The 45,819-nt window shown below is 69.8% G+C and carries 43 protein-coding genes and 4 tRNA genes; 35 read left to right on the top strand and 12 right to left on the bottom strand.

Translation table 11 applies throughout. The annotated features are described in order from the left end of the window. Positions 1 to 91: 91 nt before the first annotated feature. From AB0917_RS14590 to AB0917_RS14600, 3 genes are all read right to left on the bottom strand, one after another. On the bottom strand, positions 92 to 751 hold the full coding sequence (locus tag AB0917_RS14590; RefSeq protein WP_366819881.1) for a response regulator transcription factor: 660 nt from the start codon (positions 749 to 751) through the stop codon (positions 92 to 94). 300 nt (positions 752 to 1,051) lie between these two features. Further along, complete coding sequence (locus tag AB0917_RS14595; RefSeq protein ID WP_366819882.1) at positions 1,052 to 2,431, bottom strand: sensor domain-containing protein; 1,380 nt, start codon at positions 2,429 to 2,431, stop codon at positions 1,052 to 1,054. 208 nt (positions 2,432 to 2,639) lie between these two features. Then, positions 2,640 to 3,830 (bottom strand): sensor domain-containing protein, encoded by a 1,191-nt coding sequence (locus tag AB0917_RS14600; protein ID WP_366819883.1) that lies wholly within the window; start codon positions 3,828 to 3,830, stop codon positions 2,640 to 2,642. A gap of 225 nt (positions 3,831 to 4,055) precedes the next feature. Here AB0917_RS14600 and AB0917_RS14605 point away from each other — a divergent pair, with 225 nt between their 5' ends. The 14 genes from AB0917_RS14605 to AB0917_RS14670 all read left to right on the top strand — a co-directional run bounded on the left by AB0917_RS14605 (position 4,056) and on the right by AB0917_RS14670 (position 16,954). Then, positions 4,056 to 4,463: an NADH-quinone oxidoreductase subunit A gene (locus tag AB0917_RS14605; protein WP_366819914.1), complete on the top strand. Its 408-nt coding sequence runs from the start codon at positions 4,056 to 4,058 to the stop codon at positions 4,461 to 4,463. Then, on the top strand, positions 4,454 to 5,203 hold the full coding sequence (locus tag AB0917_RS14610; RefSeq protein ID WP_366819884.1) for an NADH-quinone oxidoreductase subunit B family protein: 750 nt from the start codon (positions 4,454 to 4,456) through the stop codon (positions 5,201 to 5,203). Before AB0917_RS14605 ends, AB0917_RS14610 begins: the two co-directional genes overlap by 10 nt. Continuing rightward, on the top strand, positions 5,200 to 6,690 hold the full coding sequence (locus AB0917_RS14615; protein ID WP_366819885.1) for an NADH-quinone oxidoreductase subunit C: 1,491 nt from the start codon (positions 5,200 to 5,202) through the stop codon (positions 6,688 to 6,690). Before AB0917_RS14610 ends, AB0917_RS14615 begins: the two co-directional genes overlap by 4 nt. Then, the gene (locus tag AB0917_RS14620) at positions 6,687 to 7,655 is read left to right on the top strand and encodes a complex I subunit 1 family protein (RefSeq protein WP_366819886.1); all 969 of its coding nucleotides are present in this window, start codon (positions 6,687 to 6,689) and stop codon (positions 7,653 to 7,655) included. Before AB0917_RS14615 ends, AB0917_RS14620 begins: the two co-directional genes overlap by 4 nt. Next, complete coding sequence (locus AB0917_RS14625) at positions 7,655 to 8,224, top strand: NADH-quinone oxidoreductase subunit I (protein ID WP_366819887.1); 570 nt, start codon at positions 7,655 to 7,657, stop codon at positions 8,222 to 8,224. The genes AB0917_RS14620 and AB0917_RS14625 overlap by 1 nt, the downstream gene beginning before the upstream one ends. Continuing rightward, positions 8,221 to 8,847 carry an NADH-quinone oxidoreductase subunit J gene (locus AB0917_RS14630; protein ID WP_366819888.1) on the top strand — a complete coding sequence of 209 codons (627 nt, stop codon included), beginning with the start codon at positions 8,221 to 8,223 and terminating at the stop codon, positions 8,845 to 8,847. The genes AB0917_RS14625 and AB0917_RS14630 overlap by 4 nt, the downstream gene beginning before the upstream one ends. Next, on the top strand, positions 8,847 to 9,275 hold the full coding sequence (nuoK, locus tag AB0917_RS14635) for an NADH-quinone oxidoreductase subunit NuoK (protein ID WP_366819889.1): 429 nt from the start codon (positions 8,847 to 8,849) through the stop codon (positions 9,273 to 9,275). The genes AB0917_RS14630 and nuoK overlap by 1 nt, the downstream gene beginning before the upstream one ends. After that, positions 9,272 to 11,272, top strand: a complete 2,001-nt coding sequence (locus AB0917_RS14640; protein WP_366819890.1) for an NADH-quinone oxidoreductase subunit L — start codon at positions 9,272 to 9,274, stop codon at positions 11,270 to 11,272. The genes nuoK and AB0917_RS14640 overlap by 4 nt, the downstream gene beginning before the upstream one ends. After that, on the top strand, positions 11,269 to 12,984 hold the full coding sequence (locus AB0917_RS14645; protein ID WP_366819891.1) for an NADH-quinone oxidoreductase subunit M: 1,716 nt from the start codon (positions 11,269 to 11,271) through the stop codon (positions 12,982 to 12,984). The genes AB0917_RS14640 and AB0917_RS14645 overlap by 4 nt, the downstream gene beginning before the upstream one ends. After that, positions 12,981 to 14,549: an NADH-quinone oxidoreductase subunit N gene (locus tag AB0917_RS14650; RefSeq protein ID WP_366819892.1), complete on the top strand. Its 1,569-nt coding sequence runs from the start codon at positions 12,981 to 12,983 to the stop codon at positions 14,547 to 14,549. The genes AB0917_RS14645 and AB0917_RS14650 overlap by 4 nt, the downstream gene beginning before the upstream one ends. Positions 14,550 to 14,665: 116 nt before the next feature. Then, entirely contained in the window at positions 14,666 to 15,121 is a 456-nt protein-coding gene (mscL, locus tag AB0917_RS14655) for a large conductance mechanosensitive channel protein MscL (protein WP_366819893.1), read from the top strand. 219 nt (positions 15,122 to 15,340) lie between these two features. Next, entirely contained in the window at positions 15,341 to 16,204 is an 864-nt protein-coding gene (htpX, locus tag AB0917_RS14660; RefSeq protein WP_366819894.1) for a zinc metalloprotease HtpX, read from the top strand. Further along, positions 16,201 to 16,593 carry a YccF domain-containing protein gene (locus AB0917_RS14665; RefSeq protein WP_366819895.1) on the top strand — a complete coding sequence of 131 codons (393 nt, stop codon included), beginning with the start codon at positions 16,201 to 16,203 and terminating at the stop codon, positions 16,591 to 16,593. The genes htpX and AB0917_RS14665 overlap by 4 nt, the downstream gene beginning before the upstream one ends. 88 nt (positions 16,594 to 16,681) lie before the next feature. Further along, positions 16,682 to 16,954, top strand: a complete 273-nt coding sequence (locus AB0917_RS14670; RefSeq protein WP_366819896.1) for a GlsB/YeaQ/YmgE family stress response membrane protein — start codon at positions 16,682 to 16,684, stop codon at positions 16,952 to 16,954. An 83-nt stretch (positions 16,955 to 17,037) separates the two neighbouring features. On the opposite strand, the gene AB0917_RS14675 is transcribed toward AB0917_RS14670, so the two are convergent. The 3 genes from AB0917_RS14675 to AB0917_RS14685 all read right to left on the bottom strand — a co-directional run bounded on the left by AB0917_RS14675 (position 17,038) and on the right by AB0917_RS14685 (position 19,092). Continuing rightward, positions 17,038 to 17,691, bottom strand: a complete 654-nt coding sequence (locus AB0917_RS14675) for an alpha-ketoglutarate-dependent dioxygenase AlkB (RefSeq protein ID WP_366819915.1) — start codon at positions 17,689 to 17,691, stop codon at positions 17,038 to 17,040. A gap of 109 nt (positions 17,692 to 17,800) precedes the next feature. Beyond that, positions 17,801 to 18,316, bottom strand: a complete 516-nt coding sequence (locus tag AB0917_RS14680) for a methylated-DNA--[protein]-cysteine S-methyltransferase (RefSeq protein WP_366819897.1) — start codon at positions 18,314 to 18,316, stop codon at positions 17,801 to 17,803. Between the two features lie 287 nt (positions 18,317 to 18,603). After that, on the bottom strand, positions 18,604 to 19,092 hold the full coding sequence (locus AB0917_RS14685; RefSeq protein WP_030926258.1) for a YajQ family cyclic di-GMP-binding protein: 489 nt from the start codon (positions 19,090 to 19,092) through the stop codon (positions 18,604 to 18,606). Between the two features lie 167 nt (positions 19,093 to 19,259). On the opposite strand from AB0917_RS14685, the gene AB0917_RS14690 reads away from it, so the two are divergent. After that, positions 19,260 to 19,341 (top strand) — tRNA-Tyr (locus AB0917_RS14690). Between the two features lie 148 nt (positions 19,342 to 19,489). Here the strand turns inward: AB0917_RS14690 and AB0917_RS14695 are convergent. Both AB0917_RS14695 and AB0917_RS14700 read right to left on the bottom strand, forming a co-directional pair. Beyond that, a complete protein-coding gene (locus tag AB0917_RS14695) occupies positions 19,490 to 20,146 on the bottom strand; it encodes an SDR family oxidoreductase (protein WP_366819898.1) in 657 nt (218 codons plus the stop codon). A gap of 34 nt (positions 20,147 to 20,180) precedes the next feature. Next, positions 20,181 to 21,467 (bottom strand): amidohydrolase family protein, encoded by a 1,287-nt coding sequence (locus AB0917_RS14700; RefSeq protein WP_366819899.1) that lies wholly within the window; start codon positions 21,465 to 21,467, stop codon positions 20,181 to 20,183. Between the two features lie 318 nt (positions 21,468 to 21,785). Between AB0917_RS14700 and AB0917_RS14705 the strand changes: the two genes are divergently transcribed. The 6 genes from AB0917_RS14705 to AB0917_RS14730 all read left to right on the top strand — a co-directional run bounded on the left by AB0917_RS14705 (position 21,786) and on the right by AB0917_RS14730 (position 24,483). After that, positions 21,786 to 21,858 (top strand) — tRNA-Thr (locus AB0917_RS14705). 45 nt (positions 21,859 to 21,903) lie between these two features. Then, positions 21,904 to 21,976 (top strand) — tRNA-Met (locus tag AB0917_RS14710). Positions 21,977 to 22,064: 88 nt separating this feature from the next. Then, positions 22,065 to 22,229: a 50S ribosomal protein L33 gene (gene rpmG / locus AB0917_RS14715; RefSeq protein ID WP_003956487.1), complete on the top strand. Its 165-nt coding sequence runs from the start codon at positions 22,065 to 22,067 to the stop codon at positions 22,227 to 22,229. 116 nt (positions 22,230 to 22,345) lie between these two features. After that, positions 22,346 to 22,798 carry a MaoC family dehydratase N-terminal domain-containing protein gene (locus tag AB0917_RS14720; protein WP_366819900.1) on the top strand — a complete coding sequence of 151 codons (453 nt, stop codon included), beginning with the start codon at positions 22,346 to 22,348 and terminating at the stop codon, positions 22,796 to 22,798. Then, positions 22,798 to 23,226 (top strand): MaoC family dehydratase, encoded by a 429-nt coding sequence (locus AB0917_RS14725; protein WP_366819901.1) that lies wholly within the window; start codon positions 22,798 to 22,800, stop codon positions 23,224 to 23,226. Before AB0917_RS14720 ends, AB0917_RS14725 begins: the two co-directional genes overlap by 1 nt. A 201-nt stretch (positions 23,227 to 23,427) precedes the next feature. After that, positions 23,428 to 24,483 (top strand): UDP-N-acetylmuramate dehydrogenase, encoded by a 1,056-nt coding sequence (locus AB0917_RS14730; protein ID WP_366819902.1) that lies wholly within the window; start codon positions 23,428 to 23,430, stop codon positions 24,481 to 24,483. Between the two features lie 109 nt (positions 24,484 to 24,592). Here the strand turns inward: AB0917_RS14730 and AB0917_RS14735 are convergent, their stop codons facing one another. After that, complete coding sequence (locus AB0917_RS14735) at positions 24,593 to 25,228, bottom strand: NAD(P)-binding oxidoreductase (RefSeq protein WP_366819903.1); 636 nt, start codon at positions 25,226 to 25,228, stop codon at positions 24,593 to 24,595. A gap of 84 nt (positions 25,229 to 25,312) precedes the next feature. On the opposite strand from AB0917_RS14735, the gene AB0917_RS14740 reads away from it, so the two are divergent. Next, the gene (locus tag AB0917_RS14740) at positions 25,313 to 25,903 is read left to right on the top strand and encodes a TetR/AcrR family transcriptional regulator (protein ID WP_366819904.1); all 591 of its coding nucleotides are present in this window, start codon (positions 25,313 to 25,315) and stop codon (positions 25,901 to 25,903) included. Here the strand turns inward: AB0917_RS14740 and AB0917_RS14745 are convergent. Then, the gene (locus AB0917_RS14745; RefSeq protein WP_366819905.1) at positions 25,896 to 26,909 is read right to left on the bottom strand and encodes an adenosine deaminase; all 1,014 of its coding nucleotides are present in this window, start codon (positions 26,907 to 26,909) and stop codon (positions 25,896 to 25,898) included. The two genes, AB0917_RS14740 and AB0917_RS14745, sit on opposite strands and share 8 nt — an antisense overlap. A 116-nt stretch (positions 26,910 to 27,025) precedes the next feature. Further along, positions 27,026 to 28,252 (bottom strand): pyridoxal phosphate-dependent aminotransferase, encoded by a 1,227-nt coding sequence (locus tag AB0917_RS14750; RefSeq protein WP_366819906.1) that lies wholly within the window; start codon positions 28,250 to 28,252, stop codon positions 27,026 to 27,028. 212 nt (positions 28,253 to 28,464) lie between these two features. On the opposite strand from AB0917_RS14750, the gene AB0917_RS14755 reads away from it, so the two are divergent. The 10 genes from AB0917_RS14755 to AB0917_RS14800 all read left to right on the top strand — a co-directional run bounded on the left by AB0917_RS14755 (position 28,465) and on the right by AB0917_RS14800 (position 41,820). Beyond that, positions 28,465 to 28,537 (top strand) — tRNA-Trp (locus AB0917_RS14755). Between the two features lie 106 nt (positions 28,538 to 28,643). Beyond that, on the top strand, positions 28,644 to 28,931 hold the full coding sequence (gene secE, locus AB0917_RS14760; RefSeq protein WP_366819907.1) for a preprotein translocase subunit SecE: 288 nt from the start codon (positions 28,644 to 28,646) through the stop codon (positions 28,929 to 28,931). 73 nt (positions 28,932 to 29,004) lie between these two features. Then, positions 29,005 to 29,871, top strand: coding sequence for a transcription termination/antitermination protein NusG (nusG, locus tag AB0917_RS14765; protein WP_366819908.1), 867 nt, complete (start codon positions 29,005 to 29,007; stop codon positions 29,869 to 29,871). Between the two features lie 176 nt (positions 29,872 to 30,047). Beyond that, complete coding sequence (rplK, locus tag AB0917_RS14770) at positions 30,048 to 30,482, top strand: 50S ribosomal protein L11 (protein ID WP_014154605.1); 435 nt, start codon at positions 30,048 to 30,050, stop codon at positions 30,480 to 30,482. Between the two features lie 80 nt (positions 30,483 to 30,562). Further along, a complete protein-coding gene (gene rplA / locus AB0917_RS14775; protein ID WP_093693493.1) occupies positions 30,563 to 31,285 on the top strand; it encodes a 50S ribosomal protein L1 in 723 nt (240 codons plus the stop codon). A 182-nt stretch (positions 31,286 to 31,467) separates the two neighbouring features. After that, the gene (locus AB0917_RS14780; RefSeq protein ID WP_366819909.1) at positions 31,468 to 32,370 is read left to right on the top strand and encodes a hypothetical protein; all 903 of its coding nucleotides are present in this window, start codon (positions 31,468 to 31,470) and stop codon (positions 32,368 to 32,370) included. A gap of 286 nt (positions 32,371 to 32,656) precedes the next feature. Next, a complete protein-coding gene (rplJ, locus tag AB0917_RS14785; RefSeq protein WP_007445921.1) occupies positions 32,657 to 33,214 on the top strand; it encodes a 50S ribosomal protein L10 in 558 nt (185 codons plus the stop codon). A gap of 84 nt (positions 33,215 to 33,298) precedes the next feature. Beyond that, on the top strand, positions 33,299 to 33,682 hold the full coding sequence (gene rplL, locus AB0917_RS14790) for a 50S ribosomal protein L7/L12 (RefSeq protein WP_137232475.1): 384 nt from the start codon (positions 33,299 to 33,301) through the stop codon (positions 33,680 to 33,682). Between the two features lie 622 nt (positions 33,683 to 34,304). Beyond that, positions 34,305 to 37,790, top strand: a complete 3,486-nt coding sequence (rpoB, locus tag AB0917_RS14795) for a DNA-directed RNA polymerase subunit beta (protein WP_366819910.1) — start codon at positions 34,305 to 34,307, stop codon at positions 37,788 to 37,790. A 130-nt stretch (positions 37,791 to 37,920) separates the two neighbouring features. Then, the gene (locus tag AB0917_RS14800; protein WP_366819911.1) at positions 37,921 to 41,820 is read left to right on the top strand and encodes a DNA-directed RNA polymerase subunit beta'; all 3,900 of its coding nucleotides are present in this window, start codon (positions 37,921 to 37,923) and stop codon (positions 41,818 to 41,820) included. Positions 41,821 to 42,019: 199 nt separating this feature from the next. On the opposite strand, the gene AB0917_RS14805 is transcribed toward AB0917_RS14800, so the two are convergent. After that, positions 42,020 to 42,289, bottom strand: coding sequence for a hypothetical protein (locus AB0917_RS14805; RefSeq protein WP_366819912.1), 270 nt, complete (start codon positions 42,287 to 42,289; stop codon positions 42,020 to 42,022). 444 nt (positions 42,290 to 42,733) lie between these two features. On the opposite strand from AB0917_RS14805, the gene rpsL reads away from it, so the two are divergent. Genes rpsL through fusA form a run of 3 tightly spaced genes read left to right on the top strand, consistent with a single transcriptional unit; the run spans position 42,734 to position 45,746 of the window. Beyond that, entirely contained in the window at positions 42,734 to 43,105 is a 372-nt protein-coding gene (gene rpsL / locus AB0917_RS14810) for a 30S ribosomal protein S12 (protein WP_003948652.1), read from the top strand. A gap of 2 nt (positions 43,106 to 43,107) precedes the next feature. Continuing rightward, positions 43,108 to 43,578, top strand: coding sequence for a 30S ribosomal protein S7 (gene rpsG / locus AB0917_RS14815; protein WP_003966970.1), 471 nt, complete (start codon positions 43,108 to 43,110; stop codon positions 43,576 to 43,578). Positions 43,579 to 43,616: 38 nt separating this feature from the next. Further along, positions 43,617 to 45,746 carry an elongation factor G gene (fusA, locus tag AB0917_RS14820; protein ID WP_366819913.1) on the top strand — a complete coding sequence of 710 codons (2,130 nt, stop codon included), beginning with the start codon at positions 43,617 to 43,619 and terminating at the stop codon, positions 45,744 to 45,746. Positions 45,747 to 45,819 lie beyond the last annotated feature (73 nt).

Consider the following 45,819-nt stretch of genomic DNA (forward strand, 5'->3'; position numbering starts at 1 on the left):
TCCTCATCGCGGAGCGATTCGGGCGTTTCGGCAACGCCGCGAGGTGCCGTGCCAGGCGTCGCGGACCCGGTCAAGATCCGCCGGACACGCCCTAGGAGTTCAGGTAGGTCAGTACGGCGAGGACGCGCCGGTGGTCCCCGTCGCTGGGCGAGAGGCCCAGCTTCTGGAAGATGTTGCTGACGTGCTTCTCCACCGCCCCGTCGCTCACCACGAGCTGCCGGGCGATGGCCGAGTTCGTCCGGCCCTCGGCCATCAGACCCAGGACCTCCCGCTCGCGCGGCGTCAGCCCCACCAGTACGTCCTGTTTACGACTACGGCCGAGCAGCTGCGCCACCACCTCCGGGTCCAGCGCCGTCCCGCCCCGCGCCACCCGGACGACCGCGTCGACGAACTCGCGGACCTCGGCCACCCGGTCCTTGAGCAGGTACCCCACGCCTCGGCTGCTGCCTGCCAGCAGCTCGGTGGCGTACTGCTCCTCCACGTACTGCGAGAGGACCAGCACCCCTATCCCGGGATACTCCTTCCGCAGCCGCACCGCCGCCCGTACACCCTCGTCGGTGTGGGTCGGCGGCATCCGCACATCGGCCACCACCACATCGGGCAGCGCCTGCTCCGCGCCGAGATCCGCCACGGTCTTCAGCAGGGCCTCGGCGTCGCCCACCCCCGCGACCACGTCATGGCCGAGATCGGTGAGCAGACGGGTGAGCCCTTCCCGCAGCAGGACCGAATCCTCGGCGATGACTACCCGCACTCTGTTCTCCACGTGCTCCACGACGCTGGGTCCCCCGCTGTTCCGAGTCTCTGAGTTGCCGTGCCTCTGTGCGCACCGCGCCCGACACCCACCAGCATCCCAGGCCCGGGACGTGGATGGGGGACCTGTGGATAACGTGCCCGATCCACGTGCCGGATCTGCGTGCCCGACCTGTGTGCCGGATCGAGCCCGACCCGCGTGCTCGATCCGCGTGCTCGATCCGGCCGCGCAGCCGGAAACCCCGTCACCGGGCCCGGGGGCCGGTGACGGGGCCGCGTGGAGGCGGGGCGTGGGGCGGGGTCAGCCGCGCCAGGGCAGTTCGGCGGTGACCGTCGTCGGGCCGCCGGCCGGTGAAGCCACCACCAGGACCCCGTCCACCGCGTCCAGCCGCTCCGACAGTCCGGCCAGACCGCTGCCGGCCGAGGCGGACGCCCCGCCCCGCCCGTTGTCCGTGACCTGGAGCATCAGCCGGTCGGACGTCCGCCACACATCGACCGTGGCCCGGGTCGCCCGCGCGTGCTTGCTGACGTTCTGCAACAGCTCCGACACGGTGAAGTACGCGATGCCCTCGATGGCCTGCGCGGGCCTCGCGTCCAGGTCCACCTCGACCGTGACGGGGACGGTGCAGCGGGAGGCGATGGCGGAGAGGGCGGCGTCGAGGCCGCGGTCGGTGAGGACGGCGGGGTGGATGCCCCGGGCGAGGTCGCGCAGCTCCTGGAGGGCGACCTTCACCTCGCCGTGCGCCTCGTCCACCATGCGCGCGGCCGCCTCGGGGTCGTCCGTGAGCTTCTCCTTCGCCAGCCCCAGATCCATGGCCAGGGCGACGAGCCGGGCCTGCGCGCCGTCGTGGAGATCGCGTTCTATACGGCGCAGGTCGGCGGCGGCGGTGTCCACGACCACGCCCCGGTCCGACTCCAGCTCGGTGACCCGGGCGGACAGCGCGGACGGGCCCAGCAGACCGGACACCATCAGCCGGTCCACCGAGACCAGCCCCCGCACGAGCCACGGCGACACCAGCACCAGCACCAGGCCCACCGCGCTGGTCGCCGCCAGCTCGACGGGGGAGTCCAGGTAGTGAGCGTGGGTGCGGTCCCCGTACAGCTGGATGCCGTCGGCCCCCACGAAGACCGGGAAGACCCACTGCCACAGCGGGTACGTCAGCGCCGCCAGGCCGTACGCCCAGAACGTCACCGACACGCAGAACGTGAACACGGCCCAGGGGAAATGCAGCAGTGCGTAAAGAAGGTGACGCCAGGAGACGCCGCTCTTGAGGACGGCGCCCATCCACGACATCAGGCCGCCGGACTCCCCCCGCACCCGCACGGGCTCCGCCACGTCCAGCTTCAGCAGCCCGCGCGCCCGAGCCCGCTCCATCACGCCGAACCCCCGGCAGACGGCCAGGCCGACGGCCAGCAGCGGAACCCCGATGAAGGTGATGAGCAGGCCGGCGCTGACCGATGTCATGGCGATGGCGAAGACGAATATCACCGTGCTCAGCGGAAGGCTCAGCAGGACATAGAGGAGCTCGCGCCAGCTGCGCGCCTCCAGAGGGGCGCGCAGCGCCGCCGGGAGGAAGTGCTTCACCGGGGTCTGCCCCTGGGGCCCGGCGCCCTGACCTGTGTGGCCGCGCGCGCCCGATCCCTTGTGGTCCCGGGTGTCCGGTCCGTATGCCGTGGCCATGAGTGCCGTCCGTTCCGTCTCTTCTGTCGTTCGGCTATTGATCGGCGAAGTGTTCTGCGTCTCTGCTCCGCGCCCGTGTTCGTCAGCCGTGGACCCTGCTCCTTCCAGGGTGCTGGGCCGCCCTCTCCGGCACCATGTGGCCGGTCTCCGTATCCGTACGGGGGTTTTCCCCACCCCCCCACGCGACGCCCGTACGCCCGGGGAGTGCTCAGGAGGCCCGGCTGGGCGCCGGGGCCCGGTCGCGCCAGGGCAGCTCGGCGGTGACAGCCGTCGGCCCGCCCACCGGAGAGTCCAGGACGAACAGCCCGTCCACCGCCCCCAGCCGCTCGGCCAGCCCCGCCATCCCCGTACCGCCGTCCATCCGGGCCCCGCCCGAACCGTCGTCCGTGACCTGGATCAGCAACCGGTCCGCCGCACGCCACACCTCGACGGAGGCCGACCGGGCACCGCTGTGCTTGCTGACGTTCTGGAGGAGCTCCGACACGGTGAAGTACGCGATGCCCTCGATCGCCTCCGCCGGACGCCCCGGCAGATCCACCGACACCGTGACGGGGACGGTGCAGCGGGAGGCGATGGCGGAGAGGGCGGCGTCGAGGCCGCGGTCGGTGAGGACGGCGGGGTGGATGCCCCGGGCGAGGTCGCGCAGCTCCTGGAGGGCGACCTTCACCTCGCCGTGCGCCTCCTCCACCATGCGCGCGGCCGCCTCCGGATCGTCCGTCAGCTTCTCCTTCGCCAGCCCCAACCCCATCGCGAGCGCCACGAGCCGGGCCTGCGCGCCGTCGTGGAGGTCACGTTCGATGCGGCGCAGGTCGGCGGCGGCGGTGTCCACGACCACGCCCCGGTCCGACTCCAGCTCCGCGATCCGCCGCTCCAGCTCGTCCGAGGGCGACAACAGCCCCCGCACCATCGCCCGGTCGGCCGCCGTCAGCCCGCGGGCGATGAACGGGAGCACCGGCCACAGGACGATCAGGCTCACCAGCGTCACCGCGAAGGTCAGGACCCCCCACGGCAGCCGGATGAACGCATAGAGCAGCGAACGCCACCCCACCGGGTCCTTCAGCCCCGACCAGAGCCAGGTGAATACCCCCTCGTCCCGGCGGTCGCGCGGCAACGGGCTCGGCTCCTCGATCCGCACCCCGAGCATCGACCGCGCCCGGCCCCGCTCCACCCGGCCCAGCCGGCGCGCGCCCCGCAACCCGCTGACGAGCAGCGGCAGCCCGATCACGGTGACGGAGAGACCCACGCCTACGGCGATCACGAGGAGCGCGTAGACGAATCCGGCGATGGCCATCGGCAGATTGACCAGCAGATGCGCGATCTCCCGCCAGGCCCACCGGTCGAGGGCGAGGCGGGCGGGCGGCAGCCGGTCGGGGGCCGGTACGGAAGGGCTCATGGTCATGGCACCAGCCTGCCGGGCCGTGTCCGCGCACGCCATGGGGCTCATAGGTGGCGTGAAGTAGGGATAACCCCACCTGTGTGCGACGCGGCTGCTTACGGTGCGTTTATCAGGGCCTAGACTCCCGTGCGTACAAGGGGCCTCAAGCAGCGGACGGGGCCGGAGCCGGACGACGAAGAACGAGGGGCGGGCGTGAGGGACGTGACGTACGTGCCGGAAGTGCCGCACATGACGTACGTGCCGGTCCACCAACAGACCACCCTCGCTTCGGACTACTTCCAGAGCTACTCGGTGGTCGGCCTGCTCGCGCTGGTCGGCGTCCTGTTCGTCGCCGTCGCGTTCGGGGCGGGACGGCTCCTGCGGCCCGTGGTCCCGACGCCCGAGAAGCTTCTGACGTACGAGTGCGGCGTCGACCCGGTCGGTGAGGGCTGGGCCCACACCCAGGTCCGCTACTACGTCTACGCCTTCCTCTACGTCATCTTCGCCGTCGACTCCATCTTCCTGTTCCCGTGGGCCACGGTCTTCGCGGCACCCGGATACGGCGCGACCACGCTGGTGGAAATGTTCATCTTCCTCGGCTTCCTCGCCGTGGGACTGCTCTACGCATGGAAGAAGGGCGTCCTCACATGGGCCTGACGAGCCGGCCGGCCTCCGCGTCGCAGCAGCCCGTGCCCTCCGCCGACCCGCAGGCGGTGGCCGTTCCGGAGCCGGTGCTCCTCCCGGAGCCCAAGCGCCTCGGCCTCCTCTCCCGGCTCGCGCCCGAACCGATGAAGGTCGTCCTCAACTGGGGCCGCCGCTACAGCCTCTGGGTCTTCAACTTCGGACTCGCCTGCTGCGCCATCGAGTTCATCGCCGCCTCCATGGCGCGCCACGACTTCATCCGGCTCGGCGTGATCCCCTTCGCCCCCGGCCCCCGCCAGGCAGACCTGATGATCGTCTCCGGCACGGTGACGGACAAGATGGCGCCGGCCGTGAAGCGCCTCTACGAGCAGATGCCGGAACCGAAGTACGTCATCTCCTTCGGCGCCTGCTCCAACTGCGGCGGCCCCTACTGGGACTCGTACTCCGTCACCAAGGGCGTCGACCAGATCATCCCCGTCGATGTGTACGTACCCGGCTGCCCGCCCCGGCCCGAGGCGCTGCTCCAGGGCATTCTCAAGCTTCAGGAGAAGATCGCGCGCGAGTCCCTGGCGGAGCGGTACACGACCGGCCCCTCCGGAGCCCCCTCCACGGCGGCGCTGCGCAGCGGCCTGGTCACCGCACCGACGGCACCGGGGACGGCAGCGGGGACGGCATTGGAGGCGACACCGGGGGCGGCTGAGGGAACGGCTCCGGGGAAGGAACCGGGGACGGAACCGGGGGAGGAGCAGCGGTGAGTGACCGTCAGGACCGGGCCTCCCGCCCGTACGACCGGCTGCCGGACGCCGTCACGGAGTTCTTCGGTGAGGAGGCGACGGCGGAGTCCGCCTACGACCTGCTCACCGTCGACGTTCCCGCCACGGAGTGGATCACCGCGCTGCGGACCGCCCGCGACGAGCTGGGATGCAGCTACTTCGACTGGCTCAGCGCCGTGGACGAGCCGGGTACCGGCTTCCGCGTCTGCGCCCACGTCGCGGCCCTCGGGGGCGGCACGGTCCGCCGGATCATGCTGCGCACCACCGTTCCGCACGACGCGGCCGTCCTGCCCAGCGCGATCGACGTCTACGCGGGCGCGGCCTGGCACGAGCGCGAGACGCACGAGATGTTCGGCGTCGCCTTCGAGGACCACCCCGGCCTCACCCCGCTCCTGCTGCCGGAGGGCTTCGAGGGCCACCCGCTCCGCAAGGACTTCGTCCTCGCTGCCCGGGTCGCCAAGGCCTGGCCCGGAGCGAAGGAGCCCGGAGAGTCCGAACACGGCGGCCCCAAGCGCCGCACGATGCTTCCCCCCGGTGTCCCGGACCCGAACGAGTGGGGCCCCCTCAAGGGCCAGCTCCCCCCTGCCACGGCCCGACCGGGCCGCGCGGCCCGCCCGGCGGCGGCCGACCGCCCGCCCCGGCGCACCCGCTCCGCGAGCGAGGGATCGGCAGCGCAACGCCCGCAGACGGGACCGCCCGAGCCCTCAGGGGCCGGAACTTCCACGCCCGGGGGCCCCGGGGGCGGGGCTTCCGCGTCCGGAGCTTCGGCGTCCGGTTCCGTGCCCGGGGCTTCAACGTCCGGGGGGCCCGGGAGCAGGCCTTCCGCGTCCGGAGCTTCCCCGTCCGGTACCGCGTCCGGGGCTTCTACGTCCGGCGGGCCCGCGCCCGCGTCGGCGGACGCGGCCTCGCCGGAGGCCGTGCAGCCTTCGCCTGCGACCACGCCTTCCGGAGGCGCACCGTCCGGCGGTACCCCGCCCGGGTCGTCCCCGGCCGCGCGTCCGCGCCGCTCCCGTTCCGCGGCCGACGGCTCGGCGAGCCAGCAGCAGGCCCCGGAGGCCTCCACCCCGCGCCCGCCGCGCCGCTCCCGCTCGGCCTCCCAGGGCTCGGCGAGCCAGCGTGCCCGCGCCACGGACGCCCCCTGGCACGACGCCCAACCGGCGTTCGACGACCCGGGCGCCCCATCGGAGGGCCCCGGCGAGCCGTCTCCTCAGCCTCGGCGGCCTTCGGGAGCCCCCGATGCCTCCTCCGAGCCCCGTCGGCGTCCGAGGGGCGAAGGCCCGGGGGACGAGCCCCCGGCTCGTGAAGGGGCGGGCGGGGAAGAAGCCCCGCACAGCGGCCCCGCCCCCGACCCCGCCGCGCCCAGAACCGGCCCCGCGCCGACGGACAAGGCGACCCCCGAGCCCGAGCCCGACAGCCCCGACTCCGACAACCCCGACAAACCCCACCCCGCCGGAGGCGATACCGAGTGAACGACGTTCTCGACGTCGCCCTCCGCCTGGCCATCGTCTTCGTCGTGTTCCTGGTCGCCCCGCTCCTCGTGGGGCAGACCGAGCACAAGGTGATGGCCCACATGCAGGGCCGCCTGGGCCCCATGTACGCAGGTGGCTTCCACGGCTGGGCCCAGCTCGTCGCGGACGGTGTGAAGTTCGCGCAGAAGGAGGACGTGGTCCCGGCCGCCGCCGACCGCCGCGTCTTCCAGCTCGCCCCCGCCATCGCCCTCCTCCCGTACCTCCTCGTCCTCGTGGCCATCCCCGTCGGCCCCGGCGACGGAGCGGTGGGCCAGGTCATCGACGCGGGCATCTTCTTCGTGCTGGCCGTGATGGGCATCGGCGTCCTCGGCTCGCTCATGGCGGGCTGGGCCTCGGCCAACAAGTTCTCCCTCCTCGGCGGCCTCCGCACCGCCGCCCAGCTCCTCTCCTACGAACTCCCGATGCTCCTCGCCGCCGCCTCCGTGGCCATGGCGGCCGGCACGGTCTCGCTCATCGGCATCCTCGACGCCTTCGAGTGGTGGTGGCTGCCCTGGCAGATCATCGGAGCCCTGGTCTTCTTCGTCGCCGGGCTCGCCGAGCTCCAGCGTCCGCCCTTCGACGCGCCGGTCGCCGACTCCGAGATCATCTTCGGCGCGTACACCGAGTACACGGGGCTGCGCTTCGCCCTGTTCCTCCTCGCCGAGTACGCGGGCATCGTCATCCTCTGCGCCCTGACCACCGTCCTCTTCCTCGGCGGCTGGCACGGGCCGTTCGGCGCCGACGGACTCGGCTGGCTCTGGACCCTCCTCAAGACCGCCCTCCTCGCTTTCGTCGTCATCTGGCTGCGCGTCAGCTACCCGCGTCTGCGTGAGGACCAGTTGCAGAAGCTCGCCTGGACCACCCTCGTCCCCCTCGCCCTCGCGCAGATCGCGCTCACCGGCATCGTGAAGGTGGCGATCAGTTGATGCCCCCGATCCCCGGATCCGGCCTGGCCAAGGGCCTCGCCGTCACCCTGCGCACGATGACGAGGAAGACCGTCACCGCGCAGTACCCCGACACCCAGCCCGAACTCCCGCCCCGCTCCCGAGGTGTCATCGGGCTGTTCGAGGAGAACTGCACGGTCTGCATGCTCTGCGCCCGTGAGTGCCCCGACTGGTGCATCTACATCGACTCCCACAAGGAGACGGTGCCGCCCGCCGCCCCCGGCGGACGCGAGCGCAGCCGTAACGTCCTGGACCGCTTCGCCATCGACTTCTCCCTCTGCATGTACTGCGGTATCTGCATCGAGGTCTGCCCCTTCGACGCCCTCTTCTGGTCGCCCGAGTTCGAGTACGCGGAGACGGACATCCACGAGCTCACCCACGAGCGGGACAAGCTCCGCGAGTGGATGTGGACCGTGCCGGAGCCGCCCGCGCTCGACCCCGGGGCGGAGGAGCCGAAGGAGATCGCCGCCGCACGCAAGACGGCCGACAAACTCGCCGCCCAGGAGAAGGCGAACGAACCGGCCGCCGACGAGAAGGGAGGAACCCCGTGACGCTCCCCACTGCATCCCCCTTGCTCGCTGTCGCCGCCGACCACCCCGGTTTCCTCTCCCCGACCGGTGTGGAGATCGCGTTCGTCCTCGTCGGCCTCGCCACCCTCGGCGCCGCCGTCATCACCGTCACGACCAGGCAACTGGTGCACGCCGCCCTCTGGCTCGTCGTGGCGCTCGGCGGACTGGCCGTCGAATACCTCCTGCTCACCGCGGAGTTCATCGCCTGGGTCCAGGTACTGATCTACGTCGGTTCCATCGTCGTCCTCCTCCTCTTCGGCCTGATGCTCACCCGGGCCCCCATCGGCCGCTCCCCGGACGCCGACTCGGGCAACCGGTGGGTCGCCCTGGGCGTGGCCCTCGCCTCGGCGGCCGCACTCGTCTGGGTCGTCGTGGACGCCTTCCGCACCACCTGGATCGACCTCGAAGGGCCGGCCCAGGGCTCCACCGCCGTCACCGGAGCCTTCCTCTTCCGGAACTGGGTCCTCCCCTTCGAGGCGCTCTCCGTCCTGCTGCTCGCCGCCCTCGTCGGCGCCATCGTCCTGTCCCGCAAGCACGACACGGACACCGCCGTGCGGCCCGCCCCGGCCCCGGCCGACCGGCGCGGCAAGGAGGAGCAGAGCTGATGCACCTCGCCTATCCCGCCGTACTCGCCGCCCTCCTCTTCTGCACCGGCCTCTACGGCGTCCTCGCCCGCCGCAACGCGATCCTGGTCCTGATGTCCGTCGAGCTGATGCTCAACGCCGTCAACCTCAACCTCGTCGCCTTCGACGTCCACCTCCGCGACACCCTCCACTCCGGCCAGGCCCTCACCCTCTTCACCATCGCCATCGCCGCCGCCGAGATCGGCATCGGCCTCGCGATCGTGCTCGCCGTCTACCGCAACCGCGGCTCCTCCGACATCGACCGGCTCCGCGACACCGCCGAGACCGACGACGCCGAAGAGATCGACAGCGCCGCCGAGAACGATGACGCCGCCGGTACCGCCGACGCCGCGACCGGCGGCCGCTCCGCGACGGCAGGGCACACCACGAACGCAGAGGCCACCTCGTGACCACGACGACCCTCGCCGCCCTCGTCCCGCTCCTGCCCTTCCTCGGAGCCGCCGCCGGACTCGCGCTCGGCCGCACCGCCCCCGGCTTCGTCCGCCCGCTGGCGATCCTGCCGACGCTCACCGCGACCGTCCTGGCCGTGATCGTCGCCGTCCGCCAGGGCGGCGGCCGCGCCATCGACGCCGCGACCCAGCTCACCCCCACCGGGTCCGTCCCCATCGACCTGGCCCTGCACCTGGACGGGTTCGCGGTCCTGGTCGCCGTCCTCGTCGGGCTCGTCGCCACCTGCGTACAGCTCTACTCCACGGCCTACCTCCGCGACGACGCCCGTTACCCCTCCTACGCGGCCCTGGTCTCCCTCTTCACCTCCGCGATGCTGCTCGTCGTCTACTCCGGCGACCTCATGGTGCTCCTGGTCGGCTGGGAGATCATGGGCATCTGCTCGTACTTCCTCGTCGGCCACTACTGGGAGACGCCCGAAGCCCGCGCCGCCTCCCTCAAGGCCTTCCTCGTCACCAAGCTCGGCGATGTCCCCTTCCTGATCGGCCTGTTCGCCCTGGCCGCCGACACCGGCAGCTTCCGGATCACCAAGATCCTGGCGGCCGTCACCAACGGCGGCCTGGACCACCCCACCCTCATCGCCCTGCTGCTCCTCGCGGGCGTCGCCGGGAAGTCCGCCCAGTTCCCCCTGCACACCTGGCTGCCCGACGCGATGGCCGGCCCCACCCCCGTCTCCGCGCTCATCCACGCCGCGACGATGGTCGCCGCCGGGATCTACTTCGTGGCCCGGCTGCTCCCCGTCTTCGCCGCCTCCGGCGCGGCCCTGGTCGTCCTCGCCGTGATGGCGGCCGTCACGATGATCGGCTCCGGACTCGCCGCCCTCGCCCAGGACGACATCAAGCGCGTCCTCGCCTACTCGACCATCGGCCAGCTCGGCTACATGTCCGGCGCCCTGGCCGTCGGTGACCGAGGCGCCGCCGTCTTCCACCTGATCTCGCACGGTGCGTTCAAAGCCGTCCTCTTCCTCGCCGCCGGCGTCGTCATCCACGCCGCCGGCACCAACTCACTGGCCGCCATGTCCCGCATGGGCGGCCTCGCGCGCCGGATCCCCGACGCCTACTGGACGATGACCGTCGCCCTCCTCGCGCTCGCCGCCATCCCGCCGTTCGCCGGCTTCTTCTCCAAGGAAGCCGTCCTCGTCGCCGCCGAGCACACCGCCCTGGGGGACCGGACCGTCGCCCCCGCCGCCGCGGGCTGGACGATCCTGATCGCCGGGCTGCTCGCCGCCGTCCTCACCGCCGCCTACGCCACCCGCCTCTGGCTCCTGGCCTTCAAGGGGCGCGGCGCCGAACTCCCCGACCACGGCAGGCAGCCCCTCGCCATGACCTCCGTCCTGTGGATCCTGGCCGTCCCCACCATCGCCTTCGGGCTCACCGCGGGCGTGCTCGGCGACTGGTTCGACGGACACGCCCTCACCCCGTCCCTCACCACGGCCGTCCTCTCCACCGGCGTCGGCCTCGTCGGCGGCCTCGTCACCTACGGGGCCTGGCGCCACACCACGGCCCTCGCGGGCCGCGCCCCCATCGGTGCCGTCGCCGCCCACCCGGGCGCCGAACCCGCCCTCGTCGAAGCCGAGGCCATGACGTCCCACACCGCCGCCTACGGCACCATCGCGGACGCCGCCGACCCGGCCGACCCCGGACGTCTCCTCCTGGGCCCGCTCCACCGCCACGCGGTCACCGGCTTCCACCTCGACGCCCTGTACGCGGCGCTGTTCGTCCGGCCCGTCCAGCAGGCGGCCCGCCTGGTGCGCTTCCTGGACCGCACGGTCGTCGACACCTACGTCAACGGATCGGGAGCCGCCACCCGCCTGCTCGGCACCGCCGTACGCCGCGCCCAGACCGGAAACGTGCAGACCTACCTCAGCGTCCTGCTCGCCGGTTCCCTCGTCCTGGCGATCGCCGCCGTCGTCTTCGCCAACGTCAACGCGGGGTCGTGACCGTGATCGATATCAGCCCGTCCGTGATGCAGTTCCTTCTCGCGTTCATCGTCGTCGTCCCGCTCCTCGGCGCCGTCGCGGCCCTGCTCCCCGCCCCACCCGGCCTCAAGGGCAAGAACCCCGACCAGGCCGTGCTCCGCCACGGCGTGACCGTGACCGGCGCCGTCCTCGTCGCCGCGATCGTCCTGGCCGTCGGCTTCGACCACGACCACCCCGCCACGATGCAGGCGACCACCGACATCAGCTGGATCCCGGCACTCGACGTCCGCATCCACCTCGGCATCGACGGCATCTCGCTCCCCCTCCTCCTGCTGACCGCGCTGCTGACCTTCCTCTGCGCGCTGTACAGCTACTTCAAGCTGCCCGCGGGCCCCTCACCGAAGGCGTTCGTCGCCCTCGTCCTCGTCCTGGAATCCGGCACCCTCGCCACCTTCGCCGTCCTGGACCTGCTGCTCTTCTTCCTCGCCTTCGAGATGGTCCTCATCCCGATGTACTTCCTCATCGCCCGCTGGGGCGGTGACCAGCGGCGCGCCGCCGCCTGGAAGTTCATCCTCTACACACTGCTCGGCTCGGTCGTCATGCTGCTGGGCCTGCTCCTCATCGGGCTGAGGAGCGGCACCTTCGACATGGTGGCACTCGCCACTGACAACGGCCGTGGCCTCACCCCATCCGTGCAGGTCATCGCCGTTCTGGCGATCGGCATCGGGCTCGCCGTGAAGACCCCGATGTGGCCGCTGCACAGCTGGCTACCCGACGCCCACACCGCCGCCCCGACCGTCGGCTCCGTGCTCCTGGCGGGCGTCCTGCTGAAGATGGGAACGTACGGATTCGTCCGGATCCTGCTCCCCATCGCCCCCGACGGGATGCACACGTTCGCCCCGTACCTCGCCGCGTTCGCCGTCGTCGGCATCGTCTACGGGTCGCTCGCCTGCCTGGCCCTCGCCCGCAGGGGCGCCAAGGGCGACCTCAAGCGGCTCATCGCGTACTCCTCCGTCGGCCACATGGGCTTCGTGCTGCTCGGCATCGCCACCATGACCCCCACCGGAGTCAACGGCGCGCTCTTCGCCAACATCGCCCACGGACTCATCACCGGCCTGCTGTTCTTCCTGGTCGGCGCCGTCAAGGACCGCTACGGCACCGCCGACCTGGACACCCTCGCCGGCGCCACCGGAGCCGCCCTCTACGGCCGGGCCCCCCGCCTGGGCGCCCTCCTCGCCTTCGCCGCGGTCGCCTCGCTCGGACTGCCCGGACTCGCCGGATTCTGGGGCGAGATGCTCACCCTGTTCGGCGCCTACAGCCCCGCCGAGGGCCTCAGCCGCCCGGCGTTCCGCACCTTCATGGCCATCGGCGCGTTCGGCACCCTGCTCACCGCCGCGTACATGCTCATCGTGGTCCGCCGCGTCTGCATGGGCGAGCCCACGCCCCACGCCCAGCTCTCCCCCCGCACCCCGGCCTCGCGGGGAACCACGGACCCGGCCCCGCAGAGGACCGACGCGCCCGAGTCCGCCGGGACCGCCGAGTCCGCCGGGACCGCCGAGCCCACCGGAGCCCGCCCGGCCGCCACCCCGCAGCTCGCCGACATCCAGCGTTACGAAGCCGCCGCCTGGACCCCTCTCGCCGCCCTCACCGTTCTCGCCGGACTCTGGCCCGCGGTCCTCCTCGGCCTCACCGATCCGGCCGTGCAGAAGCTCCTCGCAGGAGGCAAGTCGTGACCGCGGACCTCAGCACCGCCCAGGGCGTTCTCACCACCGCGGCCGACACCGCCCCCAGCGTCGTCCAGAGCGTCGACTGGCTCGCCATCGCGCCCCCCACCCTCACCGCGCTGGCCGCCCTGCTCGTCCTCGTCGCCGACCTCTTCCTCCCCGATCACCGCAAGAAGCTCCTCGGCTACGGAACCCTCACCGCGCTCGCCGCCGCCCTCGTCCTCCTCATCCCCCTGCGCGCCGGCGACCGCGCCACCTTCTGCGTCACCACCGGCACCCAGGCGTGCAGCTACACCGCCGACCACTTCACCCTGGTCATCCAGGCCCTCGTCCTCGGCGGGGCGTTCCTCACCGCGCTGCTCTCCCTCGACGACACGCGCAAGCGCCCGGCGGGCGAGTACGGGTTCCTGCTCCTGGCCTCCGCGGCCGGCGCCGCCCTCCTGCCCGCCTCCCGCGACCTCGCCACCCTCGTCGTCGCCCTGGAAGTCGCCTCACTGCCCGCCTTCGCCCTCGTCGGCATCGTGCGCGGCGACCGGCGCTCCTCCGAGGCCGCGCTCAAGTTCTTCCTCTCCTCCGTCGTCGCCACCGCCGTCATGCTCCTCGGCGTCAGCTTCGTGTACGCGACCACGGGCACCCTGCACCTCACCGAGATCGCCGCCCGACTGGACGACGTACCTCCGGCGCTCGACACCCTCGCCAGGACCGGTGTCGTCCTGACCCTCGTCGGCTTCGCCTTCAAGACCGCCGCGGCGCCCTTCCACTTCTGGGTCCCCGACACCTACGTGGGCGCGCCCCTGCCGATCGCCGCCTACCTCTCCGTGGTCGGCAAGACCGTCGGCTTCTCGGGCCTCATCCTCGTCACGGTCATCGCGTTCCCTTCTCATGCCGACGTCTGGGGGCCCGCGGTCGCCGTCCTGGCCGCCCTCACCATGACCGTCGGCAACGTCGCGGCCCTCCGCCAGAACGCCGGCCGCGCCCGCAGCGCCGTCCGGCTCCTCGCCTGGTCCTCCGTCGCCCAGGCCGGCTACCTGCTCGTCCCGATCGCCGCCGCCGGGTACTCCGGCGGCCAACAGATCGGCTCCACCGTCGCGTACGCCCTCATGTACGCCGTCGTGAACTTCGGCGCCTTCGCCGTCGCGGCCCTAGTCGCCCGTACGAAGCCCGGCAACCGCATCGCCGACTACCGGGGCCTGTACGCCACCCGCCCCCTCGCCGCCCTCGCGCTCGGCTTCTTCCTGCTCTGCCTGGCCGGACTGCCGCCCGGCATCATCGGGCTCTTCGCGAAGGTCACCGTCTTCTCCGCGGCCGTCGACGCCGGCCTCGGCTGGCTCGCCGTCGTCATGGCCGTCAACGTGGTGATCGCCCTCTACTACTACCTTCAGTGGACCGCGATCCTCTTCAGGAGCCCGGAGACCGCGGAAGCGACCACCGGGACACCGGCCTCCGGAACGCCGCACCGTTTCCGGGCCCCCGCCCCGCTCACCACGGCGATCGTCCTCACCGCCACCGCCGGCATCCTCCTCTCGGGAGCACCGCAGATGGTCCTGAGGTTCGCCGCCGTCACCTTCTTCTGACGCTCCCCGGACGCGAAAGATCGGTTTGCCCGTGGCCGCCGCCGCAGGGCAAGGTCGTGGCTGCATACGTCCCGTACACGACGAGGACGTACGAAATCCATAGAGGAGCAAGAGCAGTGCTGAACGGGTTCAAGGACTTCATCCTGCGCGGAAACGTCATCTCCATGGCGATCGGCCTCGCCGTCGGAGCAGCCTTCACCGCCGTCGTCACCGGCTTCAGCACCGCCTTCATCACTCCGCTGATCGGCCTCGCCACCGGCTCGGTCGGCGACTTCAGCACGGCCGAGTTCAGCGTCGAGGGCGCGATCTTCCCGTACGGGAAGTTCCTCGCGGCCGCCATCGCCTTCCTCATCACCGCCGCGGTCCTCTACTTCTGCGTGGTGGTCCCCATGACCAAGGTGCAGAACCGCTTCAGCAAGGAGGAGGAGGTCGACATCAAGGCCGCCCTGCGCGACTGCCCGCGGTGCTTCAGCGCGATCCCCGCCGTCGCCTCCCGCTGCGCCCACTGCACCAGCGAGGTCGAGCCCGACCCCGAGGCCCTCTCCCTCGCCAAGCTCCCCGTCCAGCGCTGACGCAGGCCCGCCCTCCACACCCGTACGGCCCAGCGCCACGCCGTACGGGTCGGCGGTCCGAACCGGCCGGATCACGCCGGAACGGCCCCGCCCTGAGCCCGCACGCACAAGGGAACTAGCTCTCCTCGCCTGGCGTTGACCAGTACGGGAGGCTCCACTGGGGGAGTGGAGCACCACCATGCAAAGGGTTCCCCTGCTGCACCACTTGGAGGGCGTACCGTGCACCGCCGGCACAACGGGCTGAAAACCGCCGTACTCCTCGGGGGCCTGTCCGCACTCATCATCATCATCGGCAGCTTCTTCGGACGTACGGGCCTCGTCATCGCGCTCGTCGTGGCCATCGGCACCAACGCCTACGCCTACTGGAACAGCGACAAGCTGGCCCTGAGGGCCATGCGGGCCCGCCCCGTCAGCGAATTCGAGGCGCCCCAGCTCTACCGGATCGTCCGCGAGCTCTCCACCGCGGCCCGCCAGCCGATGCCCCGCCTCTACATCTCGCCGACCCAGGCGCCCAACGCCTTCGCGACCGGCCGCAATCCGCGCAACGCGGCCGTCTGCTGCACCGAGGGCATCCTCCAGATCCTCGACGAGCGGGAGCTGCGCGGCGTCCTGGGCCACGAGCTCAGCCACGTCTACAATCGGGACATCCTCATCTCCTCCGTCGCCGGAGCCCTCGCCTCCGTCGTCATGTTCCTGGTCAACTTCGCCTGGCTCATCCCCATCGGCCGCTCCAACGACGACGAAGGCCCCGGCCTCCTGGGCATGCTCCTGATCATGATCCTGGGCCCGCTCGCCGCCTCCGTCATCCAGCTCGCCGTCAGCCGCTCCCGCGAGTACGAGGCCGACGCCTCCGGAGCGCAGCTCACCGGGGACCCGCTCGCCCTCGCCAGCGCCCTGCGCAAACTCGACGCGGGAACGAAACAGCTCCCGCTGCCCCCCGAGCCCAGGATCGAGACCGCGAGCCACATGATGATCGCGAACCCCTTCCGTCCCGGACAGGGAATGGCCAAGATGTTCTCCACCCATCCGCCGATGGCGGAGCGCATCGCCCGACTGGAACAGATGGCAGGTCGCCGCCCATGAAAACCATCCTGAACATCATCTGGCTCGTCCTGTGCGGGTTCTGGATGTTCCTCGGCTACCTCCTCGCAGGTGTCCTCCTCTGCATCACCATCATCGGCATCCCGTTCGGCGTCGCCGCCTTCAGGATCGGGGTCTACGCCCTCTGGCCCTTCGGTTACACCGTCGTCGACCGCAGGGACGCCGGATCGCCCTCCTGCGTCGGCAACATCCTCTGGCTGGTCCTCGCCGGATGGTGGCTCGCCCTGGGCCACATCACCACCGGCATCGCCCTGTGCATCACGATCATCGGCATCCCCCTGGGCATCGCCAACTTCAAGCTGATCCCCGTCTCGCTCCTGCCCTTCGGCAAGGAGATCGTCCCCACGGACCAGCCCTTCGCCGCCCGCTGACGCCGCCCGCCGACAGTGGCCTGAGCAACCGTTCTCCCCTCCCCGGCGTCTTGAGTTCCGTAACCGAACAAGGGGTAGGTAGAACGACATGACCATCGTCGGCTGGATCATTCTCGGGCTGTTCGCCGGAGTCATAGCCAAGATCCTGCTCCCGGGCCGTGACCCGGGCGGCATCTTCGGCACCACCCTCATCGGCATCGCCGGTGCCTTCGTCGGAGGCTGGCTCTCCAGCCACTTCCTCGACCGCCCCATCAGCAACGACTTCTACGACACCGCGACCTGGATCGCCGCCATCGCCGGCTCCCTGGTCCTGCTGATCCTCTACCGCCTGCTCTTCGGCAACTCCCGCGAACGCCGCTGACCCGAAGCGGAACACCGGGGCCCGTGGGCACGCGTCCACCGGGCCCCGCGGCGTGCCCCGCCCGCAGGCCTACGCCGCCCGACTCAGCCCGGACCCAGCCCGGTCTCCCGCAACGTCACATTCAGCCGGCCGGTCCGCAGCCCCGCGGCCGGGTCGGCCGATCCGGCGTACACCTTGGGCACCCCGTGGAACGCGAAGCGCGACGGGCCGCCGAAGACGAAGAGATCCCCGGAGGCCAACTCCACGTCCGTACAGGGCTGCCCACGGCCCTCGGTGTTCCCGAAGCGGAACAGGCACGTCGCCCCGATGCTCAACGACACCACGGGAGCGTCCGACCGCTCCTCCTTGTCCTGGTGCATCCCCATCCGCGCCGCGTCGTCGTAGAAGTTGATCAGCGCGGTGTCCGGAGCGAACGCCCGCGCCGCAGCCTCGTCCTCGTACGCCTCCGCCACCGCCGCGCGCCCCAGCGCGACCAGCCACTGCGGCAGGGCGGCCACCGGGGCGCCGTTCACATCGTCGGCGGTACGCGTGTACCGGTACGGCTGCCAGTGCCACCCCAGGCACACCGTCCGCACCGACATCACACCGCCGCCCGGCAGCGCCGTGTGCCGCAACGGGACCGGCCCCCGCGCCCACTCCCGGCACGCCTCCACCAAGGCCCGCCGACGCTCCACGGAGAGCCACTCCGGTACGTGCACGGCGCCCGGCGCGACCACCTGACGGGGCCGCGGGAACAGTCCGCCCGAAGCCGCCGGAACCCCACGCGAGACCACCCGTCACACCACCCTCAGCCGCCGGTTGCCACACCCGAGCCCGTAGGACCTTCCGCCCGAGGCCATCGGCCCTTCACACCCGGGCCACACACGCGGCCCCCTCAAGCCCCAGCAGCAACTGCTTGCGCTCCAGGCCACCCGCGTACCCCCGCAGCGTCCCGTCCGCGCCGATCACCCGGTGGCACGGCCGCACGACCAGCAACGGGTTGCGCCCGATCGCCGTGCCCACCGCCCGCACCCCCGCGCCCGAGGCCCCGACCCGCGCGGCGACCTCCCCGTACGACAGGGTCCGCCCGTACGGGATCGACTCCACCACCTCCCAGACGCGCCGCTGGAACTCCGTACCCACGCCTTCGGCGACCGGCACGTCGAACCGCTCCGAGCGCCCCGCGAAGTACGCCTCCACCTGCGCGAGGACCCCCGCGAACAGCTCGGGCGCCCGCAGCCACCCGTCCTGGACGACCGCACCGCCCTTCTGTCCGGGCACGGACAACGACACCAGCCGCAGCCCCTCGCCCGGACCGGCCTCCTCGCCCACCAGCAGCAACTCGCCCAGCGGGCTCGCCACCCGCGTGTACACCGTCGTCACGACCGCTCACTTCCCTTACCGCCGAACCACCGGACCACGGCGAACCCGCGTCCGCATCCGCATCCGCATCCGCACCGGCCAGTCTGCTCCGCACCCCCTACCCGTGACCGGCGGTTTTCGGACACGGAGCACGGAGCCAGGCGCGCCTCCGGAACGCGAAGGGGCACTTCGTCGAGACGTGCCCCCGACGAAGCGCCCCCACAGGCGCACGAATCGCCCTACGAGCAGTTCACGAACCGCCGCACCGGTAGTTCACGAACGGTCCTACCGGTAGTTCGCGAACGGCCCTACCGGTAGTTCACGAACTGCACCGCGAAGTCGAAGTCCTGGCCCTTCAGCAGCGCCTGCACGGCCTGAAGGTCGTCCCGGCTCTTCGAGCTGACGCGCAGTTCGTCACCCTGGACCTGCGCCTTGACACCCTTGGGGCCCTCGTCGCGGATGATCTTCGCCACCTTCTTGGCGTTCTCCTGGGAGATGCCTTCCTCGATCGTGGCGAAGATCTTGTACTCCTTGCCGGAGAGCTGCGGCTCGCCGGCGTCCAGCGACTTCAGCGAGATGCCCCGCTTGATCAGCTTGGACTGGAAGATGTCGAGGATCGCCTTGACCCGCTCCTCGCCGTTCGCCTCCATCAGGATCTTCTCGCCGGACCACGAGATCGAGGCGCCCGTGCCCTTGAAGTCGTAACGCTGGGAGATCTCCTTGGCGGCCTGGTTGAGGGCGTTGTCGACCTCCTGCCGCTCGACCTTCGAGACGATGTCGAAACTGGAGTCGGCCATGACGTGTGGCTCCTTGCGTCGAATGTGCGTGGGATACAGCGCAAAGCCTAGCCACCGCCGCACCCTCCGGCTGCTGACCAATGAGGTGGCGGAGCACCCCTGGTCATCAGGTATTGTTTACGTCGTCGCCAAGGAGATCACCAGCGGAGATCCGACGCGTCGTTCGAGGCGGTGTGCCCGAGTGGCCAAAGGGAGCAGACTGTAAATCTGCCGGCTCAGCCTACCCAGGTTCGAACCCTGGCGCCGCCACGCGAACGAAGCCCCCGACCAGTCCTTCTGGTCGGGGGCTTCCTCGTTCCCGAGGCGTCCGGCAGTTCCCCCGGGGCGCCCGGCAGCCCCTGGGTGTCCGACAGCCCCCGAGGGGCCCCGACAGCCCCCGGAGCGCCCGGGGGCAGGGTCAGTTGCCCGCGATGTCCTTCACGGACACGGCGACCGGCACGTTCCCCGAGATGACCTCAAGGGTCAGGCCGGCCGTCGCCGGAGTGTCCAGCAGCTCCAGGATCGTGGCGGCCACGTCGTCGCGCGGGATCGGGCCGCGGCCGGTCTTCGCCGCCAGCAGGATCTGTCCGTTGCCCGCGTCGTTGGTGAGCATTCCGGGGCGCAGGATCGTCCAGTCGAGCGCGGAGCGGGAGCGTACGTCGGCGTCCGCCGCGCCCTTCGCCCTCAGGTAGACGTCGAACACCTCGTCGCCGGGGTGGTCGGGGTCGGCGCCCATGGAGGAGACGATGACGTACCGGCGTACGCCCGCCGCCTGGGCCGCGTCGGCGAAGAGGACGGCGGCGCCCCGGTCGACGGTGTCCTTGCGGGCGGTGCCGCTGTTCGGACCGGCGCCGGCCGCGAAGACGGCCGCGTCGGCCCCGCGCAGCACCTGGGCGGCCTCCTCCACAGAGGCCGATTCGAGGTCCAGCACGGCGGGTTCGGCGCCGATATCGGTGAGGTCCTGGCTCTGTTGGGGGTTGCGGATGATCCCTACGGCTTCATCCCCGCGGGCGGCGAGCAGCCGCTCCAGCCGCAGTGCGATCTGTCCGTGTCCACCTGCGATGACAATGCGCATACCTCCGACCGTACGCCCGGCGGCCGCCGCGTGCTCAGCTCTTGGGCCCGGCACCGGAGTCGGGTCGCCCCTGGCGGGGGAGGTCGGGGCCGGCGGCCGTGTCGGGGCCGGAGTCGCGGTATTCGCGTACGGCGCTGGTGCGGGCGACGATCCGGCCGCGGTGGATGACGATCCGGCTGTAGGCGAGGGAGAGCACGGCGGGCAGCCCTTCGCCGCGTACGGCGAGGAGTTCGGCGGGGAAGCCCGCCTCCACGCGGACGTCGGGCAGGCCGAGGGCCGCGCGGGCGGTGGTGGAGACCATGGCGTAGGCGTGTTCGGGGCGCAGGCCGTGCTGCGAGGCGAGGAGGTAGGCGGCTTCGAGCGGGTCGCCGCGGCCCACGGGGTTGGCCGCGTCGCGCAGTGCGCCGCTGCCCGCCGCCACGCGTACGCCGGCGGAGCGCAGGAGGCGCACAGGGGCGCTCGTACGGTGTTCGGAGCCGGTGCAGCCGCCCTGGGGGAGGCAGACGACGGTGATGCCGGCGGCGGCCAGCTGGTCGGCGGCCCGGCTCGCGGTCTCCAGGGGGAGGTGGGCGAGTCCGGCGCAGGGGCCGATGGTGACCCCGGGGCGCAGTCCTCCGGCCATGGCGGCGAGGCGGGCCAGGCGGGCCGGGTCGTCGCTGTCGGTGTGCAGGTCGACGGGGCAGCCGTGCTCGGCGGCGACCTCCAGGACGGCCGCCGTGTAGCCGGTGGGGTCGGGGTCCAGGCCGGGGCAGCCGCCGACGACCGCGGCGCCCATCCGCACGGCGTCGCGGAGCATGGCGAGGCCGTCGGCTCCGGCGATGCCGGTGAGCAGCCGGGGGACGGCGACCGCGGTCAGGTCGGCGAGGCCGTGCAGGGCCCGCCGGGCCTGTAGCACGGCCTCCAGCGCCGCGAGGCCCTGGACGTCGCCGATGCGGACGTGGGCGCGCAGGGAGGTGGCGCCGTGGCCGAGCTGGAGGAGGGCGGCCTCGGTGGCGCGGCGCTGGATGTCCTCGGCGCGGCGGGAGGCGGGCCCCGGGCCGTCGGGTCCGGCGCCGTCGGCGGTGAGGGCGGTGTCGCCGTGGGCGTGCGGTTCGGCGGGGGCGGGCAGCAGGAGGTAGCCGCGCAGGTCGATGCGGGGGCCGCGGGTGGTGAGGCTGCCCGCGGTGCCCACGGCCTCGATGCGGCTGCCGCTGAGGCGTACGTCGACGGCCCGGCCGTCGGTCAGGCGGGCACCGCTCAGGACGAGGGCGGGGTCGGTGGTGGCCGCTTCGGCGCTGCCGGGCGTGTCGTCGTCGGGTCGCCGCGGCCGGCTGTCGGGCATCGCGCTCCTGGGAGGGTGCGGGGTCACACGGAGTGGGCGGGACCGGAGGGGGCGTGGGGGTCCCGTCCGGACTCGCGAGGGGTGTTCCGCCGATCATGGCCGGGCCCGCGACGCGTGGCACGGCGGCTTCCTGGGCGAGCCGAATAGTCGTACCGGAGTGCCCGCGCCGGTCCGGTGGAAGGGGCCCGTCCGGAAGGGCGCGCGGGCTGGATCAAGGCCTGATCAGGGGGTGTGTGCGGGCGCGGACCGATGGCTGGAGCACGGTGCCGAAACGGATTTGGGCGATCGGTGGGGGACCGTGTAATGTCTTCATCGCTCGCCCCAATAGCTCAGTCGGTAGAGCGTCTCCATGGTAAGGAGAAGGTCTGCGGTTCGATTCCGCATTGGGGCTCTGGTGATCGGGAAGCCCCGCTTCGGCGGGGGGACTCATCATCAAAGCGGTGTAGCTCAGTCGGTAGAGCAAGCGGCTCATAATCGCTGTGTCACCGGTTCAAGTCCGGTCACCGCTACTAACGGTAGCCGATTGTTGGGTCGGTCCTTCGATCGGCTACTCTTTTATGCGTTCATCCGTCCATCGTCCGTCCAAGGAGCACTCACGTGGCTGCCACCGACGTCCGCCCGAAGATCACGCTGGCCTGCGTGGAGTGCAAGGAGCGGAACTACATCACCAAGAAGAACCGGCGTAACAACCCGGACCGTCTTGAGATGAAGAAGCACTGCCCGCGCTGCAACTCGCACACCGCGCACCGCGAAACGCGCTGAATCAGGCTCGTACACGAGGCCGTCCCCTCTGGGGGCGGCCTCGTGTCGTTGTACGGGGTGGCTCCCCGCACAGGGGCGTGCCCTTATTCGTCTTTCCATCAGGAGGTAGCGCGCGCATGGCGCTCGACCAGTCCTTCGTGGGGCGGACGTATCCGCCCACCCCGGCGTACGAGGTAGGCCGGGAGAAGATCCGCGAGTTCGCCGAGGCGGTGGGTGACGCCCATCCGGCGTACGTCGATGTGGAGGCGGCCCGTGCGCTCGGCCACCCCGATGTGATCGCACCGCCCACCTTCGTCTTCTCGATCACGTACCGGGCCGCCGGTGAGGTGGTGCGGGATCCGCAGCTGGGCCTGGACTACAGCCGGGTCGTCCACGGCGACCAGAAGTTCTCGTACGTGCGTCCGGTACGGGCGGGGGACCGGCTGACGGTCACCTCCACGATCGAGAGCATCAAGTCCCTGGCGGGCAACGACGTTCTCGACATTCGCGGGGATGTGCACGACGAGGCTGGCGAGCTGGTGGTCACGGCGCTCACGAAGCTGGTGGCGCGCGCCGCCGAGGAGGCGTGATGACGGCGAAGGTCTCTTACGGGTCGGTCGAGGTCGGTACGGAGCTGCCCGCGCAGTCGTTCCCGGTGACGCGGGCGGCGCTCGTCCAGTACGCCGGTGCGTCGGGCGACTTCAACCCGATCCACTGGAACGAGAAGTTCGCGCGCGAGGTCGGGCTGCCGGACGTGATCGCGCACGGCATGTTCACGATGGCCGAGGCGATCCGCGTGGTCACGGACTGGGCCGGGGACCCGGGCGTGGTCGTCGACTACGGGGTGCGGTTCACCAAGCCGGTCGTCGTGCCCAACGACGACAAGGGCGCGCTGATCGAGGTCAGCGGCAAGGTCGCGGCCAAGCTGGAGGACAACCTGGTCCGGGTGGACCTGGTGGCCGTGTGCGAAGGCAAGAGGGTGCTGGGGATGTCCCGGGCCGTCGTCCGGCTCGCCTGAGGCGTACCGGGCCCTGAGCCGTACGGCGTCCCGCGAGGCGTACGACGTACCCCTGGGGCCCCGGGCGTCCCGCGAGGCGTACGGCGCGCCTCCCTGCGGGTTCCCGGCGGCCCGGCGCGGTACGCCCCCGGCCCGGGGCGCGCGTCCCACGGTCCGTGGCCCCGCCCGAGCGGCGGGGACGCGGACCGTACTCTTGTCCCCGTGCAGGAACTCCACGATGCCCCCCTCGCCCCCCTGACCACCTTCCGGCTCGGCGGCCCCGCCACCCGCCTCCTGACGGCCGCCACCGACGCCGAGGTGGTCGCCGCCGTACGCGAGGCCGACGCGAGCGGCACCCCGCTGCTGGTCATCGGCGGCGGATCCAACCTGGTCATCGGCGACAAGGGCTTCGACGGCACGGCGCTGCGGATCGCCACGAAGGGCTTCGCGCTCTCCGGTACGTCGCTGGAGCTGGCGGCCGGGGAGACCTGGACGGACGCCGTCGCCCGGACCGTGGAGGCGGGGCTCGCGGGCATCGAGTGCCTGGCCGGTATCCCCGGATCCGCCGGCGCGACGCCCATCCAGAACGTCGGGGCGTACGGACAGGAGGTCTCCTCCACGATCACGGAGGTCGTCGCCTACGACCGGCAGACCCAGGAGACGGTGACCCTTCCGAACGCGGAGTGCTCCTTCTCGTACCGGCACAGCCGCTTCAAGGCGGACCCCGACCGATTCGTGGTGCTCCGCGTCCGGTTCGCGCTGGAGGAGGCGGGCGGTCTCTCCGCGCCCCTCGCCTACCCGGAGACGGCCAGGGCCATGGGCGTCGAGCAGGGCGAGCGCGTCGCCCTGACGGCCGCCCGGGAGACCGTGCTGAAGCTGCGCGCCGGCAAGGGCATGGTGCTGGACCCGGACGACCACGACACCTGGTCCGCGGGCTCCTTCTTCACCAACCCGATCCTCGACGCGGCCGCGTTCCAGGACTTCCTGGCTAAGGTCCACGAGCGCCTCGGCCCGGACGTGACGCCCCCGGCGTTCTCCGCCGAGGACGGCCGCACCAAGACCTCGGCGGCCTGGCTGATCGACCGGGCCGGCTTCACCAAGGGGTACGGCAGCGGGCCGGCCCGGATCTCCACCAAGCACACCCTCGCCCTGACCAACCGCGGCGAGGCCACCACCGAGGACCTGCTCGCGCTGGCCCGTGAGGTCGTCGCCGGGGTCCACGCCGCCTTCGGCATCACCCTGGTCAACGAGCCGGTGACGGTCGGCGTCTCCCTGTAGGCGTTCGCGTCGCCCTTCATGCGTTCGCGTCGCCTGTACAAGAGAGCTCAGTAGGCGACGGCGCCTGTATAAGGGAGCTCAGTAGGGGACGGCGCCCATATAAGGGGGCTCAGTAGGCGACGCCCACGCCCTGCCTCACGGCCGTCAGGTCGTCGATCAGCCCCAGCATCGCGTGCGCCACATCGGCCCGGGAGATGGACCGGCCGCTCAGGGGCGCGCCGCCCACGACCTTGCGGTAGGCGCCCGTGCACGGCCCGTCCGTCAGCCTTGGAGGGCGCAGGGAGGTCCAGTCCGTGGCGCTGCGCTCCAGCGCCGCCTCCATCCGCGCGAGATCGGCGTACACCTCGGCCAGGGCCGCTCTGACGGCCTTGCGCATCAACCGGTCCACCAGGGGCTCACCGGCCGGCACCGGCCCGACCGGGGCCGCGCTCACCAGCAGCAGCCGGCGCACGCCCTCGGCCTCCATCGCGTCGATGATCCGCCCGGTCAGCCGCTCGGCGACCCCGCCCGCCTTCCGGCCTCGCGCGCCCAGCCCCGAGAGCACCGCGTCCCGCCCCGCCACCGCGGCGCGCACCGCCGCCGTGTCGTCCAGTCGCACGACCCCGTGCAGGGTCCGGGCGTCGAGCGACTCCGGGAGCCTCGAGGGGTCGCGGACCACGGCCGTCACCTCGTGGCCCGCCGTGAGCGCCTGGCCGACGACCTCCCCGCCGACGCCCCCGGTCGCTCCGAACACCGTGAGCCGCATACGCCCTCCTAGGGTGGGTAAGTGTTCACTCACCCCTAGGGTGAGTGGCTGATCACCCACTCGTCAAGCCGTGGAGGAGCCCGTATGGAGCCGAGGCCGGCCCGTGTCCGCATCGTCGACGCCGCCCACGAGCTGATGCTCTCCATCGGCCTCGCCCGGACCACCACCAAGGAGATCGCGCGGGCGGCCGGCTGTTCGGAGGCGGCGCTCTACAAGTATTTCCCCAGCAAGGAAGAGCTCTTCGTGACCGTCCTGAAGGAACGGCTGCCGAAGCTCGGCGGGCTGCTCGGTGACCTGGTCCCGGGGGAGGGCGGCGTCGAGGCCAACCTCACCGAGGTGGCCCGGCAGGCCGCGCTCTTCTACGCGCAGACGTTCCCCATGGTCGCCTCCCTGTACGCCGAACCCCAGCTCAAGCGCCGCCACGAACAGGCCATGCGCCAACTCGGCACCGGCCCCCACCTGCCGATCCAGGGGCTCGACGCCTACCTCCGCGCCGAACAGCGCGCGGGCCGGATCCGCGCGGACGCCGACACCTACGCCGCCGCGTCCCTGCTGCTCGGCGCCTGCGCCCAGCGGGCCTTCGCCTACGACGCGCTCCCCGGCGGAACACCCCCGCAGCCCTTGGAGGAGTTCGCCGCCTCCCTGGCCCGCACCCTGCTCGCGGGGATCAGTTAGCCAGCCAGTCGTCGATCCCCGACAGGAGCTTGTCCCGTACGTCGACGGGCGCGGCCGATCCGCGCACCGACTGGCGGGCCAGCTCGGCCAGCTCCTCGTCGGTGAAGCCGTGGTCGCGGCGTACCAGCTCGTACTGCGCGGCCAGCCGCGAGCCGAACAGCAGCGGGTCGTCCGCGCCCAGCGCCATCGGCACCCCCGCGTCGAACAAGGTGCGCAGGGGGACGTCCTGCGCCTTCTCGTAGACGCCGAGGGCCACATTGGAGGACGGGCAGACCTCGCAGGTCACCTGGCGCTCGGCCAGCTGCGCCAGCAGGCGGGGGTCCTCGGCGGCCCGGACGCCGTGGCCGATGCGCGAGGCGTCCAGGTCGTCCAGGCAGTCCCGGACGCTGGAGGGGCCCGCCAGCTCCCCGCCGTGCGGGGCCGCCAGCAGACCGCCCTCCCGGGCGATGGCGAAGGCCCGGTCGAAGTCGCGGGCCATGCCGCGCCGCTCGTCGTTGGAGAGCCCGAAGCCGACGACGCCCCGGTCCGCGTACCGCACGGCCAGCCGCGCCAGCGTCCGGGCGTCCAGCGGGTGCTTCATCCGGTTCGCGGCGATCACCACGCGCATCCCCAGCCCGGTGTCCCGGGCCGCACTGTCCACGGCGTCGAGGATGATCTCGATGGCCGGGATCAGTCCGCCGAGCAGCGGCGCGTACGAGGTGGGGTCGACCTGGATCTCCAGCCAGCCGGAGCCGTCCGCGACGTCCTCCTGGGCGCTCTCGCGGACCAGGCGGTGGATGTCCTCGGGCGACCGCAGGCAGGACCGGGCGATGTCGTAGAGCCGCTGGAAGCGGAACCAGCCGCGCTCGTCGGTCGCCCGCAGTTTCGGCGGTTCGCCGCCGGTCAGTGCGTCGGGGAGATGGACCCCGTACTTGTCGGCGAGTTCGAGCAGGGTGGTGGGCCGCATCGACCCGGTGAAGTGCAGGTGCAGGTGGGCCTTGGGCAACAGACGTACATCACGCTCCATTTGAAGATCCTGCCGCACGGGCGGGCCGGAGCGAAAGCCGCTTTCCTCTTTGGAGTGGGGCTGAGACGAAAAGCGCCCCCGGCCGAGGCGGCCGGGGGCACAATTCCGCGGGCTTCTCAGGCCTTGGCCTCGCCCAGCAGCTTCTGGAGCCGGGAGACGCCCTCGATGAGGTCCTCGTCGCCCAGGGCGTAGGAGAGGCGGAGGTAGCCGGGGGTGCCGAAGGCCTCGCCCGGGACGACGGCGACCTCGGCCTCGTCCAGGATGAGGGCCGCCAGCTCGACCGAGTCGGCCGGGCGCTTGCCGCGGATCTCCTTGCCGAGCAGCCCCTTGACCGACGGGTAGGCGTAGAACGCGCCCTCGGGCTCCGGGCAGAGCACGCCGTCGATCTCGTTGAGCATCCGCACGATGAGGTTGCGGCGGCGGTCGAAGGCGGTGCGCATCTCCGCGACGGCGTCCAGCGGGCCGGAGACCGCGGCGAGCGCGGCGATCTGGGCGACGTTGGAGACGTTGGAGGTGGCGTGCGACTGGAGGTTGGTCGCGGCCTTGACGACGTCCTTCGGGCCGATGATCCACCCCACCCGCCAGCCGGTCATCGCGTACGTCTTGGCGACGCCGTTGACGACGACGCACTTGTCGCGCAGCTCGGGCACGATCGCCGGGAGCGAGGTGAACTTCGCGTCGCCGTAGACGAGGTGCTCGTAGATCTCGTCGGTCATGACCCACAGGCCGTGCTCGACGGCCCAGCGGCCGATCGCCTCGGCGTCGGCCTCGCTGTAGACGGCGCCGGTCGGGTTGGACGGCGAGACGAAGAGGACGACCTTGGTCTTCTCGGTGCGGGCGGCCTCCAGCTGCTCGACGGAGACCCGGTAGCCGGTGGTCTCGTCGGCGACGACCTCGACCGGGACACCGCCGGCGAGACGGATCGACTCGGGGTAGGTGGTCCAGTAGGGGGCGGGGACGATGACCTCATCGCCCGGGTCGAGGATCGCGGCGAAGGCCTCGTAGATGGCCTGCTTGCCGCCGTTGGTCACCAGGATCTGGCTCGCGTCGACCTCGTAGCCGGAGTCCCGCAGCGTCTTCTCTGCGATGGCGGCCTTGAGCTCGGGGAGCCCGCCGGCCGGGGTGTAGCGGTGGTACTTCGGGTTGCGGCAGGCCTCGACCGCGGCGTCGACGATGTAGCCGGGGGTCGGGAAGTCGGGCTCGCCGGCGCCGAAGCCGATCACCGGACGACCGGCGGCCTTGAGGGCCTTGGCCTTGGCGTCGACGGCGAGGGTCGCGGACTCGGAGATCGCACCGACGCGGGCGGAAACCCTGCGCTCGGACGGAGAAGTTGCAGCGCTCATGGGCCCATGCTCCCAGACCGGAAAACCCGGCGGCACACGGGTTTCAGGGACCGGACAGGACCGGTACGGGAACCGGACAGGACCGGTCGGCAGTTGTCTGTTCGACGCATCGGCTCCGAGCACGTACACTCACCTGTCGTTGGCCTTCACCAGCCGCACCGTCTTCACACCCGGGCACCGGGGAAGATGCGGTAGGTTGGTGGAAACCACAAAGGGTCGTAGCTCAATTGGTAGAGCACTGGTCTCCAAAACCAGCGGTTGGGGGTTCAAGTCCCTCCGGCCCTGCTACACACTCCTTCGCCAGGATGTGTGCGCATGTACGTACTTCATTGCACAGCCGTGCGGCTCCACCGGGCGCGGCACGGCCACGACCCGGAATCAGGTGAGTAGCGTGACGGACGCCGTGGGCTCCATCGACATGCCTGATGCTGAGGATGAATCCCCCGAGTCCAACAAGAAGACTCGGAAGGGCGGCAAGCGCGGCAAGAAGGGTCCTCTGGGCCGCCTCGCGCTGTTCTACCGCCAGATCGTCGCCGAACTCCGTAAGGTTGTCTGGCCGACTCGCAGCCAGCTGACGACATACACCAGTGTGGTGATTGTGTTCGTCGTTGTCATGATTGGTCTTGTTACCGTTCTTGACATGGGATTCGCGCGGATCGTCAAGTACGTCTTCGGCTGAGCCGGCGGAAGGCGTCCGACGGGCGCCCCCACCGCATGTTCCACCCCTTTGTATCCAGGAAGAAGCAGCCATCGTGTCTGACCCGAACCTGAACGACTCCGTCGAGCCCGAGGCTGGCGCCTTCGAGTCCGCCAAGGACGAGCTCGGCATCGTTGAGGCTGCTGGTTCCGAGAAGCCCGGTCAGGACGAGGCCGCCGCCGTGGCCGTGGAGGCCGACGAGACGATCCAGGCCGACGAGGACGCCGAGGTCGCCGTCGCCGCCGAGGAGAGCGAAGCCGTCGAGGCCGAGGCCGCCGACGAGGAGGCCGAGCCGGCCGCCCCCGTCGACCCGGTCACCGCGCTGCGCGAAGAGCTCCGCGGTCTCCCCGGCGAGTGGTACGTCATCCACACGTACGCCGGTTACGAGAAGCGCGTGAAGGCCAACCTGGAGCAGCGCGCCGTCTCGCTCAACGTGGAGGAGTTCATCTATCAGGCCGAGGTGCCTGAAGAGGAAATCGTCCAGATCAAGAACGGCGAGCGCAAGAACGTCCGGCAGAACAAGCTCCCCGGCTACGTGCTGGTGCGCATGGACCTGACGAACGAGTCCTGGGGCGTCGTGCGGAACACGCCGGGCGTCACCGGCTTCGTGGGCAACGCCTACGACCCGTACCCGCTGACCCTGGACGAGATCGTCAAGATGCTCGCCCCGGAGGCCGAGGAGAAGGCCGCCCGCGAGGCCGCCGAGGCCGAGGGCAAGCCGGCTCCGTCCCGCAAGGTCGAGGTCCAGGTGCTGGACTTCGAGGTGGGCGACTCGGTCACCGTCACCGACGGCCCGTTCGCCACGCTGCAGGCCACGATCAACGAGATCAACGCCGACTCGAAGAAGGTCAAGGGCCTCGTCGAGATCTTCGGCCGCGAGACCCCGGTCGAGCTCAGCTTCGACCAGATCCAGAAGAACTAGCGCCTCCCGCCGGTTTCTGGACACATGCCTACCCAGCAGGTCAGAGGGGCTTCGAAGCCGCTCTGACCTGCTGGGTTTTTGGTCGCACAGCTATACCCGTTATCGTTGTGCGGTATGCCTCCATCCGGATGACCGGAATCGGCGGCGAAACACTCTCATAGGACCCGGAGAGAGCAATGCCTCCCAAGAAGAAGAAGGTCACGGGGCTTATCAAGCTCCAGATCAACGCCGGTGCGGCGAACCCGGCCCCGCCGGTCGGCCCCGCGCTCGGTCAGCACGGCGTCAACATCATGGAGTTCTGCAAGGCCTACAACGCCGCGACCGAGTCGCAGCGTGGCATGGTCGTGCCGGTGGAGATCACGGTCTACGAGGACCGCTCCTTCACCTTCGTCACGAAGACTCCGCCGGCCGCCAAGCTGATCCTCAAGGCCGCGGGTGTGGACAAGGGCTCCGGCGAGCCTCACAAGACCAAGGTCGCCAAGCTGACGGCCGACCAGGTCCGCGAGATCGCCACGACGAAGCTCCCCGACCTGAACGCCAATGACCTCGACGCCGCGTCGAAGATCATTGCCGGCACCGCCCGTTCCATGGGCATCACGGTCGAAGGCTGATTCAGCCCCGTAGCCCCCAGTGGTAGGACCAAGCGCTGGTCCGCACCACGACTCCACACTCTGAAACCACAGGAGTAGAAGTGAAGCGCAGCAAGAACCTCCGCGCTGCGGACGCCAAGATCGACCGGGAGCGTAACTACGCCCCGCTCGAGGCCGTCCGTATCGCCAAGGACACCGCCTCCACGAAGTTCGACGGCACCGTCGAGGTCGCCTTCTGCCTGGGTGTCGACCCGCGCAAGGCCGACCAGATGGTCCGCGGCACCGTGAACCTCCCGCACGGCACCGGCAAGACCGCCCGGGTCCTGGTCTTCGCGACCGGTGACCGTGCTGCGGCCGCGGAAGCCGCCGGAGCCGACATCGTCGGCGCCGACGAGCTGATCGACGAGGTGGCGAAGGGCCGTCTGGACTTCGACGCCGTCGTCGCCACGCCGGACCTCATGGGCAAGGTCGGCCGCCTGGGCCGCGTGCTCGGTCCGCGTGGTCTGATGCCGAACCCGAAGACCGGCACCGTCACCCCCGACGTCGTGAAGGCTGTCAACGACATCAAGGGCGGCAAGATCGAGTTCCGCGTCGACAAGCACTCGAACCTGCACTTCATCATCGGCAAGGTCTCCTTCGACGAGACCAAGCTGGTGGAGAACTACGCAGCGGCGCTGGACGAGATCCTGCGTCTGAAGCCGTCCGCCGCCAAGGGCCGCTACATCAAGAAGGCCACGCTGGCCACCACGATGGGCCCCGGCATCCCGCTGGACGCCAACCGCACCCGCAACCTCCTCGTCGAGGAGGACCCGGCCGCCGTCTGAGCCACCGTGCTCACCCGGTAGCCGCGTCGCAGGCGCGCTCTGTGTGAACGGGCCCCGCAACCTTTCGAGGTGCGGGGCCCGTCCTCGTATCCGAAGGAAGAAGCACCAGAGAGCCAGTGACTGTCGGTGGCCTGTGCCAGGGTGGACAGGACGACGGACGATACGAGGGGTGGACCGGTCGTATGAGGACGAGCACGTTACGGCGCGTGGGTACGGGGGCCGCGGTGGCGGCCCTGATGTCGGTGGCGGCCTGCGGGGGCGGCGGCGGGGAGAGCGGCTCCCCGGCGGCGGAGAAGCCGGCCGGGGACGTGGCGGGGGCCGGCTCCGTCGTGGCGCTCCAGCAGATCCGGAAGAAGACCGGCACCGCGCAGTCGGCCCGGATCGAGGGCACCACGGAGATGGGCGACACCGTCTCCATGAAGCAGACGGGCACCATCGGCTGGGCAGACGGCCTCTCGGGCTCGCTCACCATCACCTACACCGGCGGCACCATGGCCGAGGCCCTTCAGCAGGGCGGCGGCGACGGTTCGGTGCAGGCGCGCTATCTCAAGGACGAGTACTACGCCAACATGGGCGACGCCTTCGCGGCGACCGTCGGCGGCAAGCACTGGATCCGGTACGCCTACAAGGACCTCGCGGAGCTCGGCGGGCCCGCGGGCGACGTCCTGAAGGAGCAGGTGCAGAACAGCACCCCGGAGCAGGGCGTGAAGGCCCTGCTGGCCGCGGGGGACGTCAAGAAGGTCGGCCAGGAGGACGTCAGGGGCGTCCCGGCGACGCGCTACTCCGGCACGGTCGACGTGGCGGAGCTGACCGGGCGGAACAGCGCGCTGGACCCCGAGCAGCTCGCCGCCCTCAAGGAGCAGCTCTCCGCCGCCGGTGTCACCACCCAGACCGTCGACATCTGGGTCGACAAGGACGACCTGCTCGTGAAGAAGACCGAGCGCGGCGAGACGGCGATCGGCCCGTTCAACTCGACGGTCTTCTACAGCGACTACGGCACGGACGTCCTGGTGGAGAAGCCGCCGGCCTCCGACACCGTGGACTTCAAGGAGATCCTGAAGCAGCAGGGGGCGGACCCCTCCTGACCTCTGCCCAAACCTCCCGCGCCCGGGTGGGCGGCGCCGGATTTGCCCGGCGCGCCCCCGGTCGCGTACGCTCCACAGGAAGCCAAAGACCGCTGGTCGTCGCTGCGCTCCCGCGAGGGGGACGGTGACCGAAGGTTCCGATAGATCGGACGACCTGCGCAGGTGACTGTGGAACTGCTCCCGGACTCTGTCCGGTCGAGCCGCGCCCTGGCACTTGTGCTGGGGCGTTTCGTCTTTCCCGGCCCCTTTTGAGCGGTCCTCATCACCCGGAAGGAGGCCGACGCTCATGGCAAGGCCCGACAAGGCTGCCGCGGTAGCCGAGCTGACGGACCAGTTCCGCAGCTCGAACGCCGCCGTGCTGACCGAGTACCGGGGTCTCACCGTGGCACAGCTCAAGGAGCTGCGCCGTTCGCTCGGTGAGAACGCCCAGTACGCCGTGGTGAAGAACACGCTGACCAAGATTGCGGCCAACGAGGCCGGGATCGACACGCTGGACGACCTGTTCTCGGGTCCGACGGCGGTTGCCTTCGTCACCGGTGACCCGGTGGAGTCGGCGAAGGGTCTTCGTGACTTCGCCAAGGACAACCCGAACCTCATCATCAAGGGCGGTGTCCTTGACGGTAAGGCGCTGTCCGCCGATGAGATCAAGAAGCTCGCGGACCTCGAGTCCCGCGAGGTTCTGCTCTCCAAGCTGGCCGGTGCTTTCAAGGGCAAGCAGACTCAGGCTGCGCAGCTCTTCCAGGCACTGCCGTCGAAGTTCGTCCGCACCGCGGAAGCGCTTCGCGCCAAGAAGGAAGAGCAGGGCGGTGCCGGTACGCCGGCTCCCGCCGAGGCCGCCGAGTAATTTCGCTCAGCGGTCCAGCGGGCTCCACGTACGCCCGCCGACATATACATCCGGCACCTGCCGAATAGTGGAAGGACGCCTGTCATGGCGAAGCTGTCCCAGGAAGAGCTGCTCGCGCAGTTCGAAGAGCTGACCCTCATCGAGCTCTCCGAGTTCGTGAAGGCCTTCGAGGAGAAGTTCGACGTCACCGCCGCCGCGGCCGTCGCCGTCGCCGGTCCCGCCCAGGGCGGCGCCCCGGCCGAGGCCGAGGCCGAGCAGGACGAGTTCGACGTCATCCTCACCGGCGCCGGCGAGAAGAAGATCCAGGTCATCAAGGTCGTGCGTGAGCTGACCTCGCTGGGTCTCAAGGAGGCCAAGGACCTCGTCGACGGCACCCCGAAGCCGGTCCTCGAGAAGGTCGCCAAGGAGGCCGCCGAGAAGGCTGCCGAGTCCCTCAAGGCCGCCGGCGCTTCCGTCGAGGTCAAGTAACACCTCGGGAGTCCACCGACTCCCTGGGCGCGTCATGCGCCCGTACCACAGGGCGATCACCCATCCGGGTGGTCGCCCTGTGGCGTACCCGTGGCGGCCGCCTTGAACTTCCGCTGTCGACGAGTAGGGTGATCTTCGCCGTGCGCCTCTCGCGGGGCGCTCAGGGGGCTCCCGAGGGGCCCCCGGCGGCGACCGGAGAGGGGCTCCGGGGGGCTTGTCGGGGCCGGTGGGCCTTGACGAACGGCACGAGGCGCGCAATTCTCAGGACGCGTCATCACTTCGATCCGAATCCGAGGCATGGATCGAGGGTGAAGAGGGCAGTAAAGAAGAGCGCACCCCGCGCGAGGGCCGGCCACAGAGGTAGTTGAGAACAGCTGTTGAGAGCAACGTGGGTCTCTGAGAACCCCGACTGGACATCAGTGTGCCGCTTGGCTACACTGACCCTTTGCGCTGCCTGTTAGCTGCCTCCTGCCCGTCACCAGGGGCATGCCCACGCTTTGAGCATCGATGACCGACCCTCTCCGAGCCCGGCCCTTTCGGCCGACTCGGGACGGTATGTCTGGATGTCCAATGTGGGACCGGTACGCGCGTAGTGAGTCCGAGCCCTCGGAAGGACCCCCTCTTGGCCGCCTCGCGCAACGCCTCGACCGCGAATACGAACAACGGTGCCAGCACCGCCCCGCTGCGCATCTCCTTTGCAAAGATCAAGGAGCCCCTCGAGGTTCCGAACCTCCTCGCGCTGCAGACCGAGAGCTTTGACTGGCTCCTCGGCAACGCCGCCTGGAAGGCTCGCGTCGAGGCTGCTCTGGACAGTGGACAAGACGTCCCCACCAAGTCCGGCCTGGAGGAGATCTTCGAGGAGATCTCACCGATCGAGGACTTCTCCGGGTCGATGTCGCTTACGTTCCGCGACCACCGCTTCGAGCCCCCGAAGAACTCGATCGACGAGTGCAAGGAGCGCGACTTCACGTTCGCCGCGCCGCTCTTCGTCACGGCCGAGTTCACCAACAACGAGACCGGCGAGATCAAGTCCCAGACGGTCTTCATGGGCGACTTCCCGCTCATGACCAACAAGGGCACCTTCGTCATCAACGGCACCGAGCGTGTCGTCGTGTCGCAGCTGGTCCGCTCGCCGGGTGTCTACTTCGACTCCTCCATCGACAAGACGTCCGACAAGGACATCTTCTCCGCCAAGATCATCCCCTCCCGGGGCGCCTGGCTGGAGATGGAGATCGACAAGCGCGACATGGTCGGTGTCCGCATCGACCGCAAGCGCAAGCAGTCCGTCACCGTCCTCCTGAAGGCTCTCGGCTGGAGCACCGAGCAGATCCTGGAGGAGTTCGGCGAGTACGAGTCGATGCGCGCCACCCTGGAGAAGGACCACACCCAGGGCCAGGACGACGCACTGCTCGACATCTACCGCAAGCTGCGTCCGGGCGAGCCGCCCACGCGCGAGGCCGCTCAGACGCTGCTCGAGAACCTCTACTTCAACCCGAAGCGCTACGACCTCGCGAAGGTCGGCCGCTACAAGGTGAACAAGAAGCTCGGCGCCGATGAGCCGCTGGACGCCGGGGTGCTCACCACCGACGACGTCATCGCGACCATCAAGTACCTGGTCAAGCTGCACGCCGGTGAGACCGAGACGATCGGTGAGTCGGGCCGGGAGATCGTCGTCGAGACCGACGACATCGACCACTTCGGCAACCGTCGTCTGCGTAACGTCGGCGAGCTCATCCAGAACCAGGTCCGTACGGGCCTGGCGCGGATGGAGCGCGTCGTGCGTGAGCGCATGACGACCCAGGACGTCGAGGCGATCACGCCGCAGACCCTGATCAACATCCGGCCGGTCGTCGCCTCCATCAAGGAGTTCTTCGGCACCAGCCAGCTGTCGCAGTTCATGGACCAGAACAACCCGCTGTCGGGTCTCACCCACAAGCGCCGCCTGTCGGCTCTTGGCCCGGGTGGTCTCTCCCGTGAGCGGGCCGGCTTCGAGGTCCGTGACGTGCACCCGTCCCACTACGGGCGCATGTGTCCGATCGAGACCCCTGAAGGCCCGAACATCGGTCTGATCGGTTCGCTCGCCTCGTACGGCCGCGTCAACGCGTTCGGCTTCATCGAGACGCCGTACCGCAAGGTCGTCGACGGCCAGGTCACCGACGACGTCGACTACATCACCGCCGACGAGGAGGACCGCTTCGTCATCGCCCAGGCGAACGCGACCCTCTCCGACGAGCTGCGCTTCACCGAGCCGCGTGTCCTGGTCCGCCGCCGCGGGGGAGAGGTCGACTACGTCCCCGCCTCCGAGGTGGACTACATGGACGTCTCGCCGCGCCAGATGGTGTCCGTCGCGACCGCGATGATCCCCTTCCTGGAGCACGACGACGCCAACCGTGCCCTCATGGGCGCGAACATGATGCGTCAGGCGGTGCCGCTGATCAAGTCCGAGGCCCCGCTCGTCGGCACCGGCATGGAGTACCGCTGCGCCACCGACGCCGGTGACGTGCTCAAGGCCGAGAAGGACGGTGTGGTCCAGGAGGTCTCCGCGGACTACATCACCGTCACGAACGACGACGGCACGTACACCACGTACCGCATCGCCAAGTTCATGCGCTCCAACCAGGGCACCTCGGTCAACCAGAAGGTCGTCGTCTCCGAGGGCGACCGGATCATCGCCGACCAGGTGCTGGCCGACGGCCCGGCCACCGAGAACGGTGAGATGGCCCTCGGCAAGAACCTCCTCGTGGCGTTCATGCCGTGGGAGGGTCACAACTACGAGGACGCGATCATCCTGTCGCAGCGCCTCGTGCAGGACGACGTCCTCTCCTCGATCCACATCGAGGAGCACGAGGTCGACGCCCGTGACACCAAGCTCGGCCCGGAGGAGATCACCCGGGACATCCCGAACGTCTCCGAAGAGGTCCTCGCCGACCTCGACGAGCGCGGCATCATCCGCATCGGTGCCGAGGTCGTCGCCGGTGACATCCTCGTCGGCAAGGTCACGCCCAAGGGTGAGACCGAGCTGACCCCCGAGGAGCGCCTGCTCCGCGCGATCTTCGGTGAGAAGGCGCGCGAGGTGCGCGACACCTCGCTGAAGGTGCCGCACGGTGAGATCGGCAAGGTCATCGGCGTCCGCGTCTTCGACCGCGAAGAGGGCGACGAGCTGCCGCCGGGCGTGAACCAGCTGGTCCGCGTCTACGTCGCGCAGAAGCGCAAGATCACCGATGGTGACAAGCTCGCCGGCCGTCACGGCAACAAGGGCGTCATCTCCAAGATCCTGCCGATCGAGGACATGCCGTTCCTGGAGGACGGCACCCCGGTCGACATCATCCTCAACCCGCTGGGTGTCCCGTCCCGAATGAACCCGGGACAGGTCCTGGAGATCCACCTCGGCTGGCTCGCCAGCCGCGGCTGGGACGTCTCCGGCCTCGGTGACGAGTGGGCCAAGCGCCTGCAGACCATCGGCGCCGACCAGGTCGCCCCCGGCACCAACGTCGCCACGCCCGTCTTCGACGGTGCGCGCGAGGACGAGATCTCCGGCCTCTTCGAGGCCACGATCCCCAACCGCGACGGTGACCGCCTGGTCCAGCCCTCCGGCAAGGCCAAGCTGTACGACGGCCGCTCCGGCGAGCCGTTCCCGGACCCGGTCTCGGTCGGGTTCATGTACATCCTCAAGCTCCACCACCTGGTCGACGACAAGCTGCACGCGCGTTCGACCGGTCCGTACTCCATGATCACCCAGCAGCCGCTGGGTGGTAAGGCTCAGTTCGGTGGACAGCGCTTCGGTGAGATGGAGGTGTGGGCGCTGGAGGCATACGGCGCCGCGTACGCCCTCCAGGAGCTGCTGACGATCAAGTCCGACGACGTGACCGGCCGCGTGAAGGTCTACGAGGCCATCGTCAAGGGCGAGAACATCCCCGAGCCGGGCATCCCCGAGTCCTTCAAGGTGCTCATCAAGGAAATGCAGTCGCTCTGCCTCAACGTGGAGGTGCTCTCCTCGGACGGCATGTCCATCGAGATGCGCGACACGGACGAGGACGTCTTCCGCGCAGCGGAGGAGCTCGGTATCGACCTGTCCCGGCGAGAGCCGAGCAGCGTCGAAGAGGTCTGACGGGTTCGCCGGCCGGATCCCCGTGATCCGGCCGGCTCTCCCCGGACCCGTTCAGACCATTGCTGAAGTGCCCCGTTTCCTCGCTTCCGAGCGAGGGGGCTCGAACCCCCGAAAGAGGGATTGACGACAAGTGCTCGACGTCAACTTCTTCGACGAGCTGCGGATCGGCCTTGCCACCGCGGACGACATCCGGACCTGGTCCCACGGCGAAGTGAAGAAGCCGGAGACCATCAACTACCGCACGCTCAAGCCCGAGAAGGACGGACTCTTCTGCGAGAAGATCTTCGGTCCGACCCGGGACTGGGAGTGCTACTGCGGCAAGTACAAGCGTGTCCGCTTCAAGGGCATCATCTGTGAGCGCTGCGGCGTCGAGGTCACTCGCGCCAAGGTGCGTCGTGAGCGGATGGGCCACATCGAGCTCGCCGCTCCCGTCACCCACATCTGGTACTTCAAGGGCGTCCCGTCGCGCCTCGGATACCTGCTGGACCTCGCGCCGAAGGACCTGGAAAAGGTCATCTACTTCGCCGCGTACATGATCACGTTCGTGGACGAGGAGCGTCGTACCCGCGACCTGCCGTCCCTGGAGGCACACGTCTCCGTCGAGCGTCAGCAGACCGAGAACCGCCGCGACTCCGACCTGGAGGCCCGCGCCAAGAAGCTCGAGACCGACCTGGCCGAGCTGGAGGCCGAGGGCGCCAAGGCCGACGTACGCCGCAAGGTGCGCGAAGGTGCCGAGCGTGAGATGAAGCAGCTGCGCGACCGTGCGCAGCGCGAGATCGACCGTCTCGACGAGGTGTGGAGCCGCTTCAAGAACCTCAAGGTCCAGGACCTGGAGGGCGACGAGCTGCTCTACCGCGAGCTGCGTGACCGCTTCGGCACGTACTTCGACGGCTGCATGGGCGCCGCCGCGCTGCAGAAGCGCCTGGAGTCCTTCGACCTCGACGAGGAGGCCGAGCGCCTCCGCGAGATCATCCGTACCGGCAAGGGCCAGAAGAAGACCCGTGCGCTCAAGCGCCTCAAGGTCGTCTCCGCGTTCCTGCAGACCAGCAACAAGCCCAAGGGCATGGTGCTCGACTGCGTGCCGGTCATCCCGCCGGACCTGCGTCCGATGGTGCAGCTGGACGGTGGCCGCTTCGCGACCTCCGACCTGAACGACCTGTACCGCCGCGTGATCAACCGCAACAACCGCCTGAAGCGCCTTCTCGACCTCGGTGCGCCCGAGATCATCGTGAACAACGAGAAGCGCATGCTCCAGGAGGCCGTCGACGCGCTCTTCGACAACGGCCGTCGTGGTCGCCCGGTCACGGGCCCCGGCAACCGTCCGCTGAAGTCGCTGTCCGACATGCTCAAGGGCAAGCAGGGTCGTTTCCGTCAGAACCTGCTCGGCAAGCGTGTGGACTACTCCGCGCGTTCCGTCATCGTCGTCGGCCCGCAGCTCAAGCTGCACCAGTGCGGTCTGCCGAAGGCCATGGCGCTGGAGCTCTTCAAGCCGTTCGTGATGAAGCGCCTGGTGGACCTGAACCACGCGCAGAACATCAAGTCGGCCAAGCGCATGGTCGAGCGTGGCCGCACCGTCGTGTACGACGTCCTCGAAGAGGTCATCGCCGAGCACCCGGTGCTGCTGAACCGTGCACCCACCCTGCACCGCCTGGGCATCCAGGCCTTCGAGCCGCAGCTGGTCGAGGGCAAGGCCATCCAGATCCACCCGCTCGTCTGCACCGCGTTCAACGCGGACTTCGACGGTGACCAGATGGCCGTGCACCTGCCGCTCTCCGCGGAGGCGCAGGCCGAGGCCCGCATCCTGATGCTGTCCTCGAACAACATCCTGAAGCCGGCCGACGGCCGTCCCGTCACCATGCCGACCCAGGACATGGTGCTGGGGCTGTTCTTCCTCACCACCGACGGCACGCTCCGTGACACCAAGGGCGAGGGCCGCGCGTTCGGCTCCACGGCCGAGGCGATCATGGCGTTCGACGCCGGGGAGCTGGCGCTCCAGTCCACCGTCGACATCCGCTTCCCGGTGGGCACCATCCCGCCGCGTGGCTGGGTGCCGCCGGTCGCCGAGGAGGGCGAGCCCGAGTACCAGCCGGGTGACACCTTCCGGCTGCGGACCAGCCTGGGCCGTGCGCTCTTCAACGAGCTGCTGCCCGAGGACTACCCGTTCGTCGACTACTCGGTGGGCAAGAAGCAGCTCTCCGAGATCGTCAACGACCTGGCCGAGCGCTACCCCAAGGTCATCGTGGCGGCGACGCTCGACAACCTGAAGGCGGCGGGCTTCCACTGGGCGACCCGTTCGGGCGTCACCGTGGCCATCTCCGACATCGTCGTGCCCGAGGCCAAGAAGGCCATCGTCAAGGGCTACGAGGAGCAGGACGAGAAGGTCCAGAAGCAGTACGAGCGCGGTCTGATCACCAAGGACGAGCGCACGCAGGAGCTCATCGCGATCTGGACCAAGGCGACCAACGAGGTTGCCGAGGCGATGAACGCGAACTTCCCCAAGACCAACCCCATCTTCATGATGGTTGACTCGGGTGCCCGAGGAAACATGATGCAGATGCGGCAGATCGCCGGTATGCGTGGTCTGGTGTCGAACGCGAAGAACGAGACCATCCCGCGTCCGATCAAGGCGTCCTTCCGTGAGGGCCTCACCGTTCTGGAGTACTTCATCTCCACGCACGGTGCCCGTAAGGGTCTGGCGGACACCGCCCTGCGTACCGCCGACTCGGGTTACCTGACCCGTCGTCTGGTGGACGTCTCGCAGGACGTGATCATCCGCGAGGAGGACTGCGGCACCGACCGCGGCCTCAAGCTGAAGATCGCCGTCAAGGGCGCCGACGGCGTGCTCCGCAAGACGGAGGACGTCGAGACCTCGGTCTACGCCCGCATGCTCGCCGAGGACGTCGTGGTGGACGGCAAGGTCATCGCGCCTGCCAACGTCGACCTCGGTGACGTCCTGATCGACGCCCTGGTGGGCGCCGGCGTCGAGGAGGTCAAGACCCGCTCGGTCCTGACCTGTGAGTCCGCGGTCGGCACCTGTGCCTTCTGCTACGGACGCTCGCTCGCCACCGGCAAGCTGGTCGACATCGGTGAGGCGGTCGGCATCATCGCCGCCCAGTCCATCGGTGAGCCCGGTACCCAGCTGACGATGCGTACCTTCCACACCGGTGGTGTGGCCGGTGACGACATCACCCAGGGTCTGCCCCGAGTCGTCGAGCTCTTCGAAGCCCGTACGCCCAAGGGTGTCGCCCCGATCTCCGAGGCCAAGGGCCGCGTGCGGATCGAGGAGACCGAGAAGACCAAGAAGCTCGTCGTCACCCCGGACGACGGCAGCGACGAGACGGCGTTCCCGATCTCGAAGCGTGCCCGTCTGCTCGTGGGCGAGGGCGACCCGGTCGAGGTGGGCCAGAAGCTCACCGTGGGTGCCACCAACCCGCACGACGTGCTGCGCATCCTCGGCCAGCGTGCGGTCCAGGTCCACCTGGTCGGCGAAGTCCAGAAGGTCTACAACTCGCAGGGCGTGTCGATCCACGACAAGCACATCGAGATCATCATCCGGCAGATGCTCCGCCGCGTGACGATCATCGAGTCCGGCGACGCGGAGCTGCTTCCGGGCGAGCTGGTCGAGCGGTCGAAGTTCGAGACCGAGAACCGTCGTGTGGTCACCGAGGGCGGTCACCCCGCCTCCGGCCGTCCGCAGCTGATGGGTATCACCAAGGCCTCGCTCGCCACCGAGTCGTGGCTGTCGGCGGCGTCCTTCCAGGAGACGACCAGGGTCCTGACAGACGCGGCGATCAACGCCAAGTCGGACTCCCTGATCGGCCTCAAGGAGAACGTCATCATCGGTAAGCTCATCCCGGCCGGTACGGGCCTGTCCCGCTACCGCAACATCCGGGTCGAGCCGACCGAGGAGGCCAAGGCCGCGATGTACTCGGCCGTCGGCTACGACGACATCGACTACTCGCCGTTCGGCACCGGCTCCGGCCAGGCCGTCCCGCTGGAGGACTACGACTACGGTCCGTACAACCAGTAAGAGAGTCGCTTGAACGCCTGAGGGCGGCCATCCCGTGCACAACGGGGTGGCCGCCCTCAGGCGTGTGGCTACGTGGCTGAGGCGGACGCACACAGGGGGTACGGCCGCTCCCCGGCGGCCGGTGGCCGGCGCCCGCGTCCCCGTACACGCGAAAGGGCGGCCACCCCCTTCAGCGGGGTGGCCGCCCGGTCCTTCGTCCTCAGCCGAGCAGCGCGTGGTGGACGCGCAGCAGTGCGCGGGTGCCCACGGCGAGCAGGGGCGGTACGTCGGGCAGCGGGACCTTGCGGGCGAGGGCCAGGACGTCGACGACGATCGCGTAGTCGTCGACGACGGACTGCGGCAGCCCTGGGGCGGTCATGGCCGGGGCGTAGGCGGATGCGGCGTCACCGTATTCGATGACGGCCAGACTGACGTCGGTCTCGATGGCGCTCGGCGCCTGGGACACGGGCTCACGGTGCTCTGCTGTCACGTGGGACCTCCTTGGGCCAGGCCGGTCCGCAGACCGGCCTGGCTGGTTGGCTGACCGCATTGTCCGGCATGATGGGGTACGGCGGCAGCCCGTAAGCAGGCTGTTTTCACTCAGCTTGCCTGCCGGAATCCGGCAAGGGTGTGCGCCGCCAGTCCGGGCTCCGCCGCGCCCCCTCGCCGATGGCCGGCGGACCCGGCGTGTCGGGGTGGACAGCATTTGTTTTGACCCAGCTCCGTGAGGTAGGTACGCTCAAGCCTTGTGCCTGGGGTGTGCCTGGGCTCCGGTGCGTGTCCTCAACCGCACCGCGAGCTCGTCAGTGGCCACCGCAATCTGCGCCACTTCCGCCCCTAGGGCGGGAGCCTGCAGTATTCGACACGCCCGACCGCGTGGGTCGGTGATGTTCCAGGTTAGTTTCACGAACGGCACACAGAAACCGGAGAAGTAGTGCCTACGATCCAGCAGCTGGTCCGGAAGGGCCGGCAGGACAAGGTCGAGAAGAACAAGACGCCCGCGCTCGAGGGTTCGCCCCAGCGTCGCGGTGTCTGCACGCGTGTGTTCACGACCACCCCGAAGAAGCCGAACTCGGCACTCCGTAAGGTCGCGCGTGTGCGTCTGACCTCCGGTATCGAGGTCACGGCCTACATCCCGGGTGAGGGACACAACCTGCAGGAGCACTCCATCGTGCTCGTGCGTGGTGGCCGTGTGAAGGACCTGCCGGGTGTTCGTTACAAGATCATCCGTGGCTCCCTTGACACCCAGGGTGTCAAGAACCGCAAGCAGGCCCGCAGCCGCTACGGCGCCAAGAAGGAGAAGTAAGAATGCCTCGTAAGGGCCCCGCCCCGAAGCGCCCGGTCATCATCGACCCGGTCTACAGCTCTCCTCTTGTCACCTCGCTGATCAACAAGATCCTCCTCGACGGCAAGCGTTCCACCGCCGAGCGGATCGTGTACGGCGCCATGGAAGGCCTCCGCGAGAAGACCGGCAACGACCCGGTCATCACGCTGAAGCGCGCGCTTGAGAACGTCAAGCCCTCGCTCGAAGTCAAGTCCCGCCGTGTCGGTGGCGCCACCTACCAGGTGCCGATCGAGGTCAAGCCCGGTCGCGCCTCCACCCTCGCTCTGCGCTGGCTCGTCGGTTACTCCCGCGCCCGCCGCGAGAAGACCATGACCGAGCGCCTCATGAACGAACTGCTCGACGCCTCCAACGGCCTCGGCGCTTCGGTCAAGAAGCGCGAGGACACCCACAAGATGGCCGAGTCCAACAAGGCCTTCGCGCACTACCGCTGGTAGTCGTTACCCCCATCGAGACCGAGAGAAGACTGAGCCTTATGGCCACCACTTCGCTTGACCTGGCCAAGGTCCGCAACATTGGGATCATGGCCCACATCGACGCGGGGAAGACGACCACCACCGAGCGGATCCTCTTCTACACCGGTGTGAGCTACAAGATCGGCGAGACCCATGAGGGTTCCGCCACGATGGACTGGATGGAGCAGGAGCAGGAGCGCGGCATCACGATCACGTCCGCCGCGACGACCTGCCACTGGCCGCTCAACGATGTCGACCACACCATCAACATCATCGACACCCCGGGTCACGTCGACTTCACCGTCGAGGTGGAGCGTTCGCTCCGCGTCCTCGACGGCGCCGTCACCGTGTTCGACGGTGTCGCGGGTGTGGAGCCGCAGTCCGAGACTGTCTGGCGTCAGGCGGACCGCTACGGCGTGCCGCGTATCTGCTTCGTCAACAAGCTCGACCGCACGGGTGCCGACTTCCTGCGCTGTGTCGACATGATCGTCGACCGCCTGGGCGCGGTGCCGCTCGTCATGCAGCTCCCCATCGGCGCCGAGGCCGACTTCCGGGGCGTCGTCGACCTGGTGTCGATGAAGGCCTTCGTGTGGTCGGAGGACGCGCCCAAGGGCGAGATGTACGACATCATCGAGATCCCGGATGCCCAGAAGGAGGCCGCCGACGAATGGCGCGCCAAGCTTCTTGAGGCTGTTGCCGAGAACGACGACCAGATGATGGAGCTGTACCTGGAGGGCACGGAGCCCGACCAGCAGCAGCTGCACGAGGCGATCCGCCGCATCACCCTGGCGTCGAAGGGCAGTGCCGACTCCGTCACCGTCACCCCGGTGTTCTGTGGCACCGCGTTCAAGAACAAGGGCGTCCAGCCCCTGCTCGACGCGGTCGTGCGCTACCTGCCCTCTCCCCTGGACGTCGAGGCCATCGAGGGCCACGACGCGAAGGACCCGGAGAAGGTCATCCAGCGCAAGCCCTCGGACGACGAGCCGTTCTCCGGCCTGGCGTTCAAGATCGCGAGCGACCCGCACCTGGGGAAGCTCACCTTCGTCCGGATCTACTCCGGTCGCCTGGAGGCCGGCACCGCGGTGCTGAACTCCGTCAAGGGCAAGAAGGAGCGCATCGGCAAGATCTACCGCATGCACGCGAACAAGCGTGAGGAGATCCCCTCGGTGGGCGCCGGCGACATCGTCGCCGTCATGGGCCTGAAGCAGACCACCACCGGTGAGACGCTGTGTGACGACAAGAACCCGGTCATCCTGGAGTCCATGGACTTCCCGGCGCCGGTCATTCAGGTCGCCATCGAGCCCAAGTCCAAGGGTGACCAGGAGAAGCTGGGTGTCGCCATCCAGCGCCTCTCGGAGGAGGACCCCTCCTTCCAGGTGCACTCCGACGAGGAGACCGGCCAGACCATCATCGGTGGTATGGGCGAGCTCCACCTAGAGGTGCTCGTCGACCGCATGAAGCGCGAGTTCCGCGTCGAGGCGAACGTCGGCAAGCCGCAGGTCGCGTACCGCGAGACGATCCGCAAGGCCGTCGAGCGCATCGACTTCACGCACAAGAAGCAGACTGGTGGTACCGGCCAGTTCGCGAAGGTGCAGATCGCCCTCGAGCCCATCGAGGGTGGCGACGCCTCCTACGAGTTCGTCAACAAGGTCACCGGTGGCCGCATCCCCCGCGAGTACATTCCCTCGGTGGACGCGGGCGCTCAGGAAGCCATGCAGTTCGGCATCCTGGCCGGTTACGAGATGGTCGGCGTCCGCGTCACCCTTCTCGACGGTGGTTACCACGAGGTCGACTCCTCGGAGCTGGCCTTCAAGATCGCCGGTTCGCAGGCGTTCAAGGAGGGTGCCCGCAAGGCCTCTCCCGTGCTCCTCGAGCCGATGATGGCCGTCGAGGTCACCACGCCCGAGGACTACATGGGCGATGTCATCGGCGACCTCAACTCCCGCCGTGGCCAGATCCAGGCCATGGAGGAGCGCAGCGGCGCTCGCGTCGTGAAGGGCCTCGTGCCCCTCTCGGAGATGTTCGGCTACGTCGGAGACCTCCGCAGCAAGACCTCGGGTCGCGCAAGCTACTCGATGCAGTTCGACTCCTACGCCGAGGTTCCGCGGAACGTCGCCGAGGAGATCATCGCGAAGGCCAAGGGCGAGTAACTCTCCCGAGCTCACGCTTTAGGCTTGTCACCGGAGCCGGGCGGGCATGCGGCACAGCGCGCGAGCACTGTGC

The organism is Streptomyces sp. NPDC007346 (assembly GCF_040703535.1).
Lineage (GTDB): Bacteria > Actinomycetota > Actinomycetes > Streptomycetales > Streptomycetaceae > Streptomyces.

Bases quoted from the DNA above. Each gene is read 5' to 3' on its own strand.
- rplJ (WP_007445921.1), top strand. From the start codon at position 32,657: ATGGCAAGGCCCGACAAGGCTGCCGCGGTAGCCGAGCTGACGGACCAG.
- AB0917_RS14720 (WP_366819900.1), top strand. From the start codon at position 22,346: ATGGCGCTCGACCAGTCCTTCGTGGGGCGGACGTATCCGCCCACCCCG.
- AB0917_RS14605 (WP_366819914.1), top strand. From the start codon at position 4,056: ATGACGTACGTGCCGGTCCACCAACAGACCACCCTCGCTTCGGACTAC.
- rplL (WP_137232475.1), top strand. From the start codon at position 33,299: ATGGCGAAGCTGTCCCAGGAAGAGCTGCTCGCGCAGTTCGAAGAGCTG.
- fusA (WP_366819913.1), top strand. From the start codon at position 43,617: ATGGCCACCACTTCGCTTGACCTGGCCAAGGTCCGCAACATTGGGATC.
- AB0917_RS14740 (WP_366819904.1), top strand. From the start codon at position 25,313: ATGGAGCCGAGGCCGGCCCGTGTCCGCATCGTCGACGCCGCCCACGAG.
- AB0917_RS14700 (WP_366819899.1), bottom strand. From the start codon at position 21,467: ATGCCCGACAGCCGGCCGCGGCGACCCGACGACGACACGCCCGGCAGC.
- nuoK (WP_366819889.1), top strand. From the start codon at position 8,847: ATGCACCTCGCCTATCCCGCCGTACTCGCCGCCCTCCTCTTCTGCACC.
- AB0917_RS14600 (WP_366819883.1), bottom strand. From the start codon at position 3,830: ATGACCATGAGCCCTTCCGTACCGGCCCCCGACCGGCTGCCGCCCGCC.
- AB0917_RS14725 (WP_366819901.1), top strand. From the start codon at position 22,798: ATGACGGCGAAGGTCTCTTACGGGTCGGTCGAGGTCGGTACGGAGCTG.
- AB0917_RS14595 (WP_366819882.1), bottom strand. From the start codon at position 2,431: ATGGCCACGGCATACGGACCGGACACCCGGGACCACAAGGGATCGGGC.
- AB0917_RS14735 (WP_366819903.1), bottom strand. From the start codon at position 25,228: ATGCGGCTCACGGTGTTCGGAGCGACCGGGGGCGTCGGCGGGGAGGTC.
- AB0917_RS14745 (WP_366819905.1), bottom strand. From the start codon at position 26,909: ATGGAGCGTGATGTACGTCTGTTGCCCAAGGCCCACCTGCACCTGCAC.
- AB0917_RS14750 (WP_366819906.1), bottom strand. From the start codon at position 28,252: ATGAGCGCTGCAACTTCTCCGTCCGAGCGCAGGGTTTCCGCCCGCGTC.
- AB0917_RS14665 (WP_366819895.1), top strand. From the start codon at position 16,201: ATGAAAACCATCCTGAACATCATCTGGCTCGTCCTGTGCGGGTTCTGG.
- AB0917_RS14780 (WP_366819909.1), top strand. From the start codon at position 31,468: ATGAGGACGAGCACGTTACGGCGCGTGGGTACGGGGGCCGCGGTGGCG.
- rplK (WP_014154605.1), top strand. From the start codon at position 30,048: ATGCCTCCCAAGAAGAAGAAGGTCACGGGGCTTATCAAGCTCCAGATC.
- rpsG (WP_003966970.1), top strand. From the start codon at position 43,108: ATGCCTCGTAAGGGCCCCGCCCCGAAGCGCCCGGTCATCATCGACCCG.
- AB0917_RS14670 (WP_366819896.1), top strand. From the start codon at position 16,682: ATGACCATCGTCGGCTGGATCATTCTCGGGCTGTTCGCCGGAGTCATA.
- AB0917_RS14695 (WP_366819898.1), bottom strand. From the start codon at position 20,146: ATGCGCATTGTCATCGCAGGTGGACACGGACAGATCGCACTGCGGCTG.
- AB0917_RS14625 (WP_366819887.1), top strand. From the start codon at position 7,655: ATGCCCCCGATCCCCGGATCCGGCCTGGCCAAGGGCCTCGCCGTCACC.
- AB0917_RS14685 (WP_030926258.1), bottom strand. From the start codon at position 19,092: ATGGCCGACTCCAGTTTCGACATCGTCTCGAAGGTCGAGCGGCAGGAG.
- AB0917_RS14610 (WP_366819884.1), top strand. From the start codon at position 4,454: ATGGGCCTGACGAGCCGGCCGGCCTCCGCGTCGCAGCAGCCCGTGCCC.